55 protein-coding genes and 4 tRNA genes (1 of these 59 only partly in view) are annotated in these 54,825 nt (G+C 70.1%); 33 read left to right on the top strand and 26 right to left on the bottom strand.

The features are described from left to right. The 4 genes in view from VFV21_RS02465 to VFV21_RS02450 are tightly spaced (at most 38 nt apart) and all read left to right on the top strand, a layout consistent with a single transcriptional unit that may run on beyond the window. A protein-coding gene (locus VFV21_RS02465) for a prepilin-type N-terminal cleavage/methylation domain-containing protein (protein ID WP_329667911.1) crosses the window boundary here: on the top strand, positions 1 to 156 show its final stretch. 867 nt of this gene lie to the left of the window's left edge; 156 of the gene's 1,023 nt are visible here — the last part of the coding sequence; the start codon falls outside the window, past its left edge; the stop codon is at positions 154 to 156. Continuing rightward, positions 153 to 692, top strand: coding sequence for a pilus assembly PilX family protein (locus tag VFV21_RS02460; protein WP_329667910.1), 540 nt, complete (start codon positions 153 to 155; stop codon positions 690 to 692). Before VFV21_RS02465 ends, VFV21_RS02460 begins: the two co-directional genes overlap by 4 nt. A gap of 38 nt (positions 693 to 730) precedes the next feature. Continuing rightward, positions 731 to 3,985, top strand: a complete 3,255-nt coding sequence (locus tag VFV21_RS02455; RefSeq protein WP_329667909.1) for a pilus assembly protein — start codon at positions 731 to 733, stop codon at positions 3,983 to 3,985. Positions 3,986 to 3,988: 3 nt separating this feature from the next. Then, entirely contained in the window at positions 3,989 to 4,456 is a 468-nt protein-coding gene (locus VFV21_RS02450) for a type IV pilin protein (RefSeq protein ID WP_329667908.1), read from the top strand. 50 nt (positions 4,457 to 4,506) lie between these two features. On the opposite strand, the gene VFV21_RS02445 is transcribed toward VFV21_RS02450, so the two are convergent. Both VFV21_RS02445 and VFV21_RS02440 read right to left on the bottom strand, forming a co-directional pair. After that, positions 4,507 to 4,583, bottom strand: a tRNA-Asn gene (locus VFV21_RS02445). 51 nt (positions 4,584 to 4,634) lie between these two features. Next, complete coding sequence (locus VFV21_RS02440) at positions 4,635 to 5,174, bottom strand: GspH/FimT family protein (RefSeq protein ID WP_329667907.1); 540 nt, start codon at positions 5,172 to 5,174, stop codon at positions 4,635 to 4,637. Positions 5,175 to 5,323: 149 nt separating this feature from the next. Here VFV21_RS02440 and uvrB point away from each other — a divergent pair, with 149 nt between their 5' ends. From uvrB to VFV21_RS02380, 12 genes are all read left to right on the top strand, one after another. Beyond that, positions 5,324 to 7,339: an excinuclease ABC subunit UvrB gene (gene uvrB, locus VFV21_RS02435; RefSeq protein ID WP_329667906.1), complete on the top strand. Its 2,016-nt coding sequence runs from the start codon at positions 5,324 to 5,326 to the stop codon at positions 7,337 to 7,339. 125 nt (positions 7,340 to 7,464) lie between these two features. After that, on the top strand, positions 7,465 to 7,704 hold the full coding sequence (locus tag VFV21_RS02430) for a hypothetical protein (RefSeq protein WP_329667905.1): 240 nt from the start codon (positions 7,465 to 7,467) through the stop codon (positions 7,702 to 7,704). 59 nt (positions 7,705 to 7,763) lie between these two features. Next, a tRNA-Val gene (locus VFV21_RS02425) sits at positions 7,764 to 7,838 on the top strand. Positions 7,839 to 8,119: 281 nt separating this feature from the next. After that, entirely contained in the window at positions 8,120 to 10,027 is a 1,908-nt protein-coding gene (thrS, locus tag VFV21_RS02420; protein ID WP_329667904.1) for a threonine--tRNA ligase, read from the top strand. 42 nt (positions 10,028 to 10,069) lie between these two features. Continuing rightward, positions 10,070 to 10,597: a translation initiation factor IF-3 gene (gene infC / locus VFV21_RS02415; RefSeq protein ID WP_084590568.1), complete on the top strand. Its 528-nt coding sequence runs from the start codon at positions 10,070 to 10,072 to the stop codon at positions 10,595 to 10,597. A 296-nt stretch (positions 10,598 to 10,893) separates the two neighbouring features. Next, positions 10,894 to 11,097: a 50S ribosomal protein L35 gene (rpmI, locus tag VFV21_RS02410; RefSeq protein WP_034210347.1), complete on the top strand. Its 204-nt coding sequence runs from the start codon at positions 10,894 to 10,896 to the stop codon at positions 11,095 to 11,097. Between the two features lie 13 nt (positions 11,098 to 11,110). Beyond that, positions 11,111 to 11,470, top strand: coding sequence for a 50S ribosomal protein L20 (rplT, locus tag VFV21_RS02405; RefSeq protein WP_034210348.1), 360 nt, complete (start codon positions 11,111 to 11,113; stop codon positions 11,468 to 11,470). Positions 11,471 to 11,575: 105 nt separating this feature from the next. Continuing rightward, positions 11,576 to 12,571, top strand: coding sequence for a phenylalanine--tRNA ligase subunit alpha (gene pheS, locus VFV21_RS02400; RefSeq protein ID WP_329667903.1), 996 nt, complete (start codon positions 11,576 to 11,578; stop codon positions 12,569 to 12,571). Continuing rightward, positions 12,568 to 14,937, top strand: coding sequence for a phenylalanine--tRNA ligase subunit beta (pheT, locus tag VFV21_RS02395; RefSeq protein ID WP_329667902.1), 2,370 nt, complete (start codon positions 12,568 to 12,570; stop codon positions 14,935 to 14,937). Before pheS ends, pheT begins: the two co-directional genes overlap by 4 nt. 34 nt (positions 14,938 to 14,971) lie before the next feature. Next, positions 14,972 to 15,271: an integration host factor subunit alpha gene (locus VFV21_RS02390; protein ID WP_034210352.1), complete on the top strand. Its 300-nt coding sequence runs from the start codon at positions 14,972 to 14,974 to the stop codon at positions 15,269 to 15,271. Further along, positions 15,252 to 15,608 (top strand): MerR family transcriptional regulator, encoded by a 357-nt coding sequence (locus VFV21_RS02385; protein WP_290884961.1) that lies wholly within the window; start codon positions 15,252 to 15,254, stop codon positions 15,606 to 15,608. The genes VFV21_RS02390 and VFV21_RS02385 overlap by 20 nt, the downstream gene beginning before the upstream one ends. A 54-nt stretch (positions 15,609 to 15,662) precedes the next feature. Further along, positions 15,663 to 15,739, top strand: a tRNA-Pro gene (locus VFV21_RS02380). A gap of 72 nt (positions 15,740 to 15,811) precedes the next feature. Here VFV21_RS02380 and VFV21_RS02375 read toward each other — a convergent pair. From VFV21_RS02375 to VFV21_RS02330, 10 genes are all read right to left on the bottom strand, one after another. Next, positions 15,812 to 17,740, bottom strand: a complete 1,929-nt coding sequence (locus VFV21_RS02375; RefSeq protein ID WP_329667901.1) for an AsmA family protein — start codon at positions 17,738 to 17,740, stop codon at positions 15,812 to 15,814. 110 nt (positions 17,741 to 17,850) lie between these two features. Beyond that, complete coding sequence (locus tag VFV21_RS02370; RefSeq protein WP_329667900.1) at positions 17,851 to 19,641, bottom strand: acyl-CoA dehydrogenase C-terminal domain-containing protein; 1,791 nt, start codon at positions 19,639 to 19,641, stop codon at positions 17,851 to 17,853. A gap of 19 nt (positions 19,642 to 19,660) precedes the next feature. Beyond that, positions 19,661 to 20,125 (bottom strand): hypothetical protein, encoded by a 465-nt coding sequence (locus VFV21_RS02365; protein WP_329667899.1) that lies wholly within the window; start codon positions 20,123 to 20,125, stop codon positions 19,661 to 19,663. A gap of 57 nt (positions 20,126 to 20,182) precedes the next feature. Beyond that, on the bottom strand, positions 20,183 to 20,728 hold the full coding sequence (locus tag VFV21_RS02360) for a lipocalin family protein (RefSeq protein ID WP_329667898.1): 546 nt from the start codon (positions 20,726 to 20,728) through the stop codon (positions 20,183 to 20,185). Between the two features lie 69 nt (positions 20,729 to 20,797). Further along, on the bottom strand, positions 20,798 to 21,163 hold the full coding sequence (locus VFV21_RS02355) for a hypothetical protein (protein WP_329667897.1): 366 nt from the start codon (positions 21,161 to 21,163) through the stop codon (positions 20,798 to 20,800). An 82-nt stretch (positions 21,164 to 21,245) separates the two neighbouring features. Further along, positions 21,246 to 21,905, bottom strand: coding sequence for a response regulator transcription factor (locus VFV21_RS02350; RefSeq protein ID WP_329667896.1), 660 nt, complete (start codon positions 21,903 to 21,905; stop codon positions 21,246 to 21,248). Beyond that, positions 21,902 to 22,663, bottom strand: coding sequence for a sensor histidine kinase (locus VFV21_RS02345; protein ID WP_329667895.1), 762 nt, complete (start codon positions 22,661 to 22,663; stop codon positions 21,902 to 21,904). The genes VFV21_RS02350 and VFV21_RS02345 overlap by 4 nt, the downstream gene beginning before the upstream one ends. Beyond that, positions 22,660 to 25,809, bottom strand: a complete 3,150-nt coding sequence (locus VFV21_RS02340) for a serine/threonine-protein kinase (protein ID WP_329667894.1) — start codon at positions 25,807 to 25,809, stop codon at positions 22,660 to 22,662. The genes VFV21_RS02345 and VFV21_RS02340 overlap by 4 nt, the downstream gene beginning before the upstream one ends. Then, positions 25,806 to 26,666 (bottom strand): GAF domain-containing protein, encoded by an 861-nt coding sequence (locus VFV21_RS02335; RefSeq protein WP_329667893.1) that lies wholly within the window; start codon positions 26,664 to 26,666, stop codon positions 25,806 to 25,808. The genes VFV21_RS02340 and VFV21_RS02335 overlap by 4 nt, the downstream gene beginning before the upstream one ends. A gap of 62 nt (positions 26,667 to 26,728) precedes the next feature. Next, positions 26,729 to 27,559 carry a DUF6689 family protein gene (locus VFV21_RS02330; RefSeq protein WP_329667892.1) on the bottom strand — a complete coding sequence of 277 codons (831 nt, stop codon included), beginning with the start codon at positions 27,557 to 27,559 and terminating at the stop codon, positions 26,729 to 26,731. A 220-nt stretch (positions 27,560 to 27,779) separates the two neighbouring features. Between VFV21_RS02330 and VFV21_RS02325 the strand changes: the two genes are divergently transcribed. The 3 genes from VFV21_RS02325 to VFV21_RS02315 all read left to right on the top strand — a co-directional run bounded on the left by VFV21_RS02325 (position 27,780) and on the right by VFV21_RS02315 (position 31,418). After that, on the top strand, positions 27,780 to 30,287 hold the full coding sequence (locus VFV21_RS02325; protein ID WP_329667891.1) for a S8 family peptidase: 2,508 nt from the start codon (positions 27,780 to 27,782) through the stop codon (positions 30,285 to 30,287). Positions 30,288 to 30,465: 178 nt separating this feature from the next. Beyond that, on the top strand, positions 30,466 to 30,672 hold the full coding sequence (locus VFV21_RS02320; RefSeq protein WP_329667890.1) for a hypothetical protein: 207 nt from the start codon (positions 30,466 to 30,468) through the stop codon (positions 30,670 to 30,672). Positions 30,673 to 30,851: 179 nt separating this feature from the next. Next, positions 30,852 to 31,418, top strand: a complete 567-nt coding sequence (locus tag VFV21_RS02315) for a hypothetical protein (protein ID WP_329667889.1) — start codon at positions 30,852 to 30,854, stop codon at positions 31,416 to 31,418. 312 nt (positions 31,419 to 31,730) lie between these two features. On the opposite strand, the gene VFV21_RS02310 is transcribed toward VFV21_RS02315, so the two are convergent. Beyond that, positions 31,731 to 31,806 (bottom strand) — tRNA-Phe (locus tag VFV21_RS02310). A 195-nt stretch (positions 31,807 to 32,001) separates the two neighbouring features. Between VFV21_RS02310 and VFV21_RS02305 the strand changes: the two genes are divergently transcribed. After that, complete coding sequence (locus VFV21_RS02305; protein WP_329667888.1) at positions 32,002 to 32,457, top strand: DUF6491 family protein; 456 nt, start codon at positions 32,002 to 32,004, stop codon at positions 32,455 to 32,457. Between the two features lie 58 nt (positions 32,458 to 32,515). Here VFV21_RS02305 and VFV21_RS02300 read toward each other — a convergent pair whose 3' ends face one another. Genes VFV21_RS02300 through ftsY form a run of 4 tightly spaced genes read right to left on the bottom strand, consistent with a single transcriptional unit; the run spans position 32,516 to position 36,099 of the window. Beyond that, positions 32,516 to 32,788, bottom strand: a complete 273-nt coding sequence (locus VFV21_RS02300) for an oxidative damage protection protein (RefSeq protein WP_034210377.1) — start codon at positions 32,786 to 32,788, stop codon at positions 32,516 to 32,518. After that, entirely contained in the window at positions 32,785 to 33,834 is a 1,050-nt protein-coding gene (mutY, locus tag VFV21_RS02295; RefSeq protein WP_414638455.1) for an A/G-specific adenine glycosylase, read from the bottom strand. The genes VFV21_RS02300 and mutY overlap by 4 nt, the downstream gene beginning before the upstream one ends. Beyond that, positions 33,815 to 35,026, bottom strand: a complete 1,212-nt coding sequence (locus tag VFV21_RS02290; RefSeq protein ID WP_329667886.1) for a hypothetical protein — start codon at positions 35,024 to 35,026, stop codon at positions 33,815 to 33,817. Before VFV21_RS02290 ends, mutY begins: the two co-directional genes overlap by 20 nt. Next, positions 35,026 to 36,099: a signal recognition particle-docking protein FtsY gene (ftsY, locus tag VFV21_RS02285; RefSeq protein WP_329667885.1), complete on the bottom strand. Its 1,074-nt coding sequence runs from the start codon at positions 36,097 to 36,099 to the stop codon at positions 35,026 to 35,028. Before ftsY ends, VFV21_RS02290 begins: the two co-directional genes overlap by 1 nt. 56 nt (positions 36,100 to 36,155) lie before the next feature. On the opposite strand from ftsY, the gene rsmD reads away from it, so the two are divergent. From rsmD to VFV21_RS02240, 9 genes are all read left to right on the top strand, one after another. Continuing rightward, complete coding sequence (rsmD, locus tag VFV21_RS02280) at positions 36,156 to 36,782, top strand: 16S rRNA (guanine(966)-N(2))-methyltransferase RsmD (RefSeq protein WP_329667884.1); 627 nt, start codon at positions 36,156 to 36,158, stop codon at positions 36,780 to 36,782. Then, entirely contained in the window at positions 36,779 to 37,276 is a 498-nt protein-coding gene (coaD, locus tag VFV21_RS02275; RefSeq protein WP_329667883.1) for a pantetheine-phosphate adenylyltransferase, read from the top strand. The genes rsmD and coaD overlap by 4 nt, the downstream gene beginning before the upstream one ends. 25 nt (positions 37,277 to 37,301) lie before the next feature. After that, positions 37,302 to 37,805 carry a hypothetical protein gene (locus tag VFV21_RS02270; protein ID WP_329667882.1) on the top strand — a complete coding sequence of 168 codons (504 nt, stop codon included), beginning with the start codon at positions 37,302 to 37,304 and terminating at the stop codon, positions 37,803 to 37,805. 46 nt (positions 37,806 to 37,851) lie between these two features. Beyond that, positions 37,852 to 38,109 (top strand): YfhL family 4Fe-4S dicluster ferredoxin, encoded by a 258-nt coding sequence (locus VFV21_RS02265; RefSeq protein ID WP_329667881.1) that lies wholly within the window; start codon positions 37,852 to 37,854, stop codon positions 38,107 to 38,109. A 35-nt stretch (positions 38,110 to 38,144) separates the two neighbouring features. Further along, positions 38,145 to 39,803 (top strand): gamma-glutamyltransferase, encoded by a 1,659-nt coding sequence (gene ggt / locus VFV21_RS02260; protein WP_414638458.1) that lies wholly within the window; start codon positions 38,145 to 38,147, stop codon positions 39,801 to 39,803. 10 nt (positions 39,804 to 39,813) lie between these two features. Beyond that, positions 39,814 to 40,704: an MBL fold metallo-hydrolase gene (locus VFV21_RS02255; protein ID WP_329667879.1), complete on the top strand. Its 891-nt coding sequence runs from the start codon at positions 39,814 to 39,816 to the stop codon at positions 40,702 to 40,704. 9 nt (positions 40,705 to 40,713) lie between these two features. Further along, a complete protein-coding gene (locus VFV21_RS02250) occupies positions 40,714 to 41,127 on the top strand; it encodes a DUF4920 domain-containing protein (RefSeq protein WP_329667878.1) in 414 nt (137 codons plus the stop codon). Between the two features lie 71 nt (positions 41,128 to 41,198). Next, complete coding sequence (locus VFV21_RS02245) at positions 41,199 to 42,599, top strand: alkaline phosphatase PhoX (protein ID WP_329667877.1); 1,401 nt, start codon at positions 41,199 to 41,201, stop codon at positions 42,597 to 42,599. 67 nt (positions 42,600 to 42,666) lie between these two features. Further along, entirely contained in the window at positions 42,667 to 43,056 is a 390-nt protein-coding gene (locus tag VFV21_RS02240; protein WP_329667876.1) for an MAPEG family protein, read from the top strand. Positions 43,057 to 43,529: 473 nt separating this feature from the next. Here the strand turns inward: VFV21_RS02240 and VFV21_RS02235 are convergent, their stop codons facing one another. From VFV21_RS02235 to VFV21_RS02220, 4 genes are read right to left on the bottom strand one after another with little or no spacing between them, the layout of a single operon-like run. Then, on the bottom strand, positions 43,530 to 43,850 hold the full coding sequence (locus tag VFV21_RS02235) for a hypothetical protein (RefSeq protein WP_329667875.1): 321 nt from the start codon (positions 43,848 to 43,850) through the stop codon (positions 43,530 to 43,532). After that, entirely contained in the window at positions 43,840 to 44,886 is a 1,047-nt protein-coding gene (gene rlmM, locus VFV21_RS02230) for a 23S rRNA (cytidine(2498)-2'-O)-methyltransferase RlmM (RefSeq protein WP_414638454.1), read from the bottom strand. Before rlmM ends, VFV21_RS02235 begins: the two co-directional genes overlap by 11 nt. Continuing rightward, on the bottom strand, positions 44,876 to 45,433 hold the full coding sequence (locus VFV21_RS02225; protein WP_329667873.1) for a nucleoside deaminase: 558 nt from the start codon (positions 45,431 to 45,433) through the stop codon (positions 44,876 to 44,878). Before VFV21_RS02225 ends, rlmM begins: the two co-directional genes overlap by 11 nt. Before the next feature lies 1 nt (position 45,434). Next, positions 45,435 to 47,183 (bottom strand): glutamine--tRNA ligase/YqeY domain fusion protein, encoded by a 1,749-nt coding sequence (locus VFV21_RS02220; protein WP_329667872.1) that lies wholly within the window; start codon positions 47,181 to 47,183, stop codon positions 45,435 to 45,437. Between the two features lie 138 nt (positions 47,184 to 47,321). Here VFV21_RS02220 and VFV21_RS02215 point away from each other — a divergent pair, with 138 nt between their 5' ends. The 3 genes from VFV21_RS02215 to VFV21_RS02205 are packed head-to-tail and all read left to right on the top strand — an operon-like array spanning position 47,322 to position 50,684. Then, positions 47,322 to 49,502: a diguanylate cyclase gene (locus VFV21_RS02215; RefSeq protein ID WP_329667871.1), complete on the top strand. Its 2,181-nt coding sequence runs from the start codon at positions 47,322 to 47,324 to the stop codon at positions 49,500 to 49,502. 8 nt (positions 49,503 to 49,510) lie between these two features. Continuing rightward, positions 49,511 to 50,161: a glutathione S-transferase family protein gene (locus tag VFV21_RS02210; RefSeq protein ID WP_329667870.1), complete on the top strand. Its 651-nt coding sequence runs from the start codon at positions 49,511 to 49,513 to the stop codon at positions 50,159 to 50,161. A gap of 4 nt (positions 50,162 to 50,165) precedes the next feature. After that, on the top strand, positions 50,166 to 50,684 hold the full coding sequence (locus VFV21_RS02205) for an adenine phosphoribosyltransferase (protein ID WP_052575042.1): 519 nt from the start codon (positions 50,166 to 50,168) through the stop codon (positions 50,682 to 50,684). Position 50,685: 1 nt separating this feature from the next. On the opposite strand, the gene VFV21_RS02200 is transcribed toward VFV21_RS02205, so the two are convergent. From VFV21_RS02200 to oxyR, 5 genes are all read right to left on the bottom strand, one after another. Then, entirely contained in the window at positions 50,686 to 51,324 is a 639-nt protein-coding gene (locus VFV21_RS02200) for a hypothetical protein (RefSeq protein WP_052575043.1), read from the bottom strand. Further along, complete coding sequence (locus tag VFV21_RS02195) at positions 51,324 to 51,905, bottom strand: DUF3501 family protein (RefSeq protein ID WP_329667869.1); 582 nt, start codon at positions 51,903 to 51,905, stop codon at positions 51,324 to 51,326. The genes VFV21_RS02200 and VFV21_RS02195 overlap by 1 nt, the downstream gene beginning before the upstream one ends. Before the next feature lie 7 nt (positions 51,906 to 51,912). Further along, positions 51,913 to 52,344: a rubrerythrin family protein gene (locus VFV21_RS02190; protein ID WP_034210400.1), complete on the bottom strand. Its 432-nt coding sequence runs from the start codon at positions 52,342 to 52,344 to the stop codon at positions 51,913 to 51,915. An 85-nt stretch (positions 52,345 to 52,429) separates the two neighbouring features. After that, the gene (rnk, locus tag VFV21_RS02185; RefSeq protein WP_034210449.1) at positions 52,430 to 52,828 is read right to left on the bottom strand and encodes a nucleoside diphosphate kinase regulator; all 399 of its coding nucleotides are present in this window, start codon (positions 52,826 to 52,828) and stop codon (positions 52,430 to 52,432) included. Positions 52,829 to 52,922: 94 nt separating this feature from the next. Further along, a complete protein-coding gene (gene oxyR / locus VFV21_RS02180) occupies positions 52,923 to 53,873 on the bottom strand; it encodes a DNA-binding transcriptional regulator OxyR (protein WP_052575044.1) in 951 nt (316 codons plus the stop codon). A 181-nt stretch (positions 53,874 to 54,054) separates the two neighbouring features. On the opposite strand from oxyR, the gene ahpC reads away from it, so the two are divergent. Continuing rightward, entirely contained in the window at positions 54,055 to 54,618 is a 564-nt protein-coding gene (ahpC, locus tag VFV21_RS02175) for an alkyl hydroperoxide reductase subunit C (protein WP_329667868.1), read from the top strand. The last annotated feature ends 207 nt before the right edge of the window (positions 54,619 to 54,825 follow it).

The following is a 54,825-nucleotide window of genomic DNA, read 5'->3' as shown; positions in this document are numbered from 1 at the left end:
GCCAATGACTGGCGCAACGTCGCCGCCGTACGCATCGAGGTCGACCTGGCCGCCGCCGCCGGCGCGCTCACCGCCAGCGAGATCACCGGCACCGACGGCGCCGCCCTCGACCGCCCGTTGTCCCACACCGTGACCCTCCGGAACCGCGTGCCATGAGCCATTCCTTCGCCACCCCGCTGCCTCGCCGCCAGCGCGGCGTCGCCCTGCTGGTCGTGCTGATGCTGCTGCTGATCATGACCCTGCTCGGGCTCGCCAGCCTGCGCGGTTCGATCATGGAAGAGCGCATGAGCGCGAACCTCTTCGACCGCAGCCTGATGTTCCAGGCCGCCGAGTCGGCCCTGCGCCAGGGCGAGGATTTCGCCGCCACCACCAAGCCCTCGCAGTACACCGCGGCCTGCACGAACGGGCTGTGCACGGCGCCAAACACCGCCGCCGACGTCACCTTCGTCAACCGCTGGCTGCTCGACAACCCGCCTTACAAAGCAACGACCGCGGTGACCTCGGGCTCCCTCTCGGTCACCCCGGGATACTTCATCGAGTACATGGGATCGGCGCCGAACTGGCCTGGCTGTGATCGCGAGAACCCGATCCAGGCTGGCTGCCTCGGGCCGCGTTACCGCGTCACCGCCCGCGCGACGGCCGATGGCCGTTCGCAAGTGATCCTGCAGTCCAGCTTCACCTCGCCGGAATGATTTCCCTCGCCCCCCTGCGCCACGAGCGGAGTAGCGCCATGAGCCACCTTAATTCCCGTACTGCCAGCGCCAACCATCGCCTGTTGGCCATGGCCATCGGCGCGGCCGTCGCCATTGCCTCCCTGCCGGTCCAGGCCGCACTCATCGTCCCCAATGTCCCGCTACAGTCGGGCGACGCGGTGGCGCCCAACGTCTGGTTCATCCTCGACGACTCCGGCTCGATGGAGGGCACCCAGATGGACGACCCCTCGCTGGCTGCTGTATCCGGGACCGGGGTCAACATCAGCTCGCGGACCTACGTCAGCAACACCATCTATTACAACCCTGCCAAGGAGTACGATCCCTGGCAGGAGTTCGACGGCAGCTTCTTCCCCGAAACGCCGTACACCGCTGCCTGGGGCGACGCCAGCCTCGCCAGCACGCCGGTGAACTTGGCCTTGAATAACCAGATTTTTTACGTTCCCAAGGCCGATGCGACGGACCTGACTGATCCCCGGCAGTACTACCTTTGGTATTTCCCCACCGGTGGCGTGTCGGCCCTGCGCTGCGAGCGGCTATACAACGCGGGCACCGACAGCTGGTTCTGGGGCAACTGCACCAACATCACCAGCTTCACCTGGACCCGCCCCGACGGAACCACGGTCACCCGCGACCTCGACGAAGAGCTTGAGAATTACGCGACCTGGTACTCCTACCATCGCACCCGCATGAAGGTGGCGAAGGCCGGCACGAGCTATGCCTTCAATGACCTCGGCGACGATGTCCGGGTGGGTTTCACCACCATTTGGGACCGGAACAAGCTGGACATCCCGGTGGCAACCGACAACGGTCGCTTCCGCAACCTCGGCGCGTCCACCAACCGGTCCACCTGGTTCGCACGCTTGTTCGCGGCCGAGGGCGAGGGCACCACGCCCCTGATCCCGGCCCTATCCCGCGCGGGCGACATGTACGACGACACCGGCGCCAGCAGCCCGTGGGGCCCCGAGACGGGCACCGCGCAGCTGGCCTGCCGCCAGAACTTCACCATCCTCACCACCGATGGTTTCTGGAACGAAGGCAGCACCTCGATCGGCAATTCCGACAACACCGCGGGCAGCACGATCGCCAACCCGCAGGGCGGCAACTACACCTACGAGCCCGCGGCCCCGTTCAAGGACGCCTACAGCAACACGCTCGCCGACGTGGCGATGCAGTACTGGAAGACCGACCTGCGCACCGACCTCGAGAACATCGTGCCGACCACCTCGTCGAACCCGGCGTTCTGGCAGCACATGGTGACGTTTGGCATCTCGATCGGCCTGCGGGGTTCGCTCGACCCGGTGAAGGACATGCCTGGCCTGATCGCGGGCACGACGGCCTGGCCGGATCCGATGGATAACGAGGACATCGAGCGCATCGACGATCTCCTGCACGCCTCCGTCAACGGCCACGGCTCCTTCGTGGCCGCCAGCGACCCGGAGCAGTTCACCATCGGCCTGCGCAATGCGCTCAATGCCATCGTCGAGCGCACGGCCTCCGGTTCCAACGTCGCGGCCAACACCGTCCGCCTCGACTCCGAGACCCGCATCTTCCAGGCCAGCTACATCGCCGGAAAGTGGACCGGCGAGCTGGCGTCCTATCCGATCAGTTCGGCCGGTGTTTCCGCGACACCCGACTGGCTGGGGTCGCTGGGCATCCCGGCAACCGGGCGCAAGGTGTTCACCCTGTACGGCAGCACCAAGGCGACCTTCCCGACCACGGAGCAGTCCACGGCCATGGGTGCCAACCAGGCGGCCTACGTCGCCGGCTCCACCGCCAACGAGATCAGCAACGGCGGCACCTTCCGCAACCGCGCCCACCTGCTCGGCGACATCATCAATTCGTCGCCGGCGTTCGTGCGGGAAACCAACACCATCTTCGTCGGCGCCAACGACGGCATGCTGCACGCCTTCGCGACCACCGGCACCAACAAGGGCAAGGAGCTCTTCGCCTTCGTCCCGAACGCCACCTCCGCCGCCAGCCTGGCCAAGCTCAAGACCCTGGCGGACCCGAACTACAGCCACCAGTACTTCGTCGATGGCCCCGTCGTCGTGTCCAGCTACGCCGACACGCCCAACAAGAACTACCTGGTGGGCACGCTCGGGCGTGGTGGCAAGGGCGTTTACTTCCTCGACGTGACCAGCCCAACCACGTTTGCCGCGACCAACATCACCACCGAGTACCCGGGCTCCACCACCGACGCCGACATGGGCTTCGTGCTGGGCCGCCCGCTGATTGCCAACGTGCTCATCGGCACCAGCCTGACCAACGCGGTCAAGACGCCGGTGGCCATCGTCAGCAACGGCATCAACAGCACCAACGGCGACCCGGTGCTGTTTGTGTTCAACCTGGCCACGGGCGAGTTCATCAAGAAGATCGTCGCCCAGGCCGTCGCCACCGATGACGACAACGGCCTGTCCGCGCCGCGCGGCTGGGACGAGGACGGCGACCGTCTGCTCGACTACGTCTACGCCGGCGATCTGAAGGGCAACATCTGGAAGTTCGACTTCACCAGCCCGAAGGTCGTGGATTGGGGCCTGCACGTCGAGGGCGACCCGTTCTTCGTCGCCACCGATTCGGCCGGCAAGCGCCAGCCGATCACCGGCGGCCTGTCGGTGTCGCTGAACCCGACCGACTTCAAGCCCTGGGTCTTCTTCGGCACCGGCAAGTACATCGAGTCCACCGACCTCACGTCGCCGGACGTGCAGACGCTCTACGGCGTGAAGGATCTCAACGCCGCCGTGGGCGCCCGTGCGGACAACCTGCAGGCCCGTACGCTGGTGGCCACCGGCGTCATCGACAACCAGCCGGTCCGCGCCTTTGAGGCCAATGCACCGCTGGACCAGGCCAAGAAGGGCTGGTACGTCGACCTGCCGGCGCCGAAGACCACGCCGCCGACGCCCGCCGAACGTATCGTGGGCGACCCGTTCCTGCTCGGCACGACCCTGGTGGTGCCCAGCATCGTCCCCAGCTCCAACCCCTGCGGTGGCGGCACCGGCTTCATCAACGCCATCGACGCCTTCAGCGGCACCAGCGTGTCCTCGCCGTTCTTCGACGTGGACGGGGACGGCAGCTTCGATGACGACACCCTCAAGAATGGCAACGCCAACATCCCGGTCGGCTCGGTGAACCTGGGCATCGCGATGCCGACGTCGCCGACGGTGGTCGAGAACCTGCTCGTGGCCGGCGGCTCGCTCGGCACGACGGGAACGGTCGCGGTCAATAACCCCCTGTTCAAGGGCCGTATCTCCTGGCGCGAAATCGTAAGGGACTAAGCAATGACTGCCATTTTCCGGAACAGCAACGGCCTGTCCGCGCGCGCCACCCTCGCCGGGGCGCGCAGGCAGAGCGGCTTCACGCTCATCGAGCTCATGGTGGTGATCCTGGTGCTGGGCGTGCTTGCGGGCATCGCCTACGCCAGCTACGAGAACGCCACCGTGGCATCGCGCCGCAAGGCGGCGGCGGCCTGCCTGCTGGAGGCCTCGCAGTTCATGGAGCGCTACTACAGCACCAACCTCAGGTATACGGACGCGGTCATCCCGGCGTTGCCCTGCCGCACGGAACTGACCCCGCACTACACGATCCCGACGCCCACGCTGACCGCCACGACGTACGCGCTGACGATAGTGCCGGTGAGCGGCAGCCGCCAGGCGGCCAAGGACGGCGCGAAGTGCGGCACGCTGGGCATCACCCAGGCCGGCACCAAGACACGCACCGGCTCGGCACCCCTGTCGGAGTGCTGGTAAGACAAAAAAAAACGGGCCGCAGCGATGCGGCCCGTTTCTTTTTCAATGCCTGGCGCCCGAAGTTGGACTCGAACCAACGACCCCCTGATTAACAGTCAAGTGCTCTAACCGGCTGAGCTATTCGGGCGGGGACGGGCATTTTAATGCACTTCGGCCCCGGGTCAAGCCTGAACACTGCCTAGGGCGGGTAGGGGCAGGGCTTGGGCGCGTTGTCCTGGCGCTCGGTGCGAGGTCGTCCTGCATTGTTGACGACCACGGTGCCAAGCAGTTTTGCGGCGCCCCGGCTGCAGATGCGGATGCTGAGGTTCGACCCGCTGGACCAGCCGGTGGGCAGGAATCGGATGCGGTGGCGGCCGGCGCTGCTCCGCGCCAGCAGCGGCCCCTCGTCCAGCGGGACGTGCTGGAGGATGTCGGCTTGCCGCGCGGGTTGGTCGCGGCGCCCCGGATCGGCGTATGCCATCCAGCCTCCTTCCCAGGCCAGGTCGCGCCGACAGCGCAGTCCATCCCGCGTGGGGCAAAGCGTGACCGGTTGCCCCAGCCGGACGGCGCCCAGCCGGGACAGCGCCATGGAGGCCGTGAGCTGGTGGGTGAACGCACGCGTGCGGTGGCGCTCCAGCATCGCCGCGAACGAGGGCGCCGCGAGCGCCGCGAGCAGGCCCGACACCATCAGCACCACCACCAGCTCCACCAGCGTGAAGCCACGGACCGGTCTTTCCATCGCGCGTCCTCCCAGCACAGGAGGCGAAGTGTTGCCCTTGCCATCACGCGGCCCCATCGGGGTTGCCCGGCCCCTGGGGTAGGGCGGTCACCAAGCCGGGGGTAGGCCGGCGGCTATACTCAGGGGCTGCCCCAACCTGGACTCCCCCCGTGTCCGATCGCTTCGAACTCACCGCGCCCTACCAGCCCGCAGGCGAGCAGCCGCAGGCCATCGCGCGCCTGGTCGAGGGCTTCGAGGCCGGCCTGGCGCAGCAGACCCTGCTCGGCGTCACCGGCTCGGGCAAGACCTACACCATCGCCAACGTCATCCAGGCGGTGCAGAAGCCCACCCTGGTGCTGGCGCCGAACAAGACCCTTGCCGCCCAGCTCTACGGCGAGTTCAAGTCCTTCTTCCCCAACAACGCGGTCGAGTACTTCGTCAGCTACTACGACTACTACCAGCCCGAGGCCTACATCCCGAGCACCGACACCTTCATCGAGAAGGACAGCAACATCAACGAGCACATCGAGCAGATGCGCCTGTCGGCGACCAAGGCCCTGCTCGAGCGACGCGACGCGGTGGTGGTGGCCAGCGTCTCGGCCATCTACGGCCTGGGCGACCCGAACGAGTACTTCCGGATGGTGCTGCACCTGGTCAAGGGCGACCGCATCGACCAGCGCGAGCTGATCCGCCGCCTCACCGAGATGCAGTACAGCCGCAACGAGACCGAGCTGGTCCGCGGTGCCTTCCGGGTGCGCGGCGAGACGGTGGACGTGCACCCGGCCGAATCGGAAATCGAGGCCCTGCGCATCCAGCTCTTCGACGGCGAGATCGAGGGCGTCTTCCTGTTCGACCCGCTCACCGGCCACATCACCCGGAAGCTGCAGCGCTACACGCTTTATCCGAAGTCGCACTACGTCACCACGCGCCGCACCGTGCTGGACGCCATCGAGACCATCAAGGTCGAGTTCAGCGCCCGGATGGAGGAGCTGTACAAGGCCAACAAGCTGCTCGAGGCGCAGCGCCTGCAGCAGCGCACCATGTACGACATCGAGATGATGGCCGAGGTCGGCTTCTGTTCGGGCATCGAGAACTACAGCCGGCACCTCACCGGGCAGATGCCCGGCGAGCCGCCGCCCTGCCTGTTCGACTACCTGCCGCCGGACGCGCTGCTGGTGGTGGACGAATCGCACGTGACCATCCCGCAGCTGGGCGCCATGTACAAGGGCGACCGCTCGCGCAAGGAGACGCTGGTGGAGTTCGGGTTCCGCCTGCCCTCGGCGCTGGACAACCGGCCGCTGAAGTTCGAGGAGTGGGAGCGGCGCGCGCCGCGCAGCATCTACGTCTCGGCCACGCCGGGCAAGTACGAGCTGGAGAAGTCCGGCGACCAGGTGGTCGAACTACTGGTGCGCCCCACCGGCCTGGTCGACCCCGAGGTCGAGATCCGCCCGGTGGCGACCCAGGTGGACGACGTGCTGTCCGAGATCCACGCGCGGGTGAAGCAGGGCGACCGCGTCCTGATCACCACGCTGACCAAGAAGATGGCGGAGAACCTGACCGACTACCTCGCCGAGCACGACGTCAAGGTGCGCTACCTGCACAGCGACGTTGACACGGTGGAGCGCGTCGAGATCATCCGCGACCTGCGCCTGGGCGTGTTCGACGTGCTGGTCGGCATCAACCTGCTGCGCGAGGGCCTGGACATGCCCGAGGTCTCGCTGGTCGCGATCCTGGACGCCGACAAGGAGGGCTTCCTGCGCTCCACCGGCTCGCTGATCCAGACCATCGGCCGCGCCGCCCGCAACGTCCGCGGCAAGGCCATCCTCTACGCCGACCGCATCACCAACTCGATGAAGGCCGCGATCGACGAGACCGACCGGCGCCGCCAGCGCCAGGTGGAATACAACCGCGAGCACGGCATCACCCCGACCAGCATCCAGCGCGCCGTGCTGGACGTGATGGAGGGCGCCCGCAGCGAGCCCGAGGAGGCCAAGGGGCGCGGCAAGGGCCGCAAGGTGGCGGAAGCCGGCACCGACTACGGCCTGCTCGACCCGGCGCAGCTGGCCGCCCGGCTCAAGCAGCTCGAGGCGCGGATGCACAAGCATGCCCAGGACCTGGAGTTCGAGGAGGCCGCCCGGGTCCGCGACGAGATCCACCGCCTGCGGACCCAGGGCCTGATGGCCTGACCCGGGTGCTTGCATTACTTCCGGCAGGGGTCTAAAACAGAGCCCAGGCGGGTGGGGACCCGTCGTCCAAGCGTCCAGTCGCAGGCCGGAGTGCCCGGCGCCGGACGCCCATGCAGGGGAATGCCATGGGAACCATCGAAATGCGCGGCGTGCTCGCCGTCGTCCTGATCGCGTCCAGCGGGCTGCTGACCGGCATGGCGGCGCTGCCGGCGGGCGAGCCGGCGCCGGCCGGGCTCGAGGTCGCCACCGGACGCCCGGGCGAGGGGCTGTTCAAGCGCGTGATGCACCGCGCCTGCCTGGTCAGCGTCGCGGCCACCCGCAGCGACCTGCGCTCCGCCGCCGACCGCGAGCGCGAGTGCCGCTGACGGGCCCGCCGCGGGGGCTTGGCCCGCCCCGGAGGGCTTGTTATACTGCGCGGCCTCGTGGGCGATTAGCTCAGCGGTAGAGCATTACCTTGACATGGTAGGGGTCACAGGTTCGAACCCTGTATCGCCCACCACCTTCCCCGGAAGGTGCACGAAGGACGCAACGGCCAGGCCCTCGCCTGGCCGTTTTGCTTACAGCGCCGGAAGCCGCGGATTCATTGACTTGGCGAGCGCCGGAGCCTACCTTTGCCTCGTCAAACGAACTGCAAGGTGGCCCCGGGGAACCGGCGCCGAGCGTGCGACATGAGCACTACCGCCGCCCACTGACCGACCCGCCGCGCCTCGCCATCCGCGAAGGGCGCCCGGCGCCCTTTTTTCATGTCCGCCCCCCGGGGCGCGACCGCATGAGAGACCCATGATCAAGATCACGCTCCCCGACGGCAGCCAGCGTCCGTTCGAACACCCGGTCACCGTCGCCGAGGTCGCCGCGTCCATCGGCGCCGGCCTGGCCAAGGCCGCGCTCGGCGGCAAGGTCGACGGCAAGCTGGTGGACGCCAGCTTCCGCATCGAGAACGACGCCGCGCTCGAGATCGTCACCGAGAAGCACCCCGATGCGCTCGACGTGCTGCGCCACTCCACCGCGCACCTGCTGGCCCAGGCCGTGCAGCGCCTGTTCCCGGGCACCCAGGTCACCATCGGCCCGGTGATCGACAACGGCTTCTACTACGACTTCGCCTACGAGCGTCCGTTCACCCCGGAAGACCTGCCCGCCATCGAGGCGGAGATGCAGAAGATCGTCAAGGAAGCCTTGCCGGTCACCCGCAGCGTCAAGTCGCGCGACGAGGCCGTGGCCTTCTTCAAGGGCCTGGGCGAGCACTACAAGGCCGAGATCATCGAATCCATCCCGGCCACCGAAGACCTGTCGCTGTATTCGCAGGGCGAGTTCACCGACCTCTGCCGCGGCCCGCACGTGCCGGGCACCGACAAGCTGCGCGCGTTCAAGCTGATGAAGGTGGCCGGCGCCTACTGGCGCGGCGACCACAACAACCAGATGCTCAGCCGCATCTACGGCACCGCCTGGCTGAACGACAAGGACCTCAAGGCCTACCTCACCCAGCTCGAGGAAGCCGAGAAGCGCGACCACCGCAAGATCGCGAAGCAGCTCGAGCTCTTCCACATCCAGGAAGAGGCGCCGGGCCTGGTGTTCTGGCATCCGAAGGGCTGGCAGCTGTGGCAGGTGGTCGAGCAATACATGCGCCGCGTCTACCGCGCGTCCGGCTACCAGGAAGTGCGCTGCCCGCAGATCCTCGATGTTTCCCTGTGGAAGAAGTCCGGCCACTGGGACAACTACAAGGAGAACATGTTCTTCACCGAGTCCGAGAAGCGCACCTACGCGCTCAAGCCGATGAACTGCCCGGGCCACGTGCAGGTGTTCAACCAGGGCCTGCACAGCTACCGCGACCTGCCGATCCGCTACGGCGAGTTCGGCGCCTGCCACCGCAACGAGCCCTCGGGCGCGCTGCACGGCATCCTGCGCGTGCGCGGCTTCACCCAGGACGACGGCCACATCTTCTGCACCCCGGACCAGGTCGAGGCCGAGGTCACCGCCTTCCATCGCCAGGCCCTGAAGGTCTACGAGGACTTCGGCTTCCAGGACGTGCAGATCAAGATCGCCCTGCGCCCCGAGAACCGCCTGGGCGACGACGCCACCTGGGACAAGGCCGAGGCCGCCCTCCGCGCCGCCCTGTCGGCCTGCGGCGTGGCCTGGGAGGAGCTGCCGGGCGAGGGTGCCTTCTACGGCCCGAAGATCGAATACCACCTCAAGGACGCCATCGGCCGCACCTGGCAGCTGGGCACCATGCAGGTGGACTTCATGATGCCGGCCCGCCTGGGCGCCGAATATGTGGACGAGAGTTCCACCAAGCGCCACCCGGTGATGCTGCACCGCGCCATCGTCGGCTCGATGGAGCGCTTCATCGGCATCCTGATCGAGAACCACTCGGGCGCCTTCCCGGCCTGGCTGGCCCCGGTGCAGGCGGTGGTGATGAACATCACCGACGCCCAGGCCGACTGGGTCGAGCAGGTCCGGAAAACCCTTGTGAATCAAGGCTTCCGGGTCCAGGCCGATTTGCGGAACGAGAAGATCGGCTATAAGATCCGCGAGCACACGCTGCAGAAAGTCCCGTATTTGCTGGTCGTTGGCGACCGCGAGAAGGAAAATGGGATGATTGCGGTGCGCACGCGGTCCGGGGAGGACCTCGGCACGATGCCGCTGGAAGGCTTCCTCGACAAGCTGCGCGCGGAGAATGGCCCGGCTGCCTGATGCAGGCGACCGGTTCGGGTTACACACAACAGGATTAATCGAATCAATACTTCATCTACAGACAAGGGCAACCGCAAGAACCTCGAGATCCGGGTCCCGCGCGTGCGCGTGATCGGCCTGGACGGCGAGATGGTCGGTGTGCTCACGCGCGACGAAGCGATCGCGCTGGCCGAGGAATCGGGCGTGGACCTGGTGGAAATCCAGCCGACCGCCGATCCGCCGGTGTGCCGGATCATGGATTACGGCAAGTACAAGTTCGACCTGCAGAAGAAGGCCAACGCGGCCAAGAAGAAGCAGAAGATCGTCGAGATCAAGGAACTCAAGTTCCGCCCGACCACCGACGACGGCGACTACAACATCAAGCTGCGCAACCTGCGTCGCTTCCTCGAGGAAGGCGACAAGGTCAAGGTCAACATCCGCTTCAAGGGCCGCGAGATGGCCCACCAGGAGCTGGGCATGGAGATGGCCAAGCGCATCGAGGCCGACCTGGCCGATGAAGTGGTCATCGAGCAGCGCCCCCGCCTCGAGGGCCGCCAGATGATCATGATGGTCGCCCCCAAGAAGAAGTAACCCCCCGTAGGAGGGCCTTCAGGCCCGAAGCCTTTCGCCGAGAGGTTCGGGACTGAAGTCCCTCCTACAGCCCCTCCTACACAAGTCGCTAATTTTGTTGCATAATTCGCGGCTCGCCGGCTTCCGGCGGGCACCCGGTGCGGCATCCGGGCCCAGGTCATCGGGCAAAGCCGTCATGGACCTGTCCTGGTTTCCGCAAGGGAATCAGAGACTTATAAGCCGACAAGGGCAGGATGGAAAGCGTGGCGCAAGCCACCGCCCAGGTCAGTAAACAACGAACCCAAGAAGGGACACCCATGGCCAAGACCAAGATCAAGACCAATCGGGCGGCCGCCAAGCGCTTCCGGAAAACTGCTTCCGGCAAGTTCAAGGCTGGCCACGCCAACCGTAGCCACATCCTCACCAAGAAGGCCACCAAGCGTAAGCGTAACCTCCGCCAGACGAACCACGTCCGCGCCGAGGATTCCGGTCGCCTGATGCGCCAGCTGCCCTATCTCTGAGGAGGACTGAACCATGGCACGAGTCAAGCGTGGTGTTACGGCGCGCCGCCGCCACAAGAAAATCATCAAGCTCGCGAAGGGTTACTACAACGCCCGCCGCAAGGTCTTCCGCGTCGCCAAGCAGGCCGTCACCAAGGCCCAGCAGTACGCGTACATCGGCCGCAAGCAGAAGAAGCGCCAGTTCCGCAGCCTGTGGATCGTCCGCATCAATGCGGCGGCCCGCCTGCACGGCCTGAGCTACAGCCGCTTCATGAATGGCCTGCTGAAGGCGAACGTCACCCTGGACCGCAAGGCCCTGGCCGACATCGCCATCCACGATCCCGCCGCGTTTGGCGCGATCGCCGAGCAGGCCAAGCGCGCTCTCGCGGCGTAAGGCCAAGGTCCGCGGCGGCGAGCCGCTTGCGGGCATGAAGAAGGTGGGGAAGGGCGAGAGTCCTTCCCCATTTTCGTTTACGGGCAGCAAGCACTGGATGTGGGAATGACCGACCTCGAGAACCTCACCCGCTCGGCGCTCGCCGAGATCGAAGCCGCCACGCAGCTCGAGGCGCTCGACGCCCTGCGCGTGTCCCTGCTGGGCAAGTCCGGCAGCATCACCGGCCAGCTCAAGCAGCTCGGCGCGCTGGCGCCCGAGCAGCGCAAGCTCGCCGGCGAAGCCGTGAACCGCGCCAAGGACGCCCTGTCCGACGCCATCGCCGCCCGCAAGGCGACGCTGGAGGCCGAAGCGCTGGCCAGGCGCCTCGCCTCCGAGCGCATCGACGTGACCCTGCCGGGCCGCGGCGGCCAGGCCGGCAACCTGCACCCGGTGTCGCGCACGCTCGAGCGCATCACCGACATCTTCGCGCGCCTGGGCTACCAGCTGGCCGACGGCCCGGAGATCGAGGACGACCACCACAACTTCGAGGCGCTGAACTTCCCGCCGCACCACCCGGCGCGCGCCATGCACGACACCTTCTACTTCCCGGACGGCCGCCTGCTGCGCACGCACACCAGCGGCGTGCAGGTGCGCTTCATGGGCAAGAACCCGCCGCCGCTGCGCATGATCGCCGCCGGCAAGGTCTACCGCAGCGACTCCGACCAGACCCACACGCCGATGTTCCACCAGGTCGAAGGCCTGCTGGTGGACGAGACCTCCAGCTTCGCCGACCTCAAGGGCACGCTGGCCGAGTTCGTGCGCGCCTTCTTCGAGCGTGACTTCGAGATGCGCTTCCGCCCCAGCTACTTCCCCTTCACCGAGCCTTCGGCCGAAGTGGACATCGCCTGGCAGCAGCCCGACGGCAGCACCCGCTGGCTGGAAGTGCTGGGCTGCGGCATGGTCCACCCGAACGTGCTGCGCGCCTGCGGCATCGACCCGGAGAAGTACACCGGCTTCGCCTTCGGCCTCGGCGTCGAGCGCTTCGCCATGCTGCGCTACGGCGTCAACGACCTGCGCAGCTTCTTCGAGAACGACACCCGCTTCCTGAGGCAGTTCGCATGAAGTTCCCCGAAAGCTGGCTCCGAGAGCACGTCACCGTCGCCGCCTCGCGCGATGCGCTGTCCGCGCGCCTGACCGCGATCGGCCTCGAGGTCGAGGACGCGCAGGTGCTGGGCGAAGGCCTGGGCGGCGTCGTCGTCGCCGAGATCCTGTCCTGCGAAAAGCATCCGGAAGCCGACCGCCTGCAGGTCTGCCAGGTCGCCACCGGCGCCGGCACCGTGCAGATCGTCTGCGGCGCGCCGAACGCGCGCCCGGGCCTGAAGGCCCCGCTGGCCACGGTCGGCGCGAACCTGCCGGGTGGCATTGCGATCAAGGCCGCGAAACTGCGCGGCGTCGACTCGCAGGGCATGCTCTGCTCGGCCAAGGAGCTCGGCGTGGATGCCGACGCCTCCGGCCTGCTCGAGCTGCCGGCCGACGCGCCGGTGGGGCAGGGCATCGCCGCTTACCTCGGCCTGCCGGACGCCTGCTTCGAGCTCAAGCTCACGCCCAACCGCGCCGACTGCTTCAGCGTCCGCGGCGTCGCCTTCGACGTGGCCGCGGCGCTGGGCGCGCAGGTCAACGCGCTGCAGATCCCGGAAGCCAGGCTCGAAGCCAGCGCATCGCTGCCGGTCGAACTGCACGCCGGCGCCGACTGCCCGCGCTACTGCGGCCGCGTCATCGAAGGCCTGGATCCCGCCGCGCGCACGCCGCTGTGGCTGGCCGAGCGCTTGCGCCGCGCCGGCCTGCGGCCGATCAGCCCGCTGGTGGACATCACCAACTACGTGATGCTCGAGCTGGGCCAGCCGATGCACGCCTTTGATGCCGACAAGCTCTCGGGCCCGGTCGGCGTGCGCCGCGCCCGCGCCGGTGAAACGCTGAAGCTGCTCGACGAGCGCGAGGCGGCACTGGACGATGGCTTCCTGGTCATCACCGACGCCGACCGCCCGGTGGCGCTGGCCGGCGTGATGGGCGGCTGGGACACCCGCGTCACCGATGCCACCACCCGCGTGTTCCTGGAAAGCGCCCATTTCGCGCCGTCCGCCATCATCGGCCGCGCCCGCCGCATCGGCCTGCACACCGACGCCTCGCATCGCTTCGAGCGCGGCGTGGATCCGCAGCTGCCGCGCTACGCGCTCGAGCGCGCCACCGCGCTGGTGCAGCAGGTGATGGGCGGCCGCGCCGGCGCCATCACCGAAGCCACGCTGCCCGCGCACCTGCCGCAGCCGGCGCCGGTGGCCCTGCGCCGCGCGCGCCTGGCCCGCGTGCTCGGCCTGTCGGTGCCCGATGCCGAGGTCGAGCGCATCCTGCGCGCGCTGGGCATGCAGGTCAGCGCCACCGCCGAGGGTTGGAGCGTGCTGCCGCCGACCCGCCGCTTCGACATCGCGATCGAGGAAGACCTGGTCGAGGAAGTCGCCCGCATCCACGGCTACGACGCCATCCCGACCACCACGCCCACCGGCGAGGTGCGCCTGGTCGCGCCGTCCGAAACCCGCGTCGCCGACGCCGTGCTGCGCCGCCAGCTGGTCGCGCATGATTTCGTCGAAGCCATCAACTACGCCTTCCTCGATGCCGACAGCCTCGCGGCCTGGCAGCTGCAGGACGGCGCCGTGGCGCTGGCCAATCCGCTCACCGCCGAACTGGGCGTGATGCGCACCTCGCTGCTGCCGGGGCTGGTCTCGGCGCTGGTGCGCAACCGCGCGCGCCAGCAGTCGCGCGTGCGCCTGTTCGAGCTGGGCCGCGTGTTCCACCTCGCCGAGGGCGCGCCGCGCGAGACCGCGCGCATCGCCGCCGTGGCCTGCGGCCCGGCCCAGGCCGAGCAGTGGTCGGCCGATGCCCGCGAAGTCGACTTCTTCGACCTCAAGGCCCAGGTCGAGGGCCTGCTGGCCCTGGCCGGCGCCCGCGCCGAGTTCCGCCCCGACGACCGCCCCTTCGGCCATCCGGGCCGCAGCGCGGCGGTCTGGCGCGACGGTGCGATGGTCGGCTGGGTTGGCCACCTGCACCCGGGCCTGGCCAAGGCCCTAGACCTGGACGGGGAGGTGGTCGGCTTCGAGCTGGACCTGGCCGCCGTCGCCGGCCGGGCCGTGCCCAGGGCGGGCGAGCTGTCGCGGTTCCCGTCCGTCCGCCGGGACATCGCGCTCGTCGTCCCGGAATCGACCCCGTGGGCGGCCCTGGAGGCCAGCCTGCGGACCGCGCTGGGCGGCCTGCTGCGCGAGGTCCGGCTGTTCGACCGCTACGTCGGCCCGGGCCTAGACAGCGGCTCAAAGAGTCTGGCTATGGGCTTGATTCTGCAGGACGTTTCACGCACCCTAACTGACCGCGACGCCGACCAGGCCGTCGCCACCGCCCTCGAGGCGCTGGCCAGGGACTGCGGCGCGCGGCTGAGGTCATGATGGCCGCCGGCAACGGCGGGGTACAGGGGATGTTATGGCACTGACAAAGGCCGAAATGGCGGAACGTCTGTTCGAGCAGGTTGGCTTGAACAAGCGCGAGGCCAAGGAATTCGTCGACTCCTTCTTCGATGCGTTGAGGGAAGCGCTGGAGCGTGGGCAGCAGGTCAAGCTGTCCGGCTTCGGGAATTTCGACCTGCGCCAGAAGAACCAGCGGCCCGGCCGCAACCCCAAGACCGGCGAGGAGATTCCCATCTCCGCCCGCACCGTCGTCACCTTCCGTCCGGGACAGAAGCTGAAGGAGCGCGTGGAGGCCTATGCTGGATCCGGGCAGTAATCGGGAGCTTCCGCCGATCCCGGCGAAGCGCTACTTCACAATCGGAGAGGTCAGCGAGCTGTGCGACGTCAAGCCGCACGTGCTGCGCTATTGGGAAACCGAGTTCACCAGCCTCAAGCCGGTGAAGCGCCGCGGCAACCGCCGCTATTACCAGCGCCACGACGTGCTGATGATCCGCCAGATCCGCGGCCTGCTGTACGAACAGGGCTACACCATTTCCGGCGCCCGCCAGCGCCTGGAAGGCGAGGTCGGCCGCGTCGAGACCAGCATGTCGGCGCAGATCGTCAAGCAGGTCCGCATGGAGCTGGAAGAAGTCCTCCAGCTCCTGCGCCGCTGAGCCGGAAATTCCGTATAATCGCCAGCCCGGCTCCGGCCGGGAAACACCAACGATCGGGGCGTAGCGCAGCCTGGTAGCGCACTAGCATGGGGTGCTAGGGGTCGTGAGTTCGAATCTCACCGTCCCGACCAATCGTGAAAGCCTGGCCCGAACCCCGGGGCGAGGCGAAAGAGGAAACCCGCCGATTGGCGGGTTTCGTCGTTTCAGGGCTTGGGCGCGACCTGCTTCAGGCAGTCGGCGTCCTTGCCCGGGCCGGTTTCGACCAGGGCCAGCAGCGCCGCAGGCGGAGCCACCGCGAACAGCGCGGCGGCCGCGGCGCTGCGCAGCAGCAGCGGGCCGCCCTGCGGCCGGATCGTCGGCGACTTGAAGGTGCCGCCGACGCGCAGCGGCGAGCGCAGGCTGAAGGGGCTGGCGTCCTTCGGACGCGGCTTGAGCAGCAGGTCCAGCGACTCGTCGCCGAGGTCGGCGCTGCCCTCGGCCAGCAGCAGGGTGTCGGTGGTGTCGAAGGCGAAGTTGTCGAGCGTCATCGTGCCGTCGACGACGGTGAAGTCGGCGAAGCCGCAGCGCACCGGCACCACGCGGTCCTTGCCGAGCAGGAAGCGCAGCGCTTCGGCGATGTCGAGGCCGGCCAGCTCGAGCGTGAGGTTGCTGATCTGGCCCGGGCCCATCGCCAGGTCGAGGTCGCCGTTCGCGGAGGCCATGAACGCGGCCAGCGAATTGCCGCGGCCGCGGAGGTCGATCCGCGCGCCGATGCGGCCGGTGCTTTCCGGCGCGGCGTCAGGCGCCAGCTTGGGCAGCTCGAGCCGGCGCGCGGTCAGCCCGATGTCCACCGCGATCGGCGATTGACGCGAGTCCAGGCGCACCACGGTATCGACCTGGCCGCCGGCGACGCCGAGCGACAGCGGGTCGAGCTTGAGCTCGCCGTCCACCAGCACCAGGTGGCCGTCCAGCGATTCCAGCGGCAGCGTCGGCGAGGTGACCCGGCGCGCCTTGAGCTTCACGTCGGCGTCCATCGCGCGCAGCTTGGCCAGGTCGTAGGGCGCGTCCGGGAACAGCCGGGTGCCCGCCGTGGCCTGCACTGGCCGGTTGCCTTCGCCCACGGTGGGCTTGCCGCCGATGAAGCCGGCGAGGTCGTCGAAATCCAGCTGGTCCGAGCGCAGGTCGGCGCGCAGCAGCGTGCGCCCGCGCGTGCCGTCGACGATCACTTCGCCGGCCAGGTCGGAGTCGCCCACCACGCCGCTCATCCCGCGATAGCTCCAGATGCCGTCCTCGCGCGCCAGTTGGCCTTCGAGCCGGTACGCCGACGTGGTGGGGATCGCGAGGCCCAGCACGGGGTAGAGGTCGGCCATGTCGTCGCCGCTGATCTCGAAGCCCAGGTCGAAATCCGCGAGTTGCAGCGGCGTGGCCAGGGCGCCGGTGGCGCGCATGCGGGTCGCGCCGGCGCGCGCCTCCAGGTCGATCCGGAATTTTTCTTCGGCGTCGGCCAGCAGCAATGGCGAATCCACCCGGCCCTGGAGCAGGAAATCGTTGCCGCGATAGCGGCCGTCGCCGCTGAGCAGCAGCGGCGGGAAGGTTTCGCCGTCGGCCGGCAGGCCGCTGCGAACCTGCACCGCGAGGTCGGTGCGCAAGGGCGCCTCGACCAGGCGGAACCGGCTGTCGGTGACCCAGAGCTGGTCGATGTCCGGCGTGCGCGCCGGTTTCCCGTCATCCCGGGCTTCATCGTTGAAGCGCCAGTTCGCGCGCAGCGCCTGGTCGCGCTCGAGATGCAGCGCGGCGCCGTCGAGCCGGACTTGCGGCAGGTACACGCGGCCTGCGAACAGGTGCCAGAACGCCCACTGCACCTCGACCCGTTCCGCACGGAACATTTCCGGCGCGTCCGACCAGTCGACATTCCCGAGCACGACGCCGTGGGCAATGATCGTCGGCCGGAAAAACGCTAGGTCCACTTCGAGGTCGCCCTCGATCACGAAGCTGCGGCCGGTGGCCGACGCCACGGCCGCCTGCACCGGCCGCTTGTACCAGTTCCAGTCGAACAGCACGATCAGCAGCACCATCAGCAGCGCGAACAGGATCCACGCGCGCCGCTGGCGCGGCGTCATTTCAGCGGGTTCCGGCGCAGGCGGCTTGGTCATGGCGCCAGTCTAGTCGCGCAAAAAGAAACGGCAGCGAAACCGATACGCTGCCGTTCACTTTCGCCGTCACCCGGCCTGAACGAATGCGCGCCCGCGGGCGCCGGGCGTCCTCAGCTGTCGAACAGCGCCGCGTCCAGCGCCAGCAGGTTGCCGCTGCCGCTGCGCATCGCCGCCGCATGCGACTGCGTGCGCGGCAGGATGCGGGCGAAATAGAAGCGCGCGGTCTCGCGCTTTGCGGTCTTGAACTCGGCCGGGTGCGCACCGGCCTCGGCCGCCGCCACCGCCTTCGCCCACCAGAACGCCAGCGCGACGTAGCCGGAGTAGAAGAGGTAATCGACCGAAGCCGCGCCGACTTCGTCCGCGTTGGCCATCGCCTTCTTGCCCACTTCCATCGTCAGCTCGCCCCACTGCTTGGCGATCTCGGCCAGCGGCAGCACGAACTCGGTCAGCGACGCGTCGGTGGCGTGCTCGGTGCAGAAGGCCTGGATCATCTTCAGGAACTGCTGCAGGCCGGCGCCCTGGAGCTGCATGGTCTTGCGGCCCAGCAAGTCGAGCGCCTGGATGCCGGTGGTGCCTTCGTAGATGGTGGTGATGCGGGCGTCGCGCGCCAGCTGCTCCATGCCCCACTCGCGCACGTAGCCGTGGCCGCCGAAGCACTGCAGCGCGTGGTAGGTGCACTCGTTGCCCCACTCGGTCAGCAGGCCCTTCACGATCGGCGTGAGGAAGCCCAGCAGCACGTCGGCTTCCTTGCGCTCGGCCTCGTCCTTCGAACGCTCGAGCACGTCCACCAGCGTGGCGGCGTGCAGGGCCAGCATGCGGCCGCCTTCGGCCAGCGCCTTGCAGGTGAGCAGCATGCGGCGGATGTCGGGATGCACGATCAGCGGGTCGGCGGGCTTGTCCGGGTTCTTGGCGCCGGACAGCGCGCGGCCCTGCAGCCGGTCGCGCGAATAGTCGAGCGCGTTCTGGAAGGCACGGTCGATCAGGGCCAGGCCCTGCAGGCCGACGGCGAGGCGCGCGGTGTTCATCATGGTGAACATCGCATTGAGGCCCTTGTTCGGCTGGCCGATCAGGTAGCCCTGGGCGCCGTCGAAGTTCATCACGCAGGTGACCGAGCCGTGGATGCCCATCTTGTGTTCGATCGAGCCGCAGCGCACCGCGTTGCGCGCACCGACCGTGCCGTCGCGCGCCACCTGCACCTTGGGCACGATGAACAGCGAGATGCCCTTCACGCCCGCGGGCGCGTCCGGCAGGCGCGCCAGCACCAGGTGGATGATGTTGTCGGTGAAGTCGTGCTCGCCGCCGGTGATGAAGATCTTGGTGCCGCTGATCTTGTAGGTGCCGTCGGCCTGCGGCTCGGCCTTGGTCTTGAGCAGGCCCAGGTCGGAGCCGCAGTGCGGCTCGGTCAGGCACATGGTGCCGGTCCACTCGCCGGCGATGATCTTCTTGAGGAAGACCTCCTTCTGCCAATCCTCGCCGTGGTGCTTGAGCGCCTCGGTGGCGCCGTGCGAGAGCAGCGGGTAGTTGCCCCAGCTCAGGTTCGCCGCGTCGATCATTTCCTTCAGCGCGGCGCCGAAGCTTTCCGGCAGGTCCTGGCCGCCCATCGCCTCGGGCGCGGTGATGCCGGCCCAGCCGCCCTCCACGAACTGCGCGTAGGCCTCCTTGAAGCCCGGCGGCGTGGTGACCGCGCCGGTGTCCTTGTCGTGCACGCAGCCGTGCTCGTCGCCGACGCCGTTGAGCGGGGCGAGCACGGACTGGGTGAACTTCGCGGCCTCTTCCATCACCGCGTCGAGCAGGTCGCGCTGGGCATGCTCGATGCCGAGCTTCGCGTAGAGCTTGTCGGCGCCGATGACGTCGTAGAGCGCGAACTTCATGTCGCGCACGGGAGCGGTGTAGCGATTCATTCGTTCAATTCCTGTGGGGTCAGCGCAGCACGCCGGCCAGGCCCGGGACCGGGTTCAGGCCGCTCTGGTAGTCGAAGGGGTGGTCGGTCTTGGGTTCGCTGGTGGCAATGCGGCCCGACAGCGCGTAGCGGACGCTGCCGCGCTTGGCCAGTGCCGCGTCCACTGCCGCGCGCGCGGCGTCGGAGGGGCGGAAGACGTGGGTCACCAGCTCGTTCGAGCCCGGCCCGACGCTCAGGCCCGGGTCGAGGGTGAAGCGCGCCGCTTCGCCGCCATTGACCAGCAGCGTGGCGTCGAGGCTGGAGAAGCGCATCGGCACGGTGCTGAAGTTCTGGATGCGGATGCTGGCGGCCCACTGGCCATCGGGCTGCACGCGCAGCTCCTGCAGGCTGGCCTGGGGCGGGAAGATCCGCTTGGGCGGGCCGCCGGCGCAGGCGGCGAGCAGGGCGGCCAGCAGGACCAGGCCAAGGACTTTCACGATTCGCATCAAGGTCACCGGAAGCGTGGGGAACCGGCTGAGCATACCAGCCCGTACGTTGGCGGGTCAGTCGCCCCGGGGCGGGACGACCACGATCAGTTCGTCCAGCGAATAGCCCAGCGCGACGGCCCGTGCCTTGAGCCGCGTGAAGGTTTCGGCATCCATCGCCGGCTCGCGCGAGAGGAACCACAGGTACTCCCGATCCGGCTCGCCGACCAGGGCCCATCGGTAATCTTCGTCCAGCGCGATCACCCAGTAGTCGGCCCAGACCATTGGCAGGAAGGACAGCCAGCCCGGCGCGAACCGGACCTCAAGCTTGGCGGGATGGTCGCCGGCCCGGCGGGCCATGCCCACCGACTTCATCCGCACGCCGTCGTCGCGCAGGCAGGCGTTGGTGACCTGCACCCGGCCGCTTTCCAGCGGGACGTAGGTGGCCGTGATGTCGCCGACGCAGCGGCGCTCGAAGTACATCGGCAGCCGCGCGATCTCGTGCCAGGTGCCGGAATACCGCTGCAGGTCGAGTTCCGGCACGGCCTGCAGCGGGGCGGGTTCGTTGGCGGCCGCGGGGGCGGCGAGGGCGAACAGCAGCGCCAGGGCGGGAAGGGTCTTCATGGCGGGGGCTCCATCCAACCGGGACGCACAGGGTAACGCCGCCCGCCATGGATGGACCGTGAACCGGCCCTAGCCGGCGTCGCGGCCCGCGGCCATCTCGCGCGCCAGCTTTTCCTGGAAGCCCTCGAAGTCCAGGCCCGCGGCCGCGGCCTCGGCATGCGCCGCTTCGCGCAGCGGCGCCGAGAACACCAGGTCCACCGTCTTGCCCTCGGCCCGCAGCAGCGCCGCCGCGCGCTTGAGGATCGCCAGCACGTGCGCCGCGCTGTGCGAAGTGCCGGCGATCCTGCCGTCCAGCCCCAGCACCCACTCGCCGTCCTTGCGGACGATGCCGCCGAGCAGCTTGCCCGCGGCATCGCGCAGCTGGGCGTGGGGTTCGCCGAGGTTTTCCGGCGGGATGGTCGGGCGCCCGGCGGGCGGGCGGGTGGGCTTGGGCATGTTGGTGTCCGGGAGGGGCGGGGCGTGGGGCCGCCGGCGCGATGCGCACAGGGTAGCCGAGTTCCGTCGCTACCACGGTGGCTCAGCGCGCGAGCCCGCGACGGATGGCGTAGCGGACCACTTCCGCCGTATTGCGTGCGCCGAGCTTGTGCAGGACCCGGGCGCGATGGTTCTCGGCCGTCTTGGTGCTGATGTCGAGGCGCCGCGCGATTTCCTTGGTCGTCAGGCCGTCCGCGATCAGGTGGAAGACTTCGCGTTCGCGCGCCGTCAGGTCGCGGTAGGGATCCTCCAGGCCGCGCTCGGGCTGCTGCAGGTGTGCGGCCAGTACGCGGCTGGCGTCCGCGCTGAAATGGCCGCGGCCGCGCGCGATGCTGCGGATGGCCTCGATCAGTTCGCTCGCCGGGCTGTCCTTGAGCAGGAAGCCGGACGCGCCGGCGCGCACCGATTGCAGCAGGTACTCCTCGTCCTCGTGCATCGTCAGGACCAGGGTGCGTGTGCCGGGGCACTGCTCACGCAGACGGCGCACGACCTCCAGGCCATTGAGTCCCGGCATCGACAGGTCGATCACGGCGACGTCCGGGGACAAGGCCAGGCAGAGCGCCACCGCCTGCTGGCCATCGGCGGCCTGCCCGACGATGCGGCAGCAGCCGGCCGATTCCAGCACGGCGACGAGGCTCTCGCGGACCATGCGGTGGTCATCGGCGATCAGGACCCGGATGCCCGGCGCGGCGGCCTCGCTCATGGCGTGAGTCTGCCAGCATCGCCCGCCAGCGGCACCTCGAGCTTCAGGCGCGTTCCCGCGCCCGGATGCGTCACCAGCTGCAGCGTCCCGCCGTGCAGCGCCGCGCGTTCGCGCATGGCGCCCAGGCCGCTGCCCTCGCCGGAACGACCGCCCTGGCGCGCGTGTTCGGCGTCGAAGCCCCGGCCGTCGTCCCAGGCTTCGAAGCGCAGGCGACCGCGTTCGGCGCCGAGGCGGAAACCGGCGTGCTCGGCGGCGGCGTGCCGGATCGAATTGGTCAGGGCCTCCTGTGCGACCCGGAACACCAGCGTCCGGGTGTCCTCGTCCAGTTCCGGAACCTCGCCCGCCTCGATCTCCACGGAAACCCCCGCGGGCTGGGCGAGCGTGCGGCCCAGCCAGCGCAGTGCCGGCACCAGGCCCAGGTCGTCGAGCACCTGCGGGCGCAGCAGGCGCGACAACTGCCGGGTGTCGGCCAGCGTTTGCTCGCACAAGGCGATGGCGTCGGCCAACCGCGGGCCCGCGGGCGCCGCCGGATCCAGGCTGCCCTGCAGCAGCATCAGCTGGTGCTTGAGCGCGGTGAGGTTCTGGCCGAGTCCGTCGTGCAGGTCGCGCGCGAGGCGCCGGCGCTCGTCCTCCTGTACCCGGTACATCGCGCGGGCCAGGCGCTGGAAGCGGGCCTGGTTGGATTCCAGTCGCGCGACCAGGTCGGCGTACTCGCGGCCCAGCCGCGCCAGTTCGGCGCCCGGATCCTGGGCCGTCATGGCGATGGCCCGCCGTCCGCGCCGGCCTGCCGCGCCAGCGCTTCGAGGCGCTCCCGTCGATAGTAGGGGCGGCCGTCGGCCAACAGCTCGCGCGCTTCGTCCAGCGCTTGACGAGCGCCGGCCCGGTCGTCGGCGGCGAGCGCGAGCGCCGCGCGGCGCTCGAGCCAGGCCAGCTGCAGCGGGAGATGGCCCAACTGCCGCACTTCGTCGTCGAGCGCGGCGTCCGGCGCCCGTGACGACAGCACGCGGGCCTCGAGCTGCAGCACGCGGATGCCGGCCCGGCCTGCCAGCTCGGCGGCGTCGGCGAGCGCCTGCCGTTCGTCGCCTTCGCGATCCGTTCCCGCCAGTGCGCGGGCGCGCAGCAGTTGCGCGAGCGTGGCTTGCTCCGGCGTTCCGGTCCCGGCGCCGTCGGGCAGCGCATCGATCACGGCCAGGGCATCCGCGGGTTCGCCGCGGGCCAGGGCGATCCTCGCCGCGAGCAGCGCCGCATCGGTGCGCCCGCGCTGGTCCTGCCGCGACTCGAACAGGCGGCTGGCGCGATCGAGCTGTTTTTCAGCGGTGTCCAGGTTGCCTTCGAGGATCTCCAGCTCGACTAGGTTGCGCAGGCTCACCGCGGCTTCCTCCAGCATCTGCCGCTGCTCGGCCGTTTGCAGCGAGCCCTCCAGCAGCGAGCGGGCCCGCGTCCAGTCGCCGCGCGCGGTCTCCAGCAGGCCCAGGTTCTGCTCGGCCCGCACCACGCCGTTGGCATCGTCGAGGCCGGCGAAGGCGTCGCGCGCCTGGCGCCAGAGCGCGCGCGCGTTGTCATAGTCGCCCAATTGGAAATGCGCGAAGCCGACGTTGTTGAGGCTCTCGGCGACGCCCAGCGGATCGCCGCTGCGCTCGCGGCTGCGCAGGCCGCGGCGATAGGCCGCCAGCGCCGCCGGGTAGTTGCCGCGCTCTTCCTCCAGCAGGCCGAGTTCGTTCTCGACGGCGGCGAGGCCCGGGTTGTCGCCCAGGTCCGTGAACAGGCCGCGCGCTTCCTCGAGCCGCGTGGCGGCCTGGTCCTGGCGCCCGCTGAAGAGGTCGATCTGGGCGAGGTTGCGCAGGCTGCTGGCGATGCCGCGCCGATCGCCCAGTTCGCGACGCAGCGCCAGCGCCTTTTCGTACTGCTCCTGCGCGTCGCTGGTCTGGCCCAGGCGGGCATAGCCAACACCGAGCGCATTCACCGTCTCGGCCTCGCCGCGCAGGTCGCGCGAGCGCTTGAACAGCACCAGCGCGCGCACCAGGTGGTCCTCGACCGCAACCCGGTGCTCGCCGCGGAGGATGGCGGTCTTTCCCCGCAGGAACCAGACGCGCGGGTCCTGCGGGTCGTTCGCCGCGGCGATGGCGAGGCTCGCTTCGGCGACCTCGAGGCTGCCGCCATCCAGGGCGATCTCGGCGATCCGCAGCTGGTGGCCGGGGTCGCCCTCAAGGCCAGGCGTCGACGCGGTGGCGAGCGCCACGGCCCGCTCGGTATCGCCCTCGAGCGCCGCACGCCACGCCGCCATCGGGTCGGCGAGAGGCTGGCCGGGCAGCTGGTCGGCGAGGCGGGCGGTATCGAGCGCCAGCGCGCGGCGGCCCGAGATGCGCGCCGCCTCCACCAGCGCGGCGAGTGCCGGGGCATGGTCGTGGTCGGCTTGGGTGATCTGCACGAGGGCATCGGCGGCCGCCTCGGCGCGGCCGGCGCGCAACAGGTCCAGGGCTCGTCCGTAGGCCTCGAGGTCCTCGTTGCCCGCCAGCACCGAACCGGCGGCCGGCACCGAGAGTTTGACCGCGAGCAGCGGCAGCAGGTCCCTCGCGGCCGCCGCGGGCGCGCCGCGCGACGGACCGGCCACCCGCTGCGGCGTCGTCCGGCCGTCGCCGCTGATCACCGCTTCGAACGCCAGGCCATCGCCGGATTGCACCGACCGCAGCCGCACGATGCGATCGGCCGGCAGCGCCTTCCGCAGCGCCTCGTCGTTGGCCGCGCCCTTGCCGGCCAGCCCGGATTGGGCCAGCGCCAGCCGGATCCGCTCGCCATCGGCCACGGCAACGCCCGGCTGGCCCGCCAGGCCGAGCCGCAGTGCTTCGGCGGCGCCTTCCAGCACCGGATCGTCCGCGGTGGCGTCCGCCATCAGCACGATCCGTGGTGGCGCCGGGGGAATGGCCGGGACCGGGTCCCGCCAGGGCGCCAACAGCGCCAGCGCCGCCAGGCCAGCCGCCGCGGCGAGGCCCAGCACCGGCCAGGCCGCGCGCGGCAGCGCCGCCGGGACGTGGCGTGCGTCGATGGCCCGGACCACGGCCTCGGCATCGCGCAAGCGATGGGCCGGATTGGGGCGGAGCAGGCGCGCCACCAGGCGAGCGACCCAACGGGGCAGCGCGGCGCGCCGTGACTCGATGGGGGGCGGGCCGGAGACCATCCGTCGCGCCATCGACTCGGCGGCGGTCGCGCCGGCGAACGCGGGCTCGCCCGCCAGCATTTCGTAGAGGATCAGGCCCAAGGCGTAGAGGTCGGCCCGCGCATCCACGGCGCCGCCGCGGGCTTGTTCCGGGGCCAGGTAGTCGGGGGTGCCGACGATGGCGCCGGTGTGCGTGATGCCGGTGGAGCCGAGCGAGCGCGCCACGCCGAAGTCGCTGATGAGCGCGTTGCCATCGGCGTCGACCAGGATGTTGGCGGGCTTGAGGTCGCGGTGGACGATGCCGCTGGCGTGCGCCGCCTGCAGTCCCTCCGCGATCTGCCGGGCGATGGTCAGGGCCTGTTCCACGTCCACCGGGCCGCGCTGGTCGAGCCACTGGTCCAGCGACCGGCCGTCCACGAAATCCATGCTGATGAACCAGCGATCGCCGTCCCGCGCGATGTCGTGGATGCGCACCACGCGCGGACTCGACACCTGCCGTGCGAGCAGCAGCTCCTGCCGGAAACGCTCGAACGCCTCGGGGCGCGCGGCCAGCTCGCTGCGCAGGACCTTCAGCGCGACCGTGATGCCCAAATCCTCGTCGCGGGCGCGATAGACCACGCCCATGCCGCCGGTGCCGATGCGCCGCTCGATGGTGAAGCGATCCGCGAGCCGCGTGCCGGGCGCGAGGTCCGCGACCGCGCCGGAGCCGGTCAGCGTAGGCTCGTCGCCCGGGACGAGGGCATCGCTCATGCCGCGCCCCCGCCCGGCGCCATCGCGGCCGCGCCCGGTGCCAGCGCCGCCTGGTTGCGCCGCGCGGCCAGCCAGAGCGTCGCGCGCTCGGCGAAGGCCTCCAGCAGCTCGAGGTCGATCCGCGTGATGACCGCGCCCGGGCGGCGGCTGTCGACGTAGGCCAGGCCCAGGACGTCCTCGCCCAGCACCAGCGGCAGGCAGGCCAGCGCGCGAAGGCCGCCGGCGACGACCGACGCCTGGCCCGCCAGCCCCGACTCGAGCGACAGGTCGTGGGCGACGACCGGCCGGCGCGTGCGGAGGGCCTGCGCGAGGGCCGTGGTGCTGCCGGCGAAGCGCGCCGCGTCGGCACCCGCGGGGAATCCCCGCCACGCCCGGGGAGCGAAGCCTTCTTCCCCGGGCAGCAGCAGCATGCCGCGCTCGGCGCCGGCCAGGTCGATGATCGCGTCCAGCGTGGCCTCCAGCAGTCCGGTGCGCGCGGGTTCGCGCGCGAGGGCGAGGGTCAGGGCGGTGGCGGCGTCCCGGCGCTGGCTGGATTCGAGGCGAGTGCGCGCCAGGGACGCGTCGTCGATGATCTCCAGCTCGCAGGCGACGTCGCCGAATCGAAGCCAGGCGCCGCCGCGCCGCGGCAGGCCGTCGGCCGGGGCGCCGTCGATGAAGCTGCCGTTCTTGCTGCCACCGTCCGCGAGGGTCCACGTCTCCCCGGAGAACGCGAGCGTGGCGTGCCGGCGCGAGACCGAGGCGTGCGCCAACTGCACCGCGCAACCGTCGGCACGCCCGATCGGATGGGGCCCGTCACCGGACAGCACGAACCGTTCGGCGGCGCACTCGGGAGGGTAGGCAGTCAGGCGCGCGGGCATGGCCCCATCTTAGCGCCGCCGGGGGCCGGCGGCGCCAGCGTCAGGGCGCGGTATTGGCGGCCTCAGTCGCCGTGGTCGCGGAGGTAGCCGATGCTGAAGACCAGGGTGTCGAGGCCGGCCAGGAGTTCGCCCGCGATGTTGTCGCGGTCGCGCAGCGCGCGCCACTCCTGGGGGATGGCCAGGCCGGCCCGGGCCGACACGCGCTGCCGCATCGCCTCGGCCACGCCGATGGCGTCCGCGTAGCGCTCGTCACCCAGCCCCGCCTCGATGGCATCGAGCTGCGCCTGCAGCGGGGCCGCCTCCAGCGCCGGCAGCTTGGCCGCCTCCGCCCGGAGGCGCGCCAGCTTGCCGGAGACGACGTCGAGCGTGGGGCGCGCGTCGAGCACCACCAGGAACTGCGAGAAGCCGCCGGTGGTGCCGCGCGTGCGCACGCTGCCGGCGGTGACCGACCCGGTGATGTCGCGGAAGGTGCCGCCCAGCGGCGCCTTCAGCAGCCGGTAGCGCGAGCCCGCGGTGTAGACCAGCGCATGCGTGTGCAGCTCGACGTGCACGACGCGGCGGAACGACAGGCCGCCGAACGTGGACGGCTCGATGGTGATCATCAGCGGAAGCTCCGCCGGCACCAGCGCGCCGCCGCCCGCGGGCAGGCGCGACAGCAGTGCGGCGGCGGCAGGGTCCACCAGTTCCGCGCTGACGCCCAGCGAGGCGGCGCTGAGGCCGCTGGCGTCGTCGAAATCGAGGCGAAGGTCGGCCAGCGGCGCGACGGATCCGCCGATCCGCACCAGCGCCGAATTTCCGGACACCTCGACCGTGACGGTTACGGGCTGCGCCAGCGCCGGCAGGGGCGACAGGACGAGCAGGAAGGCGAGCAGCTTTCGAACGACGGCAGTCATCGGGAACTCCGTGGGTGGGTGCGCGTCCGATGCGTCATTTCGTCGCACCTGTGCCGGGCGACGGCCGAATCTTAGGCCAGCGGCCGGCCGAAAGTCTCTAGGGGTTTTCCCCCACGCCGGTTGGGGGCTCTGCCGGATTGGTGGCGGCCGGGGGCGGGCGGAAGCTGCCTCCCGAGCCGCACAAACCCGAAAGCGGCTAACCCAGAACGGAGAGAGTGTGATGCCTGTCACCATTTCACGAATCGCCCGCTTGTCGGCCCTCTCGGTCGGCATGCTCGCCAGCGGCCTCGCGGTCGCCGAGGCCCGGATCGACCCCGAACTCACCCGCCTGCTGGCCAGCACCCCGGCCACCGAGGACCTGCAGATCGTCATCAGCTACGAGCAGTCCGGGCCGGTCACCGCCGCCCAGATCGCCGCGCTGCGCGAGCTCGGCATCGACCGCGGCGTGCACATGCACACGCTGCCGATCGCCGGCGCGCTGGCGACCCCCGCCGAGATCCGCGCACTGGCCGCGCGCGACGACGTCGCCTCGATCTACTTCAACGCCCCGCTGCGCTTCTTCAACAAGGAGCAGCGCGAGATCAGCGGCGCGGCGCGGGTGGTCGAGAACCCGGCCGACTTCGGCCAGGCGATTCCCTACAGCGGCCGCGGCGTGACCGTGATGGTGAACGACTCCGGCATCGACGCGACCCACGAGGACCTGAAGTTCGGCGAGAACGTCGTGCAGAACGTGCAGGCGGCGCAGAATATCCTCGCCAGCCTGGCCAACGACCTCGCGGGCCCGGGCATCTCGCCGATGCTGTACGTCGAGGACCAGCTCAACACCGACCTCGGTGGCTCCGGCCACGGCACCCATGTCGCCGGAACCGTCGGCGGCACCGGCGAGCGCTCGGGTGGCCTGTACCGCGGCGTCGCGCCCGGCGCGAAGCTGGTGGGCTATGGCTCGGGCGGCGCGCTCTTCATCCTGGACGCGGTTGGCGGCCTGGACTACGCGGCGACGCACCAGTTCAGCTTCGACCACCCGATCCGCGTCACCAGCAACTCCTGGGGCACGTCGGGAAAGTTCGATCCGATGCACCCGGTCAGCATTGCGACGTACGAGCTCTACAAGCGCGGCATCGTCAGCGTCTTCGCCGCCGGCAATGACGGCCCGGGCGAAGACACCCACAACCCGTACGCACAGGCGCCGTGGGTGATCTCGGTCGGCGCGGGCGAGAAGGATGGCGTGCTGACCTCGTTCTCGTCGCGCGGCAAGCGCGGCGAGAGCGGCACCTTCACGATGCCGGACGGCAAGTCCTGGACCTACTTCAACGAGCCGACCGTGGTCGCCACCGGCGTGGACATCATCTCCACCCGCGCCAGCACCAGCGTCATCGGTGCGCTGTCGGCGGAGCAGGACGCGGCGGCGATAGCGCCGGCGCACCTGCCGTTCTACACCCACTCCAGCGGCACCTCGATGGCGACCCCGCACGTGTCGGGCATCCTGGCGCTGATGTTCGAGGCCAACCCGAACCTCACGCCGATGGAAGCCAAGTCCATCCTCGAGGAAACCGCGGCCAACATGACCGGCCGCCTGGCCTGGGAAGCGGGTGCGGGCCACGTCAACGCCTACGCCGCGGTCGCGGCGGCGAAGGGCCTGCGCACCGACTACGGCCGCACCGTGAACGTGCTGCGCGAGTTCAACAGCAATGCACTGCTGGCGCCGGGCGGCGATCCGCTGCCGTTCTCGGTCCTGTTCTCGCCGGTCGGCGAGCCGGAGGCGGTGCCGTTCGAGGTGGGGCCGGAGGTGGCCTTCGTCTCGGCGCGCGCCACCACCGACACCAGCACGGTCGCGCTCGTGCTGACCGACCCGGACGGCGTGCGCTACGGTTCGTCGATCGCGCTGCCCGTGCTCGGCAGCACCATCACCACCGGCGCGCCGGGCAAGCCGGGCACCTGGACCATCTCGGTCAGCGGCATCGGCTCGGTGTCCGGCGTGGCGGTGGATCCGACCCGCAGCACGAATGGCGTCGCCGCCCCGGGCGTGATCGAGGGCGAGATCAGCTTCATCAACAGCGGCGGCTACACCGGCCTGGATGACGTGCACTCGCACCCGGCGCGCACCGCCATCGAGTTCGCGGTCGCCAATCGCCTGGTGGATGGCTACTCCGACAGCAAGTTCCGGCCGGACCAGCAGCTCAAGCGCAGCGAACTCGCGCAGTACCTGCTGATGGGCGCCAGCGTCCGCCAGTCGCTGCCGCTGTCGGGCGTGCCCAGCTTCACCGACGTCGCGCCGAGCACCCGCGAGTACGCCTACGCCGAAGCCGCGATCGCCAAAGGTGCGCCGCTGCGCGACCTCGGGCAGGACGACGCCGGCGTGATGCGCCTGGTGAACGGGCAGTTCAAGCCGGGCGCGAACGTCAGCCGCCTCGACCTGGCCTACGCGCTGGTGCAGGCGCAGGGCCTGCAGGACGTGGCCACGGCGTTCACCGGTCCGATCACGGTGCTGTTCAATGGCCAGCGCATTGCCATCGAGGACGCCGCATCGATCCCCGCCAGCCAGCGTGGCCACGTGCAGTACGCGCTGGACACGGGCGTGATCAACGCGCGCTTCGCGCTGGTGCAGGGGCCGTTCGACCTGCAGCCGACCATCAAGGCCTACTTCGACCCGGGCCAGGCGGTGACGCGCGCGGCCTACGCGGTGGCCGCCAGCCGGTTCCAGGTGCAGTACCAGTCCGCGGAAAACTGATCCAACCTGCGTGACCCCAAGGCCCGGCCAGTTTGGCCGGGCCCTTTTTTTTTGGGTCGCGAGCGGGAAAAGAAAAAGCCCACCATCGCTGGCGGGCTTCTTCTTTTCGTATGGTGGCCGAGGACGGAATTGAACCGCCGACACGGGGATTCTCAAAAATGTGCACCAGCCTGGCGACGTGATCGACTTCGGATTGCGATCCTCAGGTAGTCCGACGGTATCGCTCGCGGAACTGCTTTCGGTAACGGCGATGGGTCTACGCTTGGGCCGGCCTGAATCCGTATTCCTTACGCTCTCAGATCTGGTTTTTGAGGAAGATTCCGCACTGCAGGTCTTGAACCACTTCGAACAGGCATTCGGCCTTGAAACCGAGCGTTGGGACTGAGTCGCCCCAAGCTACCTAGCTCTTGCCTGCGCGTGGAAAGGCATGTCAGGGCGGCGACGTTGGTCAGCGGTTTGTGTCGCGGCAACGAAAGTGCACTAGGAAGAGCACGCAAGTCGTTTTTCCGTGGAAAAATAGGCAAATGAAGATGGGGTTGAGGTAATTCGCGCAGGAGCTCGAAGATGAAGTACAAACTCGCAATCGGATTTCTCGTCTCGTTGTCCTCCATTTCGGACCTCGGATCCCCGCTCCAGAGCGAGCGTGGCAAATCGCTGACCGAAGTTGGCGCGGCAGCAGTTGAGTCGCGGCACGGCCCGACCCGTCCGAGATCTATCGACGGGTCACAGTCACTGATCGTCTTAAGCGGTACCTATGGAATCTGCGTAGGCGGAAGGTTCGTCAGCGAGCGGTGGAGAACCTATACCTATAACGATCATTCGTATGCAGAGACTGTGTTCCATGATGCCAAGGGAAGGCACGAGATATTCATCAATATGGGCTCGCTCGAGACATCCCATCTCGAACTCCACAAGAGCAGACAGCGCTTTTTAGGGGCCGACGTTTTCTATGGCGTAGAGGACGGCCGCAGGTTCCTGCTAACCAGAACATCCCTGCCCGCAAAGCCTTCGGAAATCATGATCGAGTTTGATGAGGACGGCGATGAGGTCTCTCGGCAGGCCCGTGATTTGATCGCGGAAATCAGACTGTGTGAGATTCGGGTTGTCGCAATTGATTCACCGGGCGGCTAACAATTGCGCTGATTGCGATTTCTTTGGCTTCAGCGATGGAGCAGGGCGCGGTGGGACTCGTCTTCACAGATCGCGTTAGGCGGAAATAGGGGTGGCTGCGCTGGTCCATCCCTCGAGCTCAGGGCGGGGCAGTCCGGCAGGCTCGGCGTGCTGATCCCACGCTGGTCGGTCGGGTGTCCGCGTCAGGCGGCAACGGGGACCCCGGCCGGTACGCAAATTTTGTGCTACCCCGGTGCTGCCCCCGTCCCGCTTGGCTACCCCAACGAAAACGCCCCGCAAGGCTGAGAGCCAAGCAGGGCGCGGTTTTCGATATGGTGGCCGAGGACGGAATTGAACCGCCGACACGGGGATTTTCAATCCCCTGCTCTACCAACTGAGCTACTCGGCCAGGATTTGGGCTGGCATGCGCACCGGGCGGGCCCGGGCGAGCGGCGAATCATAGCGGAAGCCGGCTGGCCGGGGCAAGCCGGTTCAGGGCCCTAAATTGCCGATGAACGCCTGTCCGGGGGCGGGGATGCATTGGCCGCGGCCGGGGTTAGGGTAGGGCCATGGCCCGCCTGGGGGCCTGACAAGGAGCTGCGCAATGTCCGTCCGTCCCGTGCTTGCCGCCATGACCGCCGCCCTCGTGATCGCCTTCGCTTCCCCGGCCATGGCCCGGGAGACGAAGGAAGAGCGCGAGGCCCGCTACGCCGAAAACCTCGAACTGGCCCGCGCCCACGCCGGCGAGCCGGTCGAGCAGGTCCGCTTCCTGACCGAGCCCTACAAGTTCGACGTGCTGGGCAACCACCACCTGCTGGTCTGGCAGAACCAGCGTACCGCCTGGCTGGTCGACCTCAAGCAGGATGCCGGCTGCCGCCGCATGGCCAATTCGCTGTCGATCAGCATCGACATGGTGAACGAGTTCCGGACCATGGACACGAGCCACGGCTACATCGTTGGCGGCAACGGCGAGCGCTGCAAGATCGAAGGCCTGCGCAAGGTTGACGTCGTCGCGATGCGCGCCGCCCGCGAGACCGCCCGCAACGACAGCGCCAGCTGATCCCGACGAGGTAAAGCCAGTCCCCGGTGCCCGCGCCATGTGCGCGGGCCTCGTGTTTTCAGGCCTCGGGCGGCACGTAGCCGGCCGGCTTCTCGGCGCCGCCGCCGAACAGGAACTTTTCCATCTCGCCCTCCAGGAAAGCCCGGTGCTTGGGATCCATGGGCGAGAGGCGGTTCTCGTTGATCAGCATGGTCTGGTGCGCCAGCCACTGCTGCCAGGCCTCGCGGCCGATGTGTTCGAACACGCGCTTGCCCAGCGCGCCGGGCCAGGGCACGAAGGCCAGGCCCTCGCTGTCGCGCTGTAGTTTTTCGCAGAAGACGGTGCGGCTCATGGCGTCAGGCTTCCCAGTAGTTTCTTGACGGGGGCGGGCAGGCCGACCTCGTGCAGGCGGTCGAGGGGCTGCCAGCGCAGGCCGGCTTCCTCGCCGAGGGTGGCGGGCTCGGCCACCCGCCAGCCCATCGGCTCGATGTGCAGGCGGTAGTGGCTGAAGGTGTGCTCGATCAGCGGCAGCGGTTCGGCCGCGTCGAGGTCGAGCGCGTGGGGGCGCAGGAATTCGCGCGCCTCGTCGTGGCTGCCGGCCTCGGGCAGCGACCACATCCCCGACCACACGCCGCTGTCGGGCCGGCGCGCCAGCAGCACTTGGCCGCGCGCGTCGCGCAGCAGCAGCATCAGCGTGCGGCGCTCGGGCAGCGGCTTGCCGGGCTTGGCTTCGGGCAGCTGCTCGACGCGGCCCTCGCGCCGCGCCACGCAGTCGTCCTGCAGCGGGCAGAGCACGCAGGCGGGGTCGTGGCGCGTGCACAGCGTGGCGCCGAAATCCATGATCGCCTGCGTGTAGTCGGCCAGGCGCGCATCGGGCAGGTGCCGTTCGGCCAGCGCCCACAGCTGCTTTTCCACCGGGCTGCTGCCGGGCCAGCCGCCGATGCCGTGGTAGCGCGCCAGCGTGCGTTTCACGTTGCCGTCGAGGATGGGATGGCGATCACCGTGCGCCTGCGCCAGGATCGCGCCGGCGGTGCTGCGGCCGATGCCGGGCAGGGCGGCCATCGCTTCGAAATCGCGCGGCAGGTCGCCGCCGTGTTGCTCGACGCAAATACGCGCGGCCTTGTGCAGGTTGCGGGCGCGGGCGTAGTAGCCCAGGCCCGCCCACAGCGCCAGCACGCGGTCGGTGTCGGCGGCGGCGAGGTCGGCCAGGGTGGGCAACTGGTCCAGGAACTTCAGGTAGTACGGGATCACCGTCTGCACCTGGGTCTGCTGCAGCATGATTTCCGAAAGCCACACGCGGTAGGGCGTGCGCGGGTGCTGCCAAGGCAGGTCGTGGCGGCCGTCGCGGTCGAACCACTGCAGCAGGCGCGCGGCGAACTCACTCATCCGCGGCCTCATCTGTGGGAGGGACTTCAGTCCCGATCGCCGCGGGCATCGGGACTGAAGTCCCTCCCACAGGCGTGTCTTCCAGGGTGATGCGCACGCCTTCGAGGGTTGCGCCACCGACGTCCAGGCGCGGCGTCTGCAGCTCGCCCGACAGCGGCGGCAGCGGATTGGCGGCGTCGGCGTCGAGCCAGGCCAGCAGTTCGGGAACGACCAGCGTGCTTGCCAGCGTCGTTTCGTCGCGGCGCAGCCGCAGCGCCAGCGGTGCGCTGGCGTCGGGCGGGCCGTCGTAACGCAGCGAGAAACCGAAGGCAGCCGTGGACGCGGCCAGCGGCTCGGGCAGGGCCGGCCAGCCGGCGGGCCAGCGCGGCAGTTCGCCTTCGAGCTGCAGCGACAGCTTGTCGCCGTAGTCCACGCGGCCTGCGCCGTCGAGGTCGGGCAGCGGCGATTCCGAACGCCACTGCAGTTCGTCGAAGGCCAACGACAGCGGCGTACGGGTGGCGTCGAGTTCCCCGGCCAGCGCCAAGGTCCAGGGTACGTCGGTGCCGCCGCTGCGCAGTCGTCCGTTCGCATCCAGCGCGAGGCGGGTCGCCAGGCCGGCGCGGTCCGCGCCGAGGCGACCCGCGAAAACAATCTCGGTGGCGTCCTGCACGAAGCGGCCCGACAGTTCGGCGCTGGCGGGCGAGCCCGGCACCAGCTCGGGCAATTCCAGTGCGAACGATTCGATCGCCCAGTCCGCACCCAGGATGCGTCCATCGCGCATCAGCATCCCGTCCGTGAACGTGGGCAGTTCGAATGGCCCGGCGGACGGCGGCCGCGAGGCCTGCCACGACGCCAGCGCGGCCAGGTCGACCTCGGGGCGCTGCAGCTCGACGCGCGTGATCACCAGCACCTCGCCGCCCGTCAGCGTGTCCCAGGGCAGCGACACCTCGGCGCGCTCGGCGCGCAGTATCCAGGGCGCCGCGGCCCCGGGCTGGCGGACCTTGAGGCCCGGCAGCACCAGCCTTGGCTCGGGTCGCAGCGCGTACTCGGGCGTGCCTTCGATGGTGAACTCGAGCCCCAGCGCCTCGCCGGCGCGCGCCAGCACGGTGGCGGTCAGGCGGTTGGGTTCCAGCTGCCGGTTGACCCAAAACGCGCCCAGCAAGGCCAGGACGACGAAGGCCGCCAGGATCCAGGGCCAGCGGCGCTTGCGCGGCGCGTCCGCCATCAGTCCCCGAGCGTGCCGGGCAGCAGCGCGTCCACGAAGCCCTCGGGATCGAACACGCGCAGGTCCTCGGGCTTCTCACCCAGGCCGATGAAGCGGATCGGGATGCCGAATTCACGCGCCAGCGCGAACAGCACGCCGCCCTTGGCGGTGCCGTCGAGCTTGGTGACGACCAGGCCGGTCACGTTCACCGCGGCGTGGAACTGGCGCAGCTGGTTGAGCGCGTTCTGGCCGGTGGTGCCGTCGATCACCAGCAGCACTTCGTGCGGCGCGCGCGGGTCCACCTTGCCCAGCACGCGGCGGATCTTGCCGAGCTCGGCCATCAGGCCGTGCTGGGTGTGCAGGCGGCCGGCGGTGTCGGCGATCAGCACGTCCATGCCGCGCGCCTTCGCCGCCTGCAGGCCATCGAAGGCGACCGAGGCCGGGTCGGCGTCCTGGCCCTGGGCGATCACGGCGACGTTGTTGCGCTCGCCCCAGATCTTGAGCTGCTCGACCGCGGCGGCGCGAAAGGTGTCGCCCGCGGCCAGCATCAGCGTGTGGCCGTCGAGCTGGAAGCGGCGCGCCAGCTTGCCGATGGTGGTGGTCTTGCCGACGCCGTTCACGCCGACGGTGAGGATGACGAAGGGCTTGGCCGCGGCGTCGATCTCCAGCGGCTTGGCCACGGGTTTGAGCATGGCCAGCAGGTCGTTGCGCAGCGCGGTCAGCAGCGCCCGAGCGTCGGCGAAGTCGCGCGCCTTCATCCGCTTGCGCATGCGCTCGACGATTTCGCGGGTGGCGGTGACGCCGACGTCGGCGGTGATCAGCGCGGTCTCGATCTCGTCGAGCAGGTCTTCATCGAGCCTGGGGTTGCGCGAGAACAGCCCGCCCAGGCTGCGCGCGAACAGCGTGCCGCCCAGGGTGCCGCGCATCGCCTCGCGGCCCTCGGCGCGCTCGGCCTCGAGCCGGGCCTGCTTTTCCTCCTGATGCACCGTGAAGGCGCGGGCCAGGTCCTCGGGGCTGAAACCGGCGCGTGCGGGGGCCTCGGCAGGCTTGGCCGGCTGCGGTTTCTCGGGCTTCTTCTTCAGGAAATCGAACATCGCGCTGCTTTCGCGGACAATGCGCGGATGTTACCACCCGGCCCCCGGACTCCCCGATGAACCCGCGCCCGCCCGGCTCCGTCCGCATCATCGCCGGCCACCTGCGCGGCTCGAAGCTCGCCGTGCCCGATCGCCCGGGCCTGCGCCCGAGCAGCGACCGCGTCCGCGAGACCCTGTTCAACTGGCTGCAGGCCGCCACGCCCGGTGCCCGGGTGCTGGACCTGTTCGCGGGCACCGGGGCCCTGGGCTTCGAGGCCGCCTCGCGCGGGGCCGCGGGCGTGCTGATGGTCGAGCGCGACCCGGCCCTGGCCGAGGCCCTGCGCGCCAACGCCGCCCGGCTGAAGGTCGCCTCGGCCCGGGTCGAGGTCGCCGATGCCCTGGCCTGGCTCCATCGCACGCCCGGCGAGGCCTTCGACCTGGTCTTCGTGGACCCGCCCTTCGACGCCGGCCTGTGGGACCTGGCGCTGGCCCGGCTGGGGCCGTGGCTGGCGCCCGGGGCCTGGATCTACGTCGAAAGCCCGGTGAAAACCTCGCCTTCGGTGCCCGCTGGCTGGCGCCTGCACCGGGAGGGCCACACCCGCGAGGTTCGCTTCGCGCTGTTCCAGGCCGGGAACGGCCGGGCCCAAGCGTCCGCTGCTACACTTGCCGGCGACTCCACTCCGCAGGGCGAAACCCCGGAATGACCCTGGCCCGAAACCGTGTCGCGCTCTACCCCGGCACATTCGACCCGATCACCAACGGCCACATCGACCTGGTCGCCCGGGCCTCGTCGCTGTTCGACCGGGTCATCGTTGGCGTCGCCGAAAGCCCCGGCAAGGGCCCGGCCCTGCCGCTGGCCGAGCGCGTCGACCTGGCGCGCCTGGCGCTGTCGGAGTTCGGCAACGTCGAGGTCGCCGGCTTCAACTCGCTGCTGGCCCATTTCGTGCACGAAGTCGGCGCCGGCGTGCTGCTGCGCGGACTGCGCGCGGTCTCGGACTTCGAATACGAATTCCAGCTCGCCAGCATGAACCGCCACCTGATCCCCGACGTCGAGACCCTGTTCCTGACGCCGGCCGAGCAACACAGCTTCATTTCCTCCAGCCTGGTGCGTGAAGTCGCGCGCCTGGGCGGCGACGTGTCCGGGTTCGTCCACCCGGCCGTGGCCAAGGCCCTGTCGGCCCGTTGGAAGCGTCCCTGAGACCCATTACAAAAGAGGCATCACCATGAACCGCATCCTTGCTCCGCTTGCCCTGCTGCTCTCGCTCACCCTGCTCGCCGGTTGCCAGAAGGAAGAAGAGGCCGCGCCGGCCCCGGCCGCGCTGGTCGCGCCCGCCGACGGCGACGACATGGCCTGGAAGGAATACCTGGGCAAGGTAGTGGGCCAGAACCAGGCCGGCGTCACCGACCGCATCTTCCCGTACTACCTGCCCAACAACAGCGACACGCTGACCGAAGGCGACCAGGACGGCCGCACCCAGTACGCGCGCCAGCTCGAGAACGTCAGCGCGGTCGTGGCGCGCACCGTGCTGCCGGGCAACATGCTCGCCTTCGGTTCGCCGGACAGCACCAAGATGGCCGACCTGATCGTGGCCGCCTTCACCGGCGCCGAGCCGACCGCCCTCAAGGGCTCGATCGTGCTCTTCATCGGCACCCCGGCCGACAGCGAGCGCGTGAAGCCGGTGGTCGAGGCCTCGGGCGCGACCTACGTCTTCGTCGAAGCCAAGTGAGACACGGCGCGCGTCCCGGCCCCGGCCGGGACGCGCGTGGAAGCCAATGTCCCTGCTGATCAACCAGCTCTGCATCAACTGCGACGTCTGCGCGCCGGCCTGCCCGAACGATGCCATCAGCCAGGGTGAAACGATCTACGTGATCGACCCGCGCCGCTGCACCGAGTGCGTCGGCCACCATGACGAGCCCCAGTGCGTCGTCGTCTGCCCGGTCGAGTGCATCGACCCCGACCCGGCCCATCCCGAATCCCGCGAGCAGCTGCTCGCCAAATTGCTGAACCTGCAGCAGGAGTCCGCCGCGTGACCCGAGCCTTCCTCCTTGGCCTGCTTTTCCTGCCGATGCTGGCGCTGGCCGACGCGCCCGCCGCCAAGCCGCGCCAGGCCGCCATCGCCAGCGCCAACGCCTACGCCACCGATGCCGGCATGGAAGTGCTGGCCAAGGGCGGTAACGCTTTCGATGCCGCGGTGGCGGTGAGCGCCACCCTGGGCCTGGTCGAGCCGGAGAGTTCGGGCCTGGGCGGCGGCGGCTTCATGCTGCTGCACGTGGCCAAGGACCAGCGCGATGTGTTCGTGGATGCGCGCGAGCGCGCGCCGTTCGCCGCCACCCGCGACATGTTCCTGGACGCCGAGGGCAACGCGAACCGCCGCCTGTCGGTGGACGGCGCCCTGGCCGCCGGCATCCCCGGCCTGCCCGCGGGCCTGGAGCACCTGGCGAAGCGCTACGGCAAGCTGCCGCTGTCGGAATCGCTGGCGCCCGCCATCCGCCTCGCGCGCGAGGGCTGGAAGTTCGGCCCGAAGAACGCCGCGATGATGGGCTACCGGCGCGACGCGCTCGCGGCCAATGCCGGTGCGGCCAGGCTTTTCCTGCGCGACGGCCAGGTGCCGGCGCAGGGCACGCTGATGCGCAACGAGGACTACGCGCGCACGCTCGAAGCGATCGCCCGCGATGGTGCCGACGGCTTCTACCGCGGGGCCAACGGCCGCCGCCTGGTGGCCGGGGTGCGCAAGGCCGGCGGTATCTGGACCGCGCGCGACCTGGAGGAATACCGCGTGGTCGAGCGCGAGCCGATCCGCATCCGCCACCGCGGCGTCGAGATCGTCACCGCGCCGCCGCCGTCCTCGGGCGGCGTGGCGCTGGCCACCATCTTCAACATCCTCGACGGCTACGACTACCCGGCGATGGGCAAGGTCGCGCGCACCCACCTGGTGGTGGAGGCGATGCGCCGCGCCTACCGCGACCGCGCGATCTACCTCGGCGACCCGGACTTCGTGCAGGTGCCGGTGCCGCTGCTGGTCGGCAAGGACTACGCCGCGGGCCTGCGCGCCGGCATCAACACCGAGCGCGCCACGCCCAGCGACATGCTGCCGGGCGTCACCATGCCGCCCTCGCGCCCCGACACCACGCATTTCTCGGTGGTCGACGCCGAGGGCAACCTCGCCGCCGTCACCCAGACCGTGAACCTGCCCTACGGCAACGCCGTGGTGGTGCCGGGCACCGGCTTCCTTCTCAACAACGAGATGGACGATTTCTCGGTCAAGCCGGGCGTGCCCAATGCCTTTGGTCTCGTGGGCGAGGACGCCAACGCGATCGCGCCGGGCAAGCGCCCGCTGTCGTCGATGACGCCGACCTTCCTGCTCGGCCAGGACCGCGTCGCGGTGCTGGGCACGCCGGGCGGCAGCCGCATCGTCACGATGGTGCTGCTGGGCCTGTTCGAACTGATGGAAGGCGAGGGCGCGCAGGCCACGGCCGATGCGCCGCGCTTCCACCACCAGTACCTGCCCGACCAGCTGTCGGCCGAGCCCGAGGCCTTCACCGCCGCCGAGATCGAAGCGCTGAAGGCGCGTGGCCACGACGTGCAGGTCGGCGACCGCAGCTGGGGCAACATGCAGGTGGTGCTGTGGCGCCGCGACACCGGCGAAGTCGAGGCCGGCACCGACCCGCGCTGGAAAGGCGTGGGCAAGGGCACCTCGTCCGACGAGTCCGCCATCTACCGCTAGGAGTGACGCCATGAAACTTTGGTCGATCATGGGTAATTCGCAGCGCCTCGACGGCGGCGCGATGTTCGGCAATGCGCCGCGGGCGATGTGGGCCAAGTGGGTGCAGCCGGACGAGCAGAACCGCATCCCGCTCGCCTGCCGTGCGCTGCTGGCCAGCCCGCTCAACGGCAAGACCGTGCTGTTCGAGACCGGCATCGGCGCCTTCTTCGAGCCGAAGATGCGCGAGCGCTACGGCGTGGTCGAGCCGCAGCATGTGCTGCTCGAATCGCTGGCCAAGGCGGGGTTCTCGCACGAGGACATCGACGTGGTGGTGCTCAGCCACCTGCACTTCGACCACGCCGGCGGCCTGCTGGCGCCGTGGAAGGAGGGCGAGGCGCCGTCGCTGCTGTTCCCGAACGCCACCTTCGTGGTCGGCGCCGAGCACTGGCAGCGCGCGGTGGACCCGCATTCGCGCGACCGCGCCAGCTTCATCCCCGAACTCGCGCCGCTGCTGGAAGCCAGCGGCCGGCTCGAACTCGTGGACGGCCCGCACTGCCGCGCGCTGGGCGACAGCGTGCGTTTCCACCTGAGCCAGGGCCACACGCCCGGCCTGCTGCTGGCCGAGATCGTCGGCGCGCCCGACGCGACGGGGCAGCCGCACGGCGGCCTGGTGTTCTGCGCCGACCTGATCCCGGGTCGGCACTGGGTGCACGTGCCGATCACGATGGGCTACGACCGCTTCCCCGAGATGGTGATCGACGAGAAGCGCGCCTTCCTCGAGGACAAGCTCGCCCGCAACGTGCACCTGTACTTCACCCACGACCACGAATGCGCGCTGGCGCAGGTGACGCGGGACGAGAAGGGCCGTTTCGGCACCACCCACGAAGTCGCCGAACTTTCGGCGCGATCCCTGGCCGCCTGAGGAAACCCCATGAAGACGATGCTGAGCCTGATGCTGCTGTGCGCCGCGCCTGTCGCGCTGGCCGCGAACTACGGCGAGCCGATGCCCGCCGGCGAGCCGGTGGCGATCTCGGCCGCCGCCGCCGATCCGTCGGCGCATGCCGCTTCGCCCGCCAAGTTCAGCGGCCGCATCACCCAGGTCTGCCAGAAGAAGGGCTGCTGGGTGGTGCTCGAGGATGAGGGCAGCAGTGCCCGCGTGATGGCCAAGGACCATGGCTTCGAAGTGCCCAAGGACGCCAGCGGCCGCGCGGTGGCCTACGGCCAGCTGCAGATGGAGCCGATCAGCGAGGAGCATGCCCGTCACCTGGTCGAGGACGACGGCGCCGCGGCGCCGGCCGAGCGCGAGCTGCGCATCGTCGCCACCGCGATCGAGATCCTCGACTGAGCCAGGCCTTGTCACATCGCTGATACCTGGCGCTGGTGCAATGGCGGCCTGATTCCACGGGCCGCCTATGCATGGATTCGATCAAAGAAGATCTGCTGTCGTCGCGCCGCCGCCTGCTCAAGGCCGGCGGCCTGGGCCTGGGCGCCGTCGCGCTGGGCCTGAGCCCGATCGGCCAACTGCTGGCGCAGGCCGGTGCGCCGGGCGCTGTCCACGCCGGCTACGGGCCGCTGCGGCCGGTGCGCGACCTCAACACCGGGCTGCCGCTGCTGCAGCTGCCGGCCGGCTTCAGCTACACCACGTTCGGCTGGGCCAACGAGCCGATGTCCGATGGCGAGCGCACGCCGGATTCCCACGACGGCATGGGCGTGGTGCGCGCCGAGGGCAGCGTGGTGACGCTGGTGCGCAACCATGAGGTCAAGGCCGCCTGGGGCAGCTTCGCGCCGGCCGCGGCGACCTACGACCCGCGCTGCAGCGGCGGCACCGCCACCCTCCGTTTCGACACGGCCAGCGGCAAGCTGCTCGGGTCGCGGCCGTCGCTCGGCGGCACCATCAACAACTGCGGCGGCGGCACCACGCCCTGGGGCACCTGGCTGAGCTGCGAGGAGTACGTCAGCGCGGCCGGACCGGTGACGCTGTCCAGCGCCGACCATGTGCTCGCGCGCGACCACGGCTTCGTGTTCGAAGTGCCGGCGGATGGCGTCTCGCGCGCTGAGCCGCTGCTGGCGATGGGGCAGTTCAAGCACGAGGCGGTGTCGGTGGATCCGGCCACGGGCATCTTCTACCTCACCGAGGACACCGATCCCGAGGCCGGCTTCTACCGGATGATCCCGAAGGTGCCCGGCCAGCCGGTGCGCGGCGGCCGCCTGCAGATGCTGCGCGCGGTCGGCGCGGCGGACCTGCGCAGCGGGCGCCGCGTGGGCGAACGGCTGCGCGTGCAGTGGGTGGACATCCCGGACCCGCTGGCCGGCGCGGATGCCGACGGCGAGGGCCTGGGCGTGCTGCGCCAGGGCCTCGCGGCCGGCGGTTCGCGCTTCACGCGGCTCGAAGGCGTGATCGTCGGCGACGGCCGCGTGTACTTCACCGCCACCAATGGCGGCGACGCCGCCTGCGGCCAGGTCTGGGCCTACCACCCGGGCGCCGAGGTGCTGGAGCTGGCCTACGAATCGCCGGATCCGCTCGAGCTCGACTACCCCGACAACGTGGTGCTGAGCCCCCGCGGCGGCCTGGTGATCTGCGAGGACTCGGACCAGCCGGTGCAGCGCCTCTACGGCCTGACCCGCGAAGGCGGCCTGTTCGAGTTCTGCCGCAACCACGTGCGGCTGGAGGGCCAGATGGGCTTCGCCGGCGATTTCCGCGACGCCGAATGGGCCGGCGCCTGCTTCTCGCCGGACGGCCGCTGGCTGTTCGCGAACGTGTACGCGCCGGGCTTCACCGTGGCCATCACCGGTCCCTGGCGCAACGGCCTGATCTGAGCGCGGCATTGCGGCCGCCGCCCCGCGCGGCGGATCATGGCGGCAATTCCAACGGGATGGCCTCGCGATGATCACCTTGCTGTATGCCGCGCTTTGCACCTTGCTGGTCCTGTTCCTCGCCGGGCGGGTGATGGCCTACCGGGTCAAGCACAAGGTCGGCCTGGGCGACGGCGGCCACGGCGAACTCAACCGCCGGGTGCGCGCGCACGCCAATGCCGTCGAGTACCTGCCGCTGGCGCTGATCCTGCTCGGCGGCATGGAGCTCAACGGCTACTCCGACACGATGATCCATGCGTTCGGCGCAACGCTGCTGGTCTCGCGCCTGCTGCACGCCTGGGGCCTTAGCCGCAGCGCCGGCACCAGTCCGGGCCGCCTGCTCGGCACGCTGCTGACGCTGCTGCTGATGATCGCCATGGCCCTCTTCGCCATCGTCGGCTTCGTCACCCAACTCCCCTAACCCCGCCGTGCGCCTTGCGCACGAACCGCATTACACCGGGGCTTCGTCGCAGCGCCGCCGCCCACACACAGGGGTCTCCCGCCCGACTCGGAAGCGTCATCCTGACCACCGATGTCGGCCGTTCCGGCCTCCTGCCTCCACTTCGGGAGACCCCTGTGTGTGTGCGACGTCGCCCCGGAAGCCCGTCGCACACCGCATCGAGGTCAAAAGCGAAGCCGACTCAACGGCGTTTGATCGGGCTTTTGACTTTGCCTCTTCTTGCCGCCTTGCTCTCGAACCGGTGTGCGACGGACCGTCGGAGCGCCGCCCTGCGACGATAGGGTTCGACGAAGTGGAGGCAGGAGGCCGGAACGGCCGCCCTTCAATGGGCAGGACGCCGTGTTGAAGGGCGGGCGGCGAACCCTATCGTTGCTGGGCGGAGCTGCCGAGACGTTCCGGCGTGCGGCGGTTCGTGCGCAAGTCGCACGTGCACTTCAGCGGCGGGGTGGGGCTAGGAGTTCGGCGGGGGTGAGGTGGCCGTCGCCGTTGGCGTCCTGGCGGTGGAACTGCGCGGTGAAGCGCTCGTGGTGCTCGGCGAGCGTGATCGTGGGCGCGTTCGGGATGTGCTGTTCGCCCGGCTCGAGGACGTCGTTGAGGTTCTTGTCCATTTGCCGGAACGCGAAGCTCATGCGCTCCAGGAATTCCGGCAGCGACACCCGGCCGTCGGCGTCGGTGTCCACCTGCGAGAAATAGCCGTCCGTCGCCGCGGCGGGCGCGGCGAGCAGCAGCGCGAGCAGGGCCAGGCTAGCCCGCATACACCGTGATCTCTTCGCGGTCGTGGTAGAGCTGCTTCGCCCGCAGCGTGAGCGGCCGGCCGGCGTGGTCGACGAAGTGCTGCAGGCAGTCGCGGGTCTCGTCCCAGCGCTTCTTCATCGGCAGCTTGAGGTTGAAGATCGCGTGCTTGCACCAGCCCTCGCGGAACCAGGTGGCCATGCGGTCGGCGACCTTGCGCGGTGACTCGACCATGTCGCAGACCATCCAGTCCAGCGGCTTGGGCGGCTGCCAGCGGAAGCCGTCGGCGCGGATGTGATCGATCACGGGCATGTCCAGCGCACTCTGCGCCATCGGGCCGTTGTCGACCGAGAACACGCGCACGTGCTGGCGCGCCAGCACCCAGCTCCAGCCGCCGGGCGCGGCGCCGAGGTCGGCGGCGAACATGCCGGGCTTGATGAATTCGGCGCGCTCCTTGTCGGTCAGCAGCATCATCAGCGCCTCCTCGAGCTTGAGCGCCGAGCGGCTGGGCGCGTCGGCGTGCGCGCGCAGGCGCGGCACGCCCAGCGGCCAGGGCGAGGCGTCCTTCGGGTCGGCGCTGCCGAGCAGGGCGTGGTCGCCGGCCAGCATCAGCACGTGCAGGCGCGGCAGGCGGGCGTCTTCCTTCTCGGTGATCAGGCCGCGCTGGCGCAGGGCCGGGCGCAGCGCGTTGCCGAAGGAGCGGGCGAGGCCGGCGAGCTGCTTGCCTTCGTCGGAATCGGGATGCTCCACCCAGACGTCGCCGTGGCGGCCACGGCCGCCGAGCGCGTCCATGATCGGCGCGATGCGGTCCTTCGGGTCCATGCCGGGCAGGTCGGCCAGCAGCCGCAGCTTCTGGCGCGCGAAGATCAGCGTGGACCACGGCAGGGCCTTGGCCAGCCCGGCGCCGTCCTCGACGCCGAGGAACTGCACGTAGCCGGAATTGCGCTCGGTGCGGGCATAGCCCGGGAAGCCGGCGATCGCGGCGCGTTCGCCCAGCTCGGCGGCGAGCTCGGGCTCGAAGCCGGGGCGGCAGTAGGCCAGCAGGCCATCAGTAGACAAGACCACTTTCTCCATAGTCGCGCAGCACGTCGCGCGCGTGGTCGCGCATCAGGTCGGTCTGCACGGTGATGCCGCGCTTGACCAGTTCGCCCTTCCAGTCGGCGGGCAGCGGGCCTTCGTCGAAGCCCGCCAGGGTTTGCACGTCGTCGGCGCGCGCGGCGATCAGCAGCTCGTCGATGCCGGCCCAGATCAGCGCGCCGTAGCACATGCTGCAGGGCTGGGCCGAGGTGGCGAGCGTGATGCGGCCGCCGCCCTGGTTCAGGCGGAAGCTCTGCATGCGCTGCTGGCTGGTGGTCAGCGCCATCACCTCGGCGTGCGCGGCCGAGCAGTTGTGCGGCACCACGCGGTTCACGCCGACGCCGATCAGGCGGCCTTCCTCGTTGAACACCGCGGCGCCGAACGGGCCGCCGCTGCGGTGGTCGACGTTGCGGCGCGAGAGCTGGATCGCGAGCGCGATGCGGCTGTCGGCGTCGGGGTAGCGGCGCTGGGTGTCCACTTCCTCGTGGATCCAGGCCGGCAGGGTGAGGTGCAGCTGCGCGTACAGCACGTCAGCCGCCGCCCTTCGCGGCCCAGGTGTCGCGCAGGGTGACCGTGCGGTTGAACACCGGCGCGGCCGGCGCGTGGTCGCGGCGGTCGGCGGTGAAGAAGCCCAGGCGCTCGAACTGCACCGGCGCCTCGGGCGCCAGCGTCGCCGCCGACGGCTCGAGCCAGCCGCGCACGACGCGCACCGAATCGGGGTTGAGGTAATCGCGGTAGGTCTTGCCGGCCTCGTCCTTGTCCGGGTCGGGCACGCTGAACAGGCGGTCGTAGAGGCGCACTTCGGCGGCGACGGCGGTGGCGGCGGCGACCCAGTGGATGGTGCCCTTGACCTTGCGGTTGGCGCCTTCCATGCCGGCGCGCGATTCGGGGTCGAGCGTGCAGCGCAGTTCGACGATCGTGTCGCCGTCCTTCACCACTTCGTCGCAGCGGACGATGCCGACGCCGCGCAGGCGCACTTCGCCGCCGGGCACCAGGCGGTGGAAGCCCTTGGGCGGCACCTCCATGAAGTCCTCGCGCTCGATCCAGACCTCGCGCGAGAACGGCACCGCGCGCTCGCCGAAGGCCGGGTCCTTGGGATGGTTGGCGAACACCAGCGACTCGGCGTGGCCTTCCGGCAGGTTGGTGACCACCAGCTTCACCGGGTCGATCACCGCCATGCGTCGCGGCGCCGCGGCGTCCATGACCTCGCGGATGCAGCCCTCGAGCACCGAGAAGTCGATCAGCGAGTTCTGCTTGCTGATGCCCACGCGGTCGGCCAGCAGGCGCAGCGCCGCCGGCGGGCAGCCGCGGCGGCGCAGGCCCTGCAGGGTCGGCAGGCGCGGGTCGTCCCAGCCGTTCACCAGGCCCTCGTCCACCAGCGCGAGCAGCTTGCGCTTGCTCATCACGGTGTAGTTGATGTTCAGGCGCGAGAACTCGATCTGGCGCGGCTTGGCGGCCGGCACGGCGAAGCCCGCGTCCACCAGCGGCTGGTACAGGTGCGGGTTGCGCACCAGGTCGACGTGGTCGACGCACCAGTCGTACAGCGGGCGGTGGTCCTCGAATTCCAGCGTGCACAGCGAGTGCGTGATGCCCTCCAGCGCGTCGCTCAGGCAGTGCGCGTAGTCGTACATCGGGTAGATCGGCCAGGCGTTGCCGGTGTTCTGGTGCTCGACGTGCTTGATGCGGTAGATCGCCGGGTCGCGCAGGTTGATGTTGCCGCTGGCCATGTCGATCTTGGCGCGCAGGGTGCGGGCGCCGTCGGGGAATTCGCCGGCGCGCATGCGCGTGAACAGGTCGAGGTTCTCGGCGACGCTGCGCTCGCGGAACGGCGAGTTTCGGCCCGGCTCGGTCAGCGTGCCGCGGTACTCGCGCACCTGCTCGGCGTTGAGGTCGCAGACATAGGCCTTGCCGTCCTCGATCAGCTTGATCGCGCTGCGGTAGAACACTTCGAAGTAGTCGGACGCATGGCGCAGCTCGGCCCACTCGAAGCCGAGCCAGCGCACGTCTTCCTTGATGGCCTCGACGTACTCGGGGTCTTCCTTGGCCGGGTTGGTGTCGTCGAAGCGCAGGTTCACCGGCCCGCCGAACTCGCGGCCGATGCCGAAGTTCAGGCAGATCGACTTGGCGTGGCCGATGTGCAGGTAGCCGTTGGGCTCGGGCGGGAAGCGGGTGCGGACCGCGGCGTGCTTACCCGAGGCCAGGTCCTCGCGGATGATCTGGCGGATGAAGTCGTTCTTCTCCGGCGCGGTGGCGTCGGTGGGGGCGGGCGTGGCGGTCATGCGTCCGGGGATGGCTGGCTGGGGTCGCCCAGTTTACCGGCTCGGGCGCCCCGGCGTTCCCGGGCTGAACGCAGGGGCCGGTGCGAGTATAGAATCGGGCGGGCCGGGGGGCGCCAAGACCACATGGGGAGTTCGAGCTTGCGTTACTTGCCGGCGTTCCTGATCGCGAGCCTCCTGGCCCTGTGGCTGTCGGCAGCGCCCGCGCGGGCCGCCGCCCCGGCGCCGGCGCTCGACCTGGCGGTGATGGAAACGCCGGTGGGCACCACGCTCGACGACATCCTCACGGGGCGCGCCCAGCCCGGCTTCACGCCGGTGCTGACGCCCGGCTTCTCGTTCCAGGCCCGCCCCGACCGCGACCTCTGGGTGCGCATCCGCACCGAACTGCCCGAAGCGGGCGGCACCGACTGGCGGCTCGCCATCGTCCGCGCCCCGCTGGACCGGATCCAGCTGAAGCTGCTGCCCGACGCCCGCGTGGTGGCGGAGGAGAGCTTCTTCCACGCGGCCGGGGACGACAATCCGTGGCCGGCGAACTTCCTGCTGCCGCTGCCGGCCGAACTGGCGGGCAAGAGCGAGTTCTACCTGCAGCTGCAGGGCAAGGTGAACGGCGGGCTGCACCTGCGGCTGCAGGACGCCGCCACCGCCCGCGCGTCGGAAGCGCAGGCGCGCCGGTTCTTCCGCTTCACCTACGGCGTCCTGCTGCTGGTGGCGGTGCTGTCGCTGGTGCGCCACGTCGAGGACAACCGGTCCGGGGCGCCGGCGGTCGGCGGCGCCGCGCTGGGCATCTGGCTGGCCTGCCTCGGCATCAACGGCCACCTGTACTCGCTGCCGGAGCTGTCGCTGCTGGCCGATCGCGGCGCGACGGTGCCGCAGGCCCTGCTGCTGCTCTGCGCCGGGCCGATGGTGCTGGCCACGCGCTACTACAGCGGCCTGGGCAAGGCCGCGCCCGGCCTGGTGCCCTGGGCCCGCGGGCTGGGCTGGGGCCTGGTGCTGCTCGCGCTCTGGGGCATGCTGGGCGGGGTGCTGACGCCGCTGGCCACGCAGTGGCTGGCCTGGGTCGGCAACGGCGTGGCGCTGACGGCCTGCCTGGTGATGCTGCTGATGGATTCGCGCAGCTACCGCTGGGCGCCGCTGCTCACGCTGCTCGGCGCGGCGGTGGCGGTGCTGCTGCGGGTGCTGGCCGATGCCCAGGTGCTGGCGCCGACGCTGTTCAACCTCTATGGCTGGCAGCCGATGCTGGCCGCCACCGTGGCGCTGTACCTGGCCCTGCCGTGGATCCGCGCCCGGCTGCAGCGCTGGGCCATCCGCAAGCGGGCCGAGGCGCCCGAGCCGACCGCCGCCGAGAAGATCCAGCTGGCCCGCGAGCGCCTGGTCGAAAGCCTGCAGGCGGGCCTGAAATCGGCGGCCGACGGCGACCTCAAGTGGATCGCGTTCCGGCGCCTGCTCGATGGCCTCAAGCCCGTGCTCAGCCAGACCTCGGCGGCGGTGGTGGCGATGCATTTCCACGGCGAGGACCTCATGCAGGTGGAGCCGCCCTCGGCCGAAGGCCGCTACCGCGAACTGCTCGCCCAGCGCACGACCCTGCTCAAGAACCTCAGCCGCCTGCGCGCCCCGCAGCAGCTGGGCATCGATTTCGACGGGCCGGTGGGTCCGCTCGGCCAGGTGCAGCTGGCGGTGATCCCGCTGCCGATCCCGAAGCCGGGCTGGGGTGCGCTGCTGATCGAGCGCCAGGCCGACGTGACCTACAGCGACGCCGAGCTGGCGCTGTGCGCCGAGTTCGCCGCGGTCGCGATCATGGCCGGCGAAGAGGCCGCCGGCGCGGTGAAGGCGCAGAAGTCGGCCGAAACCGATCCGGCCACCGGCGTGCTGCGGGTCGAGGCCCTGCGCCAGCGGCTGGACAAGCACATGGAGACCGCGCGCCTCAAGCAGACCTCGCTCAGCCTGCTCTGCATCCAGCTCGACCAGGCGGCCGCGCTGCGCGAGGGCAGCGGCGAGGTCGGCGCCACCGCCGGCCTGCGCCCGGTGGCCGAGCTGCTGTTGGAGGAAATCGAGTATGGCGACGTGATCGGCCGCTCGGGTCCCGATGGTTTCCTGGTGCTGGCGCCCGGCCGCAAGCTGCTGCAGGCGCGCGATTACGCCGAGCGCCTGCGTGCCGCCATCAGCCGGCTCCGCATCGACCCGCGCATCGCGCCCAGCCTCAGCGTCAGCGTCGGCGTCGCCCAGGCCGGTCCCGACGAACGCGACCCCGCCGGCATCCTCGAGCGCGCCGCCCGCGCCGCCCAGATCGCCAACAAGAACGGCGGCAACCAGATCTTCAACTGAGGCGCCCGATGTCCACCACGCTCGTGATCGGCAACAAGAACTACTCGTCCTGGTCGCTGCGGCCCTGGCTGCTGCTGCGGCACGCCGGCGTGTCCTTCGACGAGGTGCGGCTGCCGCTCGATACGCCGGAGTTCCGCGATCAGGTCGGGCGATGGTCGCCCAGCCGGCGGGTGCCGGTGCTGCATGACGGCGAGCTGGCGGTGTGGGATTCGCTGGCGATCTGCGAATACGCCAACGAGCGCTGGCTGGCCGGCGAAGGCTGGCCGGCGGATCCCGCGGCCCGCGCGGTCGCGCGCAGCGCTGCGGCCGAGATGCACTCGGGCTTCGGCGCGCTGCGCGCCCAGCTGCCCATGAACCTGCGGCGGCAGCCGCGCGGCAAGCACTGGGATGCCGACGCCGACCGCGACATCGCCCGCGTGCAGGGCCTGTGGCGCGAGCTGCGCAGCCGCTTCGGCGCGGGCGGGCCGTTCCTGTGCGGGCGCTTCAGCATCGTCGATGCGATGTTCGCGCCGGTCTGCGTGCGGTTCCGCGGCTACGGCGTCGAGTGCGACGACACCGCGCTCGCCTTCATGGATGCCATCTTCGCGCTGCCGGCGATGCGGGAATGGGAAGCCGCCGGCCTGGCGGAGACCGAGCGCGTCGGCGCGGACGAGGCCTGAGCCGGTGGCGCCGTTCGCGTCGCTGGTGCGCGAGATCGTCGACTTCCCCAAGCCGGGCATCCGGTTCAAGGACATCAGTCCGCTGCTGGCCGACGGGCCCGGTTTCGCGGCCGCCATCAGCGCGATGGCCGAGCCGTGGCGCGATGCGCGGCTGCAGGCGGTGGTCGGCATCGAGGCGCGGGGCTTCATCCTCGGTGCGCCCTTGGCCCGCGAGCTCGGCGTCGGCTTCGTGCCGGTGCGCAAGCCGGGCAAGCTGCCGGGCGCGGTGATCGAGGAAAGCTACGCGCTCGAGTACGGCACCGACCGCCTGCAGGTCCACCGCGACGCCTTGCCCGCCGGCGCGCGCGTGCTGCTGGTGGACGACGTGCTGGCCACGGGCGGCACGCTGGCGGCCGCGGCACGGCTGGTGTCCCGGCTGGGGCTGGAGCTGGTGGGTGGCGCGGTGCTGATGGAGCTGGCCGTGCTCGACGGTCGCCGCCACTGGACCTCGAGCGCGCCGCTGCTGGCCACGCTGCGCTACTGAGTCAGTACGACGCCAGCGCGCACACGTACACCACTTCGCAGCCGCCGTTGCCGCTGTCCTCGCGGCTGAGCGAGCTGCGCCAGGTCCAGCCATCGGCGCCGCGCACTTCCACCAGCCAGCCTCGCAGGCGCACGGTCTGGCCTGGCCGCACCCGCGACAGCGCTTCGGCGACGCTCGCATCGGCGGGGATCATGTGCATGTTGGCGCTGCTGGCGATGATCTCGTCCAGCGGCAGCGGCGGGCCGTCGCTGCCCCAGCGGTAGAAATACCAGCGGCCCGACTGCCAGATGTCCAGCGGTTCGTAGAACTCCTCGCGCGCCATGCGGCCCCAGCCCAGCGCGAGGTCGGTGGGCGAGAGCGCCGCGTTGCGATCGAAGCGGTAGTCCTCGCGCGCCAGCACCCTGGCCTCGATCGCGAAGCCGGCGAGTGGCGAGACCTCGTGCCCGGCGAGCCGGAACGGCGGCATCGCCGGCGAGGCGGGCGTCTGCAGGGGCGCGCGGAGATCCACCTGGCCTTCCGGCGGCACGCAGCGCACCGCGGCACCCTCGCGCATCGCCCGCGGCGCGTCGTCGTCGCGTGCGCCGGCCCACAGCAGCGCCGCCAGCGCCGCCGCGATCAGGATCCAGAGCCAGCGCGGCATCAGTCGAAATCCTCGGCCAGCGCTTCGCGCGTGATCGCGTCGAGCGTGGTTTCCACGGGCAGGCGGTCGTCGGCGATGCCGAAGGCGAGGGCGTCGCCGGCACGGATCGCGGCGATCGCGGCCGGCGCGAATTCGAAGCGCAGGAAATGAACGGCCGAGGTCTTGCCGCCCTCGCTGCGCGGCAGGTCTTCGTCGGCGATCGCGAACACCGGCGTCCGCGCGCCGACCCGCGCATAGACACGGTGCTCGACGCCGCCCAGCGCGCCCAGCGCCTGCCGGCGCGCAGCCGCATCGGCAAAGGCGAACATCAGCGTGGCCTTGAGGTTGGCGCCGTCGGGCACCAGCGGGTTGTAGGCGGCCAGCTCGTCGTCGATGGCACCGGCGTCGGCCAGGCGTTCGACCCGCAGCATTTCCTGCACCTGGAACTGCACCGTCAGCCGGTCCTCGAACAGCAAAGTGGCGTAATCGCCCAGCGCGACCCGGCGCCGCTGCTTGTGCGCGGCCAGGCGCGCGCGCAGTGCCGGGCGCACCGCCGCGTACGCCTCGGGCGAGAGCAGGCCGGCGCGGGTCAGCTTCTGCATCGGGGGTTCAGGGCGTGGCCTGTGCCGCCAGCTCGTCGAGCGCCTTCTGGAAGCGGTTGGCGTGCGAGCGCTCGGCCTTGGCCAGGGTCTCGAACCAGTCGGCGATCTCGTCGAAGCCTTCCTCGCGCGCGGTGCGGGCCATGCCGGGGTACATGTCGGCGTATTCGTGGGTCTCGCCGGCGATCGCCGAGCGCAGGTTGTCGAGCGTGCCGCCGAAGGGCAGGCCGGTGGCGGGGTCGCTGCAGGACTCGAGGTATTCGAGGTGGCCGTGCGCGTGGCCGGTCTCGCCCTCGGCGGTGGAGCGGAACACCGAGGCGATGTCGGTGTGGCCCTCGACGTCGGCCTTCTGCGCGAAGTAGAGGTAGCGGCGGTTGGCCTCGGCCTCGCGGGTGAAGGCCAGCTTGAGGTTTTCCTCGGTGCGGGTGCCCTTGGGGCTCATCGTGTCACCTGTTCGCGGGGCCGGGGCGGGGCCCGGAGGCCCCGACTATTGCCGCGCCCGGCCGGCGATGCAAGACACCCTTGGTTCACGCCGCGGCGACCACCGAGGTCACGCGCAGGCGCAGCGCCCGGCCGCCCGGCGCCTGCCAGTCGATGGCCTGGCCGACCGACAGCCCCAGCAGCGCACTGCCCACCGGGGCCAGCACCGACACGCGGCCGGTGGCCACGTCCGCGTCCTGCGGGAAAACCAGCGTGAACTGGTGCGTTTCGCCGCTCACCTCGTCGACGCAGGTGACGGTGGCGTTCATGGTCACCACGTCGCCCGGCACCTGTTCGGCCGGCAGCACGCGCGCGCGTTCGAGCTCGGCGCCGAGCGACTGCGCCGCGGGCAGGCCGCGCAGCGCCGGCGACTCCAGCATCTGCTCGAGGCGGGCGAGGTCGACGTTGCCCAGGGTGATCGGGGGCAGGGTGGTCTGCGATGGCATGGCGTCCTCCAAAAAGTAAACGGGCGGCGCGCCTGGCGCACCGCCCGGGTGTGTACGAATTGTTCGGATACCGTAGCCCGCGCGGCCGTGGGGTTCAAGCCCCGGCGCGGCGCTTGCCGCGCGCGGCGGCGCTGGTCTGCTTCGGCGGATCGAGCAGGCCGGGCGGCAGGTCGCGCAGCACTTCGGCCAACTGGTGCAGGAAGCCGCCCATCGCCGAACTCTTGCGCCAGGCCAGGGCGAGCTTGCGCGATGGCGGCGGGTTGCCGAACTCGAGCAACCGGATGTTCTCGGACGGCGACACCGGCGGCTTCACCGCGAGCATCGGCAGCAGCGTCACGCCGACGCCGGCCGCGACCATCTGGCGCAGGGTCTCCAGGCTGGTGGCGCGGAAGCCCTCCTTTTCGCCGGCGCCGGCCAGGCTGCACACGGCCAGTGCCTGGTCGCGCAGGCAGTGGCCTTCCTCGAGCAGCAGCAGGTGCTGGTCGCTGAGTTCGGCCAGGCGCAGGTCGCGGTGCCCGGCGAGCGGGTGGCCCTCGGGCACGGCGAGCATGAAGGGTTCCTCGAACAGGAAGGCCGTCTCCAGCCAGTCCTCGTGCAGCGGCAGCGCCAGCACGGCGGCGTCGAGCTTGCCGTCGCGCAGCAGGTGCAGCACGGCCTCGGTTTTTTCTTCCACCAGCAGCAGTTCGAGGCGCGGGAAACGGGCGCGTATGCGCGGCACCACGTGCGGCAGCAGGTAGGGGCCGAGCGTGGGGAAGAAGCCGATGCGCACGCTGCCCGCTTCGGGGTCGCTGGTGCGGCGCGCGGTCTCGCGCATCTGCTCGACCTCGGCCAGCACGCGGCGGGCGCGGGCGGCGATGTCGTGGCCGGCCGGCGTCAGCATCACGTGCCGCGGCGCGCGCTCGACCAGCGAGACGCCGAGCTCGTCCTCGAGCTTCTTGATCTGCGTGGACAGGGTGGGCTGGCTCACGTGGCAAGCGTCGGCGGCGCGCCCGAAATGCCGCAGTTCCGCCAGGGCCACCAGGTATCGCAGGTCGCGCAGGTTCATCGGGATTGCCGCCGCCTATGGATGCGGAGCCAGTAATGCGCCTTGGAAATGGGTTTGTCGAGCCATAAATATACAAAAACTATCAAAATGATTGAATCAATCTAATTTTCACATTGATAGGTTTTGTCTAATATTCACGCAAGTTTCGATTTACCTCCCCCTCCAACCCAAGGAACCCCCCATGTCCCTGATCAATACCGAAGTGAAGCCGTTCAAGGCCAAGGCCTTCCACAACGGCAAGTTCGTCGAAGTGACCGAGGCCAGCCTGAAGGGCAAGTGGTCCGTGCTGATCTTCATGCCGGCCGCCTTCACCTTCAACTGCCCGACCGAGGTCGAGGACGCGGCGGAGAACTACGCCGAGTTCCAGGCCAACGGCGCCGAGGTCTACATCGTCACCACCGACACCCACTTCTCGCACAAGGTCTGGCACCAGATCTCGCCGGCGGTGGGCAAGGCGAAGTTCCCGCTCGTCGGCGACCCGACCCACTCGCTGACGCGCGCGTTCGACGTGCACATCGAGGAAGAGGGCCTCGCCCTGCGCGGCACGTTCATCGTGAATCCCGAAGGCGTGATCAAGGCCTACGAGATCCACGACAACGCCATCGCGCGCGACATGAAGGAAGCGCTGCGCAAGCTCAAGGCCGCCAAGTACGTGGCCGAGCACCCGGGCGAGGTGTGCCCGGCGAAGTGGCAGGAAGGCGCGCACACGATCAAGCCCTCGCTCGACCTCGTCGGCAAGATCTGACGCAACCCGGGCCGGGTTCCGGGCGCCCCCGGAACTCCGGCTGCTTGCACCAGCGGCCCGGGCTTTCCGGCCGACTCCCTGACCCCGTCGGTACTCCCCGGTCCGGGCCGCTCCTGCAAGCAGCTGGCGCTCACTCGCTGAAACGCCGGTACATCCGCGCCACCGCTGCGGCGGGGCTGCCATCCATTCTCCAGTGGAGACCTCCCA

The organism is Arenimonas sp. (assembly GCF_036275555.1).
GTDB lineage: Bacteria > Pseudomonadota > Gammaproteobacteria > Xanthomonadales > Xanthomonadaceae > Arenimonas.
This window is presented reverse-complemented; position numbering and strand designations above follow the sequence as displayed.

Coding starts and splice junctions, on each gene's coding strand:
- VFV21_RS02250 (WP_329667878.1), top strand. CDS start 40,714: ATGAAGACGATGCTGAGCCTGATGCTGCTGTGCGCCGCGCCTGTCGCG.
- VFV21_RS02245 (WP_329667877.1), top strand. CDS start 41,199: ATGGATTCGATCAAAGAAGATCTGCTGTCGTCGCGCCGCCGCCTGCTC.
- rnk (WP_034210449.1), bottom strand. CDS start 52,828: ATGCCATCGCAGACCACCCTGCCCCCGATCACCCTGGGCAACGTCGAC.
- VFV21_RS02440 (WP_329667907.1), bottom strand. CDS start 5,174: ATGGAAAGACCGGTCCGTGGCTTCACGCTGGTGGAGCTGGTGGTGGTG.
- VFV21_RS02365 (WP_329667899.1), bottom strand. CDS start 20,125: ATGCGAATCGTGAAAGTCCTTGGCCTGGTCCTGCTGGCCGCCCTGCTC.
- VFV21_RS02330 (WP_329667892.1), bottom strand. CDS start 27,559: ATGACTGCCGTCGTTCGAAAGCTGCTCGCCTTCCTGCTCGTCCTGTCG.
- VFV21_RS02300 (WP_034210377.1), bottom strand. CDS start 32,788: ATGAGCCGCACCGTCTTCTGCGAAAAACTACAGCGCGACAGCGAGGGC.
- VFV21_RS02305 (WP_329667888.1), top strand. CDS start 32,002: ATGTCCGTCCGTCCCGTGCTTGCCGCCATGACCGCCGCCCTCGTGATC.
- VFV21_RS02265 (WP_329667881.1), top strand. CDS start 37,852: ATGTCCCTGCTGATCAACCAGCTCTGCATCAACTGCGACGTCTGCGCG.
- VFV21_RS02455 (WP_329667909.1), top strand. CDS start 731: ATGAGCCACCTTAATTCCCGTACTGCCAGCGCCAACCATCGCCTGTTG.
- ftsY (WP_329667885.1), bottom strand. CDS start 36,099: ATGTTCGATTTCCTGAAGAAGAAGCCCGAGAAACCGCAGCCGGCCAAG.
- VFV21_RS02270 (WP_329667882.1), top strand. CDS start 37,302: ATGAACCGCATCCTTGCTCCGCTTGCCCTGCTGCTCTCGCTCACCCTG.
- rplT (WP_034210348.1), top strand. CDS start 11,111: ATGGCACGAGTCAAGCGTGGTGTTACGGCGCGCCGCCGCCACAAGAAA.
- VFV21_RS02360 (WP_329667898.1), bottom strand. CDS start 20,728: ATGAAGACCCTTCCCGCCCTGGCGCTGCTGTTCGCCCTCGCCGCCCCC.
- VFV21_RS02375 (WP_329667901.1), bottom strand. CDS start 17,740: ATGACCAAGCCGCCTGCGCCGGAACCCGCTGAAATGACGCCGCGCCAG.
- pheT (WP_329667902.1), top strand. CDS start 12,568: ATGAAGTTCCCCGAAAGCTGGCTCCGAGAGCACGTCACCGTCGCCGCC.
- VFV21_RS02290 (WP_329667886.1), bottom strand. CDS start 35,026: ATGGCGGACGCGCCGCGCAAGCGCCGCTGGCCCTGGATCCTGGCGGCC.
- VFV21_RS02315 (WP_329667889.1), top strand. CDS start 30,852: ATGAAGTACAAACTCGCAATCGGATTTCTCGTCTCGTTGTCCTCCATT.
- VFV21_RS02450 (WP_329667908.1), top strand. CDS start 3,989: ATGACTGCCATTTTCCGGAACAGCAACGGCCTGTCCGCGCGCGCCACC.
- mutY (WP_414638455.1), bottom strand. CDS start 33,834: ATGAGGCCGCGGATGAGTGAGTTCGCCGCGCGCCTGCTGCAGTGGTTC.
- VFV21_RS02240 (WP_329667876.1), top strand. CDS start 42,667: ATGATCACCTTGCTGTATGCCGCGCTTTGCACCTTGCTGGTCCTGTTC.
- VFV21_RS02345 (WP_329667895.1), bottom strand. CDS start 22,663: ATGACGGCCCAGGATCCGGGCGCCGAACTGGCGCGGCTGGGCCGCGAG.
- VFV21_RS02340 (WP_329667894.1), bottom strand. CDS start 25,809: ATGAGCGATGCCCTCGTCCCGGGCGACGAGCCTACGCTGACCGGCTCC.
- VFV21_RS02220 (WP_329667872.1), bottom strand. CDS start 47,183: ATGACCGCCACGCCCGCCCCCACCGACGCCACCGCGCCGGAGAAGAAC.
- VFV21_RS02210 (WP_329667870.1), top strand. CDS start 49,511: ATGTCCACCACGCTCGTGATCGGCAACAAGAACTACTCGTCCTGGTCG.
- ahpC (WP_329667868.1), top strand. CDS start 54,055: ATGTCCCTGATCAATACCGAAGTGAAGCCGTTCAAGGCCAAGGCCTTC.
- rsmD (WP_329667884.1), top strand. CDS start 36,156: ATGAACCCGCGCCCGCCCGGCTCCGTCCGCATCATCGCCGGCCACCTG.
- oxyR (WP_052575044.1), bottom strand. CDS start 53,873: ATGAACCTGCGCGACCTGCGATACCTGGTGGCCCTGGCGGAACTGCGG.
- VFV21_RS02235 (WP_329667875.1), bottom strand. CDS start 43,850: ATGCGGGCTAGCCTGGCCCTGCTCGCGCTGCTGCTCGCCGCGCCCGCC.
- VFV21_RS02200 (WP_052575043.1), bottom strand. CDS start 51,324: ATGCCGCGCTGGCTCTGGATCCTGATCGCGGCGGCGCTGGCGGCGCTG.
- VFV21_RS02335 (WP_329667893.1), bottom strand. CDS start 26,666: ATGCCCGCGCGCCTGACTGCCTACCCTCCCGAGTGCGCCGCCGAACGG.
- pheS (WP_329667903.1), top strand. CDS start 11,576: ATGACCGACCTCGAGAACCTCACCCGCTCGGCGCTCGCCGAGATCGAA.
- VFV21_RS02190 (WP_034210400.1), bottom strand. CDS start 52,344: ATGAGCCCCAAGGGCACCCGCACCGAGGAAAACCTCAAGCTGGCCTTC.
- VFV21_RS02325 (WP_329667891.1), top strand. CDS start 27,780: ATGCCTGTCACCATTTCACGAATCGCCCGCTTGTCGGCCCTCTCGGTC.
- VFV21_RS02355 (WP_329667897.1), bottom strand. CDS start 21,163: ATGCCCAAGCCCACCCGCCCGCCCGCCGGGCGCCCGACCATCCCGCCG.
- VFV21_RS02390 (WP_034210352.1), top strand. CDS start 14,972: ATGGCACTGACAAAGGCCGAAATGGCGGAACGTCTGTTCGAGCAGGTT.
- coaD (WP_329667883.1), top strand. CDS start 36,779: ATGACCCTGGCCCGAAACCGTGTCGCGCTCTACCCCGGCACATTCGAC.
- VFV21_RS02255 (WP_329667879.1), top strand. CDS start 39,814: ATGAAACTTTGGTCGATCATGGGTAATTCGCAGCGCCTCGACGGCGGC.
- ggt (WP_414638458.1), top strand. CDS start 38,145: ATGCTGGCGCTGGCCGACGCGCCCGCCGCCAAGCCGCGCCAGGCCGCC.
- VFV21_RS02370 (WP_329667900.1), bottom strand. CDS start 19,641: ATGAATCGCTACACCGCTCCCGTGCGCGACATGAAGTTCGCGCTCTAC.
- thrS (WP_329667904.1), top strand. CDS start 8,120: ATGATCAAGATCACGCTCCCCGACGGCAGCCAGCGTCCGTTCGAACAC.
- VFV21_RS02195 (WP_329667869.1), bottom strand. CDS start 51,905: ATGCAGAAGCTGACCCGCGCCGGCCTGCTCTCGCCCGAGGCGTACGCG.
- VFV21_RS02350 (WP_329667896.1), bottom strand. CDS start 21,905: ATGAGCGAGGCCGCCGCGCCGGGCATCCGGGTCCTGATCGCCGATGAC.
- VFV21_RS02430 (WP_329667905.1), top strand. CDS start 7,465: ATGGGAACCATCGAAATGCGCGGCGTGCTCGCCGTCGTCCTGATCGCG.
- VFV21_RS02385 (WP_290884961.1), top strand. CDS start 15,252: ATGCTGGATCCGGGCAGTAATCGGGAGCTTCCGCCGATCCCGGCGAAG.
- rpmI (WP_034210347.1), top strand. CDS start 10,894: ATGGCCAAGACCAAGATCAAGACCAATCGGGCGGCCGCCAAGCGCTTC.
- VFV21_RS02460 (WP_329667910.1), top strand. CDS start 153: ATGAGCCATTCCTTCGCCACCCCGCTGCCTCGCCGCCAGCGCGGCGTC.